Raw genomic sequence first — 57671 nt, forward strand, 5'->3', positions numbered from 1 at the left:
TGCCGGCGAAGCACTCGGCCTCGGGCTGGGTCGTCTCGACGACGGTGTTCGAGGCGTCGGTGGGGTCCTCGGCGAGCATCGACATCGCCCCGCCGAAGGGGGTGATCTCGTAGTCGATGTCCTCCTCGAACGTGATCGGCAAGGCGATGCCCATCATCTCGCCGCCGAACGCGCCGCGCGTGATGAAGCGGGCGCTGCCCTCGGCGATCGTGCGGACGAGCGTGTTGTCGCGTGTGATCTCCTGGATACCGCCGCCGTTCGTGGTGAGGATGTTTCCGTTGGGCAGTTCGTAGACGCCGCGGTTTCCGGTGATGACGTCGTACGAGGCCTCGAACGTCCCGTCGCTCGCGAACTCGAAGACGCCGGAGGGAACGGAGAACACGCCGACGAGCACGTCGCCTTCGCCCTCTGCGTCCGCCTCCGCGATCTGCTGTGGGAAGTTGACCGAGGCCCCTGAGTTCCAGTCCTCGATGAACGTGCCGTCGAGGTTGAAGCGGAGGATGCGGTCGGTGTTGTTGATCTCGCTGATCAGGATGTCGCTGTCGCGGACGTAGATGTCGAAGGGGGATTCGATCCCTCCCGTACCGGGCTCGATGAAGTTGCCGAGGTAGGTGCCGTCGGTGTCGAAGGCGGCGATCGCGCCGGCGTTCGCCCCGCCCGCTGTCGTGACCCATAGCTCGGTGCCGTCGGGGCTCATCGCGAAGCCGCGGACGTTGTCGAGGATGTCGTTGTTGACACCGCCGGCGGGTGCGAAGATGCCGACGAAGTTGCCTTCGAGGTCGTACTCAAAGATGGCGTCGCCGATCTGGTCGGAGACGAAGACGCCGTCGCCGTCGAAGTTCAGCATCGCCTGGATGGGCGTGGAGAGGTTGTCGTCGGTCTCGGTGTCGGCGATGAACGCGGGGTCGAGCACGTCGCCGGTCGCGGCGTCGAGGAGGAGGACGCGGTCGTCGGAGGATTCCGGGACGAAGAGGACGTTGTCAGCGCCGCCGCCCCGGAGGACGTAGGTGCCGGGGGCCACGGCGCGCGTCGCGGGTGCCGCGGCGAGCACGGAGGGCGCTTCGAGCGCTTCGAGCCCTCGCGCCTCTCGGTCTTGCGGGCTGAGTTGCTGGGCCTGGAGTGCGGCAGGCCAGAGGATGAGGAGCCCTAGAGCTACGAGAAAGGTGGAGCGAAGGAGTAGCAGGAATGGTCGCATGGGTCTCTAGTCGTGGTGTAAGAGAGGGGGGCGCGAAGTGTGAATGTTAGGGTAAGATCTGGAGATCGGAAGTACAAGACCCATCTCCACAAAACAACCGTTACGCCCGAGCATTTCCACGCCTGCCCCCTCCGGCAGACCAGCCCGTATTATTGGCGCGGCGTCCGCCGTCGCCCGCATCCGCCCACGCTCCGTCTCCCTCGATGCCCCGATCTCTGCACTCTCTGCTCTTCGCCTGCCTCGTGTTCGCGGGTGCAATGCCTGCCATCGCCCAGTCCACGGACGCGGCGGAACTGACGCTCGAAAGCCTCTTCGCCTCGCCGACGTTCTACGGCAAGGGATTCCAGGGCGGTCGCTGGGCCGAGTCCGGCCCCGTCGTCCGCTACATCGAGCGCAGCGACGAATCCGGCGCGACCGACCTCATGGAGTACGACCTCGAGGCCGACACCCGCATCCGGCTCATCGACGGGAGCCAGCTCAAGAAGCCCGATGCCGACGGCCTCCTCCAGATCGAGGACTACGCGTACAGCGCCGACCGCAGCCGCGTCCTCCTCTACACGGACTCCGAGCGCGTGTGGCGGCTCAACACGAAGGGTTACTACTACGTGTACGATGTCGAAGCCGGCACGCTCGCGCCCGTCGCCGACCGCGCGGCCGGGCTGCAGATGTTCGCCAAGTTCAGCCCGGACGGCGAGCGCGTGGCCTTCGTCCGCGACCGCGACCTCTTCGTCGTGGACCTCGCGACGGGGGAGGAGACGCGACTGACGGACAGCGGCAGCCCCGGCGGTGTCATCAACGGCACGTTCGACTGGGTGTACGAGGAGGAGTTCGGCCTCCGCGACGGCTTCCGCTGGAGCCCCGACGGCCAGCACATCGCGTTCTTCCAACTCGACGAGTCGGCCACGCGCGATTTCCAGATGACGGACTTCCGCACGCTCTACCCCGAGTACACGAAGTTCCGCTACCCGAAGGCAGGCGAAGTCAACGCGGAGATCCGCGTCGGCGTGATCGACCTCCCGAGCGGCGAGACGCGCTTCTTCGACACCGATACGTGGAACGAGGGCGGCGACGAGACGGAGTACCTCGCGCTGATGGACTGGGCGCCGGCCATCGATGGGCAGCACTACGTCTGGATGGCGCGGATGAACCGCGACCAGAACGACCTCGACCTCCTCTACGGCGATCCCGCGACGATGGACCTCGACGTCGTGCTCGAAGAGAAATCCGACTCGTGGATCGACGTCGAGACCGGGTTCTCGGACCTCGATATGGGCACGCTCACGTTTCTCGACGACGACACGCACTTCGTGTGGCGGAGCGACCGGAGTGGCTACAGCCACCTCTACCTCTATGAGAACGATGGCACGCTCGTCCGCCCGCTCACGAGCGGCGAGTGGGACGTGACGAGCTTCCACGGCATTGATGAGGCGGCAGGCGCGCTTTACGTCACCGGCACGCGCGAGAGCCCGATCGAGCGGCACCTCTACCGCGTGTCCTTCGGCGCGGACGCCGGCACGAACGGCTACGGTGCCGAGCCGGTGAAGATCACCGACCGCGCGGGCTGGCACGCCGCCAACACCTCGGCCGATCTGCGCTACTACATCGACACGTATTCCAACGTCAGCACGCCGCCTGTCGTCTCGCTCCACCGGATCGACGGGGAACTCGTGAAGGTGCTGGAGGCGAACGAGGCGCTGATCGCCACGGTCGAGGCGCTCGGCCTCGCACCGGTCGAGTTCATGGAGGTCCCCGCCGCCGACGGGACGCCGCTCAACGCCTACCTCATCAAGCCCCGCGCCTTCGACGCGTCGAAGGCATACCCGCTCCTCGTGCACACCTACGGCGGGCCGGGCTCGCAGGAGGTCCGCAACGCGTGGGGCGGGACCGAGCGGCTGTGGCACTACATGCTCGCCGAGGAGCACGGCGTCCTCGTCGCCGGCGTCGACAACCGAGGCACGGGCGGGCGCGGCAAGGGCTTTAAAGCGCAGACGTACAAAAACCTCGGCATCCTCGAAGCCGAGGACCAGATCGCGGCCGGGCAGTGGTTCGGCGCGCAGCCGTGGGTCGACGCCGACCGGCTCGGGATCTGGGGCTGGAGCTACGGCGGGTACCTCTCGCTCCTCGCGATGCTGTATGAAGACGGCCCCGAGACGTACGACCTCGGGGTGGCCGTCGCGCCCGTCACGAACTGGCGGTTCTACGACACGATCTACACCGAGCGTTACCTCTCGACGCCGCAGAAGAACCCCGATGGGTACGACCTCGGCTCGCCGGTGACGTACGCCGCGAACCTCCGCGCCGACCAGGACCTCCTCCTCGTCCACGGCGACTTCGACGACAACGTCCACGTGCAGAACACGGTCGCGATGACGGACGCGCTGCAGGCTCAGGGCAAGCAGTTCGACATGATGATCTACCCCGGCCGCAACCACGGCATCTACGGCGGCTCGACGCGGCTCCACCTCTACACCCTCCTGACGGACTTCATCACGGAGAATCTGTAGAGCCCGAACGCCAGCCTCGTTACCTTGGGGCGGTTCCGCGCGTGCGGGGCCGCCCCTTTTCTTGGCTCGCTTTCCCCCGCCCGATGATGCCCGACCTGCTCATTCAACACGGCACCCTCCTCGACCCCGAAACCGGCGAGACGCGCACGGCCGACGTCCTCATCCGCGACGGACGGATCGAGCGGATCGGCGACGACTTGGAGGTCGAAGGGCGGATCGAGGCCTACGATGCGAGCGGGAAGCTGATCTCGCCGGGATGGATCGACATGCACGTCCACCTCCGCGAGCCGGGGCAGGAGCACAAGGAGACGGTCGCCACCGGCACGCGCGCCGCCGCGTTCGGGGGCTTCACCGCCGTCGCCTGCATGCCCAACACCGACCCGCCGATCGCCACGCGCGACGTGGTCGAGTTCGTGAGGAAGCGGGCCGAAGGGCTGCCCGTCGACGTCTATCCCATCGGGGCCGTCTCGAAGGCCCGCGCCGGCGAGCACCTCGCCGAACTCGGCGACATGGCCGAGGGCGGGGCCGTCGCCTTCTCCGACGACGGCTCGCCGGTGCAGGACGCCGGGCTGATGCGCCGCGCGCTCGAATACGCCCGCACGCTCGACAAGCCGATCCTCGGACACGAAGAAGACCTCACGCTGAACCCGCACGGCCACATGCACGAGGGCGCCGTCGCTACGCGCCTCGGCGTGCCCGGCATCCCCGGCCTCGCCGAAGAGGTGATGATCGCCCGCGACGCCATGCTCGCCGACTTCACCGGCGGCCACGTCCACATCTGCCACATCTCCACGGCGAAGGCCGTCGCGATTGTCCGCGAGGCGAAGGCGAAGGGGGTTCCGATTACGGCCGAAGTCTGCACCCACCACCTCGCCCTCACCGACGAGGCCGTGGAGACGAGCGACTACGACACGCACACGAAGATGCACCCGCCGCTCCGCACCGCCGAGGACGTGGCCGCGCTGAAAGAGGGGCTGAAGGACGGTACGATCGACGTGCTCTGCACCGACCACGCACCGCACGCGACGTTCGAGAAGGAGGTCGAGTTCGCGGCGGCCCCGTTCGGGATCCTCGGGCTGGAGACGTGCTGGGGCCTCGTCGGCCGTGAGTTGATCCGGCCGGGCGTGCTCACCGTCGCCGAGGCCGTGCGCAAGCTGACCGTCGAGCCGAGGAAGATTCTCCGGCTCGACCACCCGAAGCTGGAGGAGGGCGAGCCGGCCAACCTCACGATCTTCGACGCCGAGACGGAGTGGACGTTCGAGGCGCGGCACATCCGCTCGAAGAGCAAGAACACGCCGTTCGTCGGCGACTCGCTTGTGGGGCGGGCGTGGGCGATCTACAACCACGGGCAGTTCGTCGAGGCCGAACCCGCCGAGGCCGACGCGTGAGTCCGAACACTGCGTGGGTCGTGCTCGTCGTCGCGGGCCTCTTCGAGATCGCGTGGGCGACGGGGCTGAAGTACACCGACGGCTGGACCCGGCTCGGCCCGACGCTCGGGACGCTGGCGGCGATGGCCGTGAGCGTGTTCCTCCTCGGCCGCGCGGTGCAGGTGCTGCCTGTCGGGACGGCGTACGCGGTGTGGACGGGGATCGGGGCGGTGGGGACGGCGGTGCTCGGGCTCGTCCTCTTCGGCGAGGCGCGGACGGCGGCGCGGTTCGCCTGCATCGCGCTCATCGTCGCCGGCATCGTCGGGCTCAAGCTGACGGCGCGGTAATTACGGAAGCGCCCCCGACCTCGGCGTGAGATCGGGGGCGCTCCAGCCCGGAGGCTACGGGGTTGCGCTACGGACGGGTGAGCGTGAAGGGGACCGAGATGGGCGAGCCATCGTTGCCCGTGCCCGCGAGCGTCCCGTTGAACGTCCGCCCGTCGTTGGAGAGCGTCCCGTTGAACGTGAGCGGGACGAGTTGCGGGGAGGAGATCTGGAGCGCCATGTTGGTGCCCGTGCGCGTCCCCGCCACCGTGAAGGCGGTGCCGTCGATGTTACCCGAGCCCGCGATGGCGCCGTTCGTGTCCGTCAGCGTCATCGTCAGCGTGGAGCCCTGCGCGGAGCCGGTGTACGTCCCCGTCGCGGAGACGCCGAAGCCGGGGGGCAGGATGAGGATGGTGACGTTGAAGCCGGTGTTCATCCCAGCGACGACCTGCTGCCGCGTGGGCACGAAGCCTTCGACCTGGTTCGTCCCGATGACGCCGAAGAAGTCGCCGCCGTCGATCCGTGCGGTGTTGTTGTTGTCCTTCCAGGCCGCGATGAAGTAGGAGTCGGGGTTGATGTTCTGGAAGGTGAAGTTGCCGCTGGCGTCGGTCGAGGCCGTGAACGTCGGGCTGTTGGCTTCGAACTCGTCGAGCGTCTCGAAGAGAGAGACGCGGGTGTTGACGATGTCGCCGCCGGCACCGGCGGGGAGCGTGATGGTGCCGGAGATGGTGCCGGTCGTCGGCGTCGGCTCCGGGTCGGAGGAGTCACAGCCGGCGACGGCGAACATCAGCAGGGTGAGCGCGAGCGTGGTGGTGCGGTGGAGGAAGGAGCGGGGGATGAGCATGGTAGCGGGGTGGTTGGGTGTAGGGAGCGTTGAACGTGAGGAGTGGCTTGCCGATGGCAGGCGGAAGCGTTGATAAGAACGCGAATCCGTAGGCAATCGGGTCAAACAGGTAGTGTCGCTGCAGAGAAGACAGGAGAGAGGAGCACGCGAATGTAGCGAAGCCTCCACGCTGGTTTGGCATGTATGGCGAAGCTGGAGAAAAATTTGGCCGAGTGATGGCGAGAGGCGTATGCGACCTCCGCTCGGCGTACCGAGCCGTGATTTCCGGGTGAGAAGCGGGAGCCGGCGGGCGATCGGATGGGGGAGGTAGGACCGACGTCGTACCTTCGAGCTTCCCGATCCACCGGTTGCCCCCATGACTCCGCCCACCCTCGATTTCGCCACGCTCCGCGCACAGACGCTCGGCATCGATACGCCGCTCGCGACGCCCTTCGGCGAGCGGCTGATGGTCTACGCCGACTTCACCGCCTCGGGCCGCTGCCTCCGCTTCGTCGAGGACTACCTCGCTGACCTCGCCCGGCTCTACGCCAACAGCCACACCGAGGACGACACGACGGGCCGCGTGACGACGCACCTCCTCCACGAGGCCGAAGCCGTCCTCAAAGCCGCCGTCAACGCGGGGCCCTCGGGCCGGATCATCGCCTGCGGCACGGGATCGACGGGTGCCATCGATAAACTCCAGCAGATCCTCGGCATCACGCTCCCGCCCGCGACGCGCCGCCGTGTGGGCGGCCTCCTCCGTGAGCACTTCGGCCCGGAGGCGGTCACGGCGTTCTCGGAGACGCTGCGCGAGCATCAGCCTGTCGTGTTCGTCGGACCGTACGAGCACCACTCCAACGAGGTGACGTGGCGCGAGGGGCTCGCGACCGTCGTCGAGACCCGGCTCGCGGCCGACGGCGGCGTGGACCTCGGCCATCTCGAAGAACTCCTGCGCGACGAGCGGTGGACCGACCGCCCGCGGATCGGCTCGTTTTCGGCCGCGTCGAACGTGACGGGAATGCGGACGCCGGTCCACGAGGTCGCCCGCCTGCTCCACCGCTACGACGCCCTCGCCTGCTTCGACTTCGCCGCGAGCGCGCCCTACGTCGAGATCGACATGAACCCGGAGGGCGACGCCGAGGGCGCGCTCGACGCCGTGTTCCTCTCGCCCCACAAGTACCTCGGCGGGCCGGGCGCGAGCGGCGTGCTCGTCTTCAACGAGCGGATCTACCCGCACGACCTCGCCCCGAGCGTCGGCGGCGGCGGGACGGTCGATTACGTCGGCCCGACGAGCCACGACTTCACGGCGGACGTGGAGGCGCGCGAGAAAGCGGGGACGCCGGGCGTGCTCCAGATCCTCCGCGCCGCGCTCGCCGTGCAGGTCAAGCACGCTGTGGGCGTCGAACGGATCGAGGCGCGCGAGCAGGAACTGTTGCGACGCGCCTTCGCGCGGTGGGGCGCGCTCGACGCCGTCGAACTCCTCGGCAACCCCGACCCGGCGCGGCGCGTCGGCATCGTCTCGTTCAACCTCCGCTGCTCGAATGGGCAGTACCTCCACCCGAAGCTCGTCACGACGCTTCTCAACGACGTCTTCGGGATCCAGAGCCGCGCCGGCTGCTCGTGCGCCGGGCCCTACGGCCACCGCCTGCTCGGGATCGACGACGCGACCTCGGAGAAGTACCGCGCGTGGGTGCGCAAGGGGTACCACGGCATCAAACCCGGCTGGTGCCGCGTCGGCTTCCACTACGCGATGGACGACGCCGAGGCCGACTTCATCATCGACGCCGTGGCGTTCCTCGCCCGCGAAGGCGAGCGCTTCCTCCCGCTCTACGACTTCGACCTCGACTCCGGCGTGTGGGTCCACCGCGACGCCGACGAGACGATGCCGTCGCTCTCCATCACCGACGCGCTCGACGCGCCGAAGCGTCCCGATTCGCCTCTTTCCAAAGAGCAGCGCGCCGTCCGCTACGCTGAGACGCTCGCCGAGGCCGAGGCGTGGGCCGCGCGGCTCGACGCCCGGGCTTCGTCGTTTGCGCTCGACGGCGAGCTCGGCGAGTTGCAGTTCTTCACGCTCCCGGCGGAGGCATAGCGGTCGTGGCGAAGCCGAAACGCAGGGCCACATCGAAGCGGAAGCCGATCCGGCCGGCCGCGCCGCGTCCGTTGTGGAAACGACCCGTGGTGCTCGTCGCCGTCGCGGTGCTCGTCATCGCATTCGTCCTTCTATTTCCGACGTTCAGCGCCGTGAAGCCGTCCTTCGATGCCGAGCGGGCCTACGCCGACGTGGTCCGGCAGGTCGAGTTCGGACCGCGCGTGCCGGGCACGGGGGGGCACGACGCGGCCCGCGCCTACTTCGTCGAGACGCTCGAAGCCCTCGCCGACCGCGTGATCGAGCAGCCCGTCACAGCGACGATCGGCGACTCGGTCACGGTGACGGGCACGAACATCGTCGCCTCGTTCAACCTCAACCCGGGTGTGGGGACGCGGATCATGCTCGCCGCCCACTGGGACACCCGCCCCCGCGCCGACCGCGACCCCGACTCGACGAAGCATAGCGAACCAGTCCCCGGTGCCAACGACGGCGCTTCCGGCGTCGCCGTCCTGCTCGAGATGGCGCGGCTCTTCCACGACGATCCGCCCGACGTCGGCGTCGACCTCGTCCTCTTCGACCTCGAAGACCTCGGCGACTACGCCACCGCCGACACGTCGGCGCCGCGCACCCCGTTCGCTCTCGGCTCCGCCGCCTTCGTCCGCGACAACCCGACGTACCGACCGACCTTCGGCATCCTCCTCGACATGGTCGGCGACAAAAACCTGCGGATCGCCAAAGAGGGCTACTCGCAGCAGTACGCGCCCCGCATCGTCGAGAAGGTGTGGGCGGCGGCGGCGGCGGTCGGGGCCGACGCGTTCGTGGACGCGCCCGGCGGCGCCGTCGAGGACGACCACGTTCCGTTCCTCCGGCAAGGCATCCCCGTCATCGACCTCATTCAGTCGCCGTTTTCCGACACGTGGCACACGACGGCCGACACGCCGGAGCACATCAGCGCCGCCAGCCTGGGGCAAGTCGGCGACGTACTCATTGAGGTGGTGTACAGCGAGTAGCGTTACGCGATCTGCTTCCAGCTTTCGGACTGGCGTGGGAGCACGTCCTCGGGCGCGAGGTCCGGGTGGAGCAGGGCTTCTGAGATGCGCTCCATCCGCGTGCCCTGTGATCCCTTAACGAGTACGACGTCGCCGGGCTCGGGCTCGTAGGCACGGCCGTCTCGGATCGCGTCAGCGAGGGTGCCAGACCTCGGGTGGAGCGTGATGCGCGCTCGCTGCTCCGCCGACAGCGTCTCGGCCGCCCGCGCCATGATTGACCCCACCGCATGTACGGTATCGGCGGATTCGATGGCGGCGGCGAGGACCTCGGCGTGCTGCTCCACTTCGGTCTCGCCGAGTTCTAGCATGTCGCCGAGGAAGGCGATGCGCCGCGTTCCGTCCTGCGCGGCGAGGACGCGGAGCGCGGCGCGCGTCGCGTCGGGCGAAGCGTTGTAGGTGTCATCGATGAGCGTGCTCCCGTTGCGGCCGTCGAGCCGGTTCAGCCGGCCTTTCTCCGTCTCGATCCGCGAGAGCCCGCGGTTGATCGCTTCATCCAACATGCCGAAGGCGAGGCCGGCGGCGAAGGCAGCGAGGGCCGTCGAAACGGCGTGCTCCCCGAGCATCGGCAGCGTCGCCGTGATGCGGTCGGGGCGCACGTCGCAGGCGGCGTCTGTGCCGTACGTGATCGTCCGGCCCCGGTTCACGTCGCGCATCGCGAGCACGCGCGGGTCGTCGCCGTTGAGGCACGCGGTCCCGTCGGGGCCGAGCGCGCGTACGAGCTCCGACTTCTCCCGCTGCACGCCGTCGATGCTCCCGAGCGTCTCGACGTGGACGCCGCGCACGACGGTGATCACGGAGACGGTGGGGGGGAAGTACTCGCACAGCTCGCGGAGGTCGCCGGGTAGCCGGGCGCCCATCTCCAGCACGAGCTTCGTATCGGCGGAGAAGTCGCGGTTGAGGAGGAGGAGGGAGAGGCCGAGCGGCGTGTTCTTGTTCCCCTCCGAGGCGACGACGTCGAACCCTTCGCGGAGCACGGCGAGCACGGCCATTTTCGTTGAGGTCTTCCCCATCGAGCCGGTGATCGCGACGATGTCCGGGCCGATGCGGCGGACTTTCTCGCGCGCCTGTTCGATGAGGTAGTCCAGCGAACGCTCGACGCGGACGACCTCGACATGCGCGGGCACGTCCACGTTGACTTCGGTGACGACGGCCGTAGCCCCTTTCTCGATGGCTTGCGGGATGAAGGCGTGGCCGTCGTGCGTCTCGCCTCGGATGGCGACGTAGGTGTCGCCGGGCTGCAGCGTGCGGGTGTCCGTCGAGTAGGGCATCAGCGGGTCGTCTTGAGCCGCGCGTCGCGCGCGTGGCGGTCGAGGGCGAGGGTGAGGAGGGTGTCGAGGAGGGCACCGATGGGGAGCCCAGTGTGGTCCCACATCACGGGAAACATGCTGCGCTCGGTGAAGCCGGGGATCGTGTTGACCTCGTTGATGTAGAGCTCGTATTCCGGCGTCACGAAGAAGTCGACGCGGGCCATCCCTTCGCAGCCGAGGACGCGGTAGGCGTCGGCGGCGAGGGAGCGAATTTGCTCGGCGATCATGGGGGGGAGGTCGGCCGGGACTTGCATCCGCGAGGCATCGGGATCCTCGTACTTCGCGTCGTAGGTGTAGAATTCGGCCGTCGAGACGACCTCGCCGGGGACGGAGGCGCGGGGCTCCTCGTTGCCGATCACGGCGCACTCGATCTCGCGGCCCCGAATGGCCTGCTCGACGAGGACTTTGTTGTCGTAGTTGAAGGCGTCGGCGAGGGCACGGTCGAACGCGTCAGCGCTCTCGGCCTTCGACGTGCCCACGGACGAGCCGGAGTTGGCGGGCTTAACGAACAGCGTGGTTCCGAGTGCGTCGGTGACGTCGTCGTACGCCAGCCGTTCGCCGTGGCGGGCGATGCGGAACGGCACGACGGGCAGGCCGGAGTCGCGGAGCAGCCGCTTCGTGACCTCCTTGTCCATGCACACCGCCGAGCCGAGCACGCCGGGGCCGACGAACGGGATGCCGAGCGTCTGCAGGAAGCCCTGCACGCGGCCGTCCTCGCCGTTCTGACCGTGGAGCATCGGGAAGGCCACGTCGAGTTCGAGAGGTTCCCAGTACGTCGTTCCATCCTCCCGTCGGACGTACAGCTTCGCGCCGTCCTCGGTGTGGGAGAAGCGTGTCTCCCCGATCTTCGCCGAGGGTTCTGCTCCGCCGGTCAACAGGGACGTTTCGAGGTCTTCGACGTGCCAGCGGCCCTGCCGGTCGATGCGGATGGGGGTGACGCGGTAGCGGTCCGGGTCGAAGGCGGCGAGCACGTTCCGTGCGGACCGGATGGATACTTCGTGTTCGGAGGAGACGCCCCCGTAGATCAGTCCGACGTGTTTCATGGGCAGACGGCGCGTTGCGTGGCCGTTGATGGGGGAGAGGAGGGGGCGCCCGGACGGCGGCAGGCCACACCAGAGGAGGAGCAGAAGCTACGACGGGGCCGGATGGTTCCGAAAGCGAAGTGGGCGTGGAGGAGCTACCGGTTTAAGTCGTAGCCGGAGCGGCCGATATCCAAGTCCCCACCAACAGGAAGTCGTCATGGCAACAGTATTCCTCGTCGAACCAGTACGCCGCGGGCGAAGCTCCGCGGAGAGAGAGCGCGTATTCGCCGAGGCGCTCGTTGCGATCCGCCTCGCGCTCGGCGGGCTCGAAGGGGCCTGCGAAGAGGACCCCGCGCGGTGCCGCCGCGCTGCCGCCGTGCTGGAGCGGTTCACGCACGAGGTCGAGTACCTCTCGGCGCAGCGCGATCCCTACGACGAAGAGGGGTATTAGTCCGCACGGGAGGACCCGGAAGATTGGGCTCCCGATAGGCGCCGTCGTGCCGTCCGCGGTCGGGTACAGAGTCGGGCGATGGAGAGACACGGACGCGCGCCCCGCATCATTTCCCAACGCGGAGGGCGATTCGAGGGTGCCACTCAGGCGGGAGGTAGGCAGGCGCCGCTGTTGACAACGTGTAGTTTTTGCTGTAAATAGCGATTGATATTTTTGATGTTAGCGCCCAGCCGCACGTCGCTATTGATGCATCGCTCGCAGCGAAGTCACCTCATCGGCGCAGGTAGAACGGTTTCGAGGCAACGCGCCGGTTTGATCGCGGATGCACCATCCTGCCGGACCCACGTCGTGTGGCCGCTCTGACGCAGCGTCGAGTCGATCGCGGTCGGCTTCGACGCGCTCACCAGCCTCCACGACGATGCCGGAGCCGGATGCCGCCCACTATTTGACGGTCGCCGATGCCCTCGCGAAGGGCCGCGTCATCCCCTTCTTCGGGGCGGGCGTGAACCTGTGCGACCGGGTGGAGGGCGAGGCCTTCACGCCCCGACAGGGCTTGCCCAGCGGGAGCGAGCTCGCCGCCTACCTCGTCGACTACGTCGCCGAGCTGGGCCACGAGATCCAGGAGCAGGACGCCTACGACCTCGTCCGCGTGTCGCAGTACGTCGCCGTGATGGTGGGCGACGGCCCGCTCTACGCCGAGCTACGCAGCCTGCTCGACGTGGACTACACCCCGCTGTCGCTGCACCGCTTCTTCGCCACGTTTCAGGCCACGCTGCAGGAGAAGGGGTACCCGCCGCGCCCCCCGCTCCTCATCACGACGAACTACGACGACCTGATGGAGCGGGCGTTCGAGGACGCGGGCCAGCCGTTCGACCTCATCACCTACGTCGCCGAAGGCGAGCACCGGGGCAAGTTCATCCACCGGCGGCCCGACGGCTCGACGCACCTCATCGAGCGGCCGAACGAGTACGCCGGCATCGCCCTCGACGACCGGCGGCAGTTCCTCCATCCCGTCGTGCTGAAGATCCACGGGGCCGTGGACCGCGAGGACGCCGAGCGCGACAGCTTCGTCATCACCGAGGACGATTACATCGACTACCTGACGCGGACCGAGCTCGCGAGTCTGATCCCGGCCACGCTCGCCGAGCGGCTCAAGCGGAGCCATTTCCTCTTCCTCGGGTACGGGCTGCGCGACTGGAACCTCCGCGTCATCCTCCAGCGCGTGTGGGGCCAGCAGCGGCTGAGCTGGCAGTCGTGGGCCATCCAGCGCGGCCCGTCGGCGCTCGACCGACGGTTCTGGGACCGGCGCGGGATCGACGTGATGGACGAGGAGCTGAAGCGCTACATCGCGACGCTGCAGGAGCACGTCGACGGGCTCAAGCCCGCCGGGGGGACGCGATGAAGAAAGCTCCGCTCCGCCCCCGGTCTCCGTACAAAGGGCTGATGCCCTACGCCGAAGAGGACGCGCCGTACTTCTTCGGCCGCGAGACGGAGCGCGACCTCATCGTGTCGAACCTGCTCTCGGCCCGGCTGACGCTTCTCTACGGGCCGAGCGGCGTCGGGAAGAGCTCGGTGCTCTACGCCGGCGCCGCGCGGCAACTCCGCGAGCTCACCCGCCGCAACCTCGAAGACTTCGGCGCGCCCGAGTTCGTCGTCGTCGTGTTCGGCTCGTGGAACGGCGATCCCGAGGCGAGCCTGCTGGCCGAGGTCCGGGCGAAGGTGGAGGAGGCCATCGGTGAGTCGCTGCCGGAGCCGTGGGAGCCCGGCCTCGTCGCGGCGCTCGACCTGTGGACGCGGCACTTCGGGGGCGAGCTCCTCCTCGTCCTCGACCAGTTCGAGGAGTACTTCCTCTACCACGGGCACGAGGAGGACGGTGGTGCCGTCGCGGCGGCGCTGCCGCGCATGCTGAGCTACCGAGGCCACGGCCTGGCGGACACGGAGGACGCGATCCCGCAGCCGCTCCGGGTTAACGTCATGCTCTCGTTCCGCGAAGATGCCCTCGCCCAGCTCGACTTCTTCAAAGGGCGCATCCCGAACCTGTTCGACAACTACCTCCGACTCGATTACCTGACCGTGGACAAGGCGCGCGCCGCCATCGTCAAGCCGATCGAGCAGTACAACGAGTTGGAGGCGCCGCCGGAGCCGATTCGGATCGAGCCGGGGCTGGTGGACGCGGTGCTGGAGGAGGTGCTCACAGGGAAGGTCGTTCTCGGCGAAGCGGGGCGCGGCACGCTCGCCGGCCGCTCGAAGAGCCCGGCGGGGGGGGCGAAGATCGAGACGCCGTTCCTCCAACTCGTGATGACGCGGCTGTGGGAGCGCGAGATGCAGCTCGGGTCGACGGTGCTGCGCAGGAGTACGCTCCTCAAAGACCTCGGCGGGGCGACGGCCATCATCCGGTCCCACCTCGACCACGCCCTCGACGCGCTCTCGACGCAGGAGAAGGCCGTGGCGGCGCGCATCTTCCACTACCTCGTGACCCCGTCCGGGGCCAAGATCTCGCACGCGCCGAGCGACCTCGCCGGCTACGCGGGCGTGCCGGTCGGGCAGGTGGCGCACGTGCTCAAGAAGATGAACAGCGGGCACGAGCGCATCCTCCGGCAGGTCCCCGCGCCCGACCCCACGCAGGAGGCGCGGTACGAGATCTACCACGACAAGCTCGCGCCGGCCATCCTGAGCTGGCGCGCCCGCTACCTCCGCCATCGCAAAGCCCGGCGGAACCGGTTCGTCGCGGCGGTCGCCTCCCTCATGCTCTTCGGCGTCCTCGGCTACATCGCCTTCTCGGCCAGCATGAAAGCCACGCAGGCCGAACTGGTAGCGGTGCAGGCCGCCGTCCGAGCCGACTCCGTGCAGACGGTGACGAAGGACCAGCTCGTGCTGGCGCAACAGTCCGCCGCTACCACTGACAGTCCGGACGGCCGCTACGCCGTGACCGTCGCCGCCGACGGAGGGCTTCGGGTGCTCGACCTCACGGCTTCCAACGTCGGGGCGATCCCGTCGGTCGACGACCCGGTTCAGGGAGGGCAACCACCCCCCGTCGTACTCCCGACGCAGCCCGGCGAGCGGATCACGGCGACAGCGTTCGGCCCCGGCGGCGATGTGCTCGCCACGGGCAACGCGATGGGCGGCGTCCGGCTCTGGACGTTCCCCGACCTCGACCCGCTCTTCGCGCTGCCGGGGCAGGGGGCCGCCGTCACCCACATCGCCTTCAACCGAGCAGGCCGGCTCTGCGCCGCCGCCGCCGCCGACACGACGGTGCGCGTGTGGGACGTCACTCCGAGCGGTCCCGTTGGCGGGACGCGGCTGACCACCCGCACGCGCTACGACACGCCGCTCATCGGCATCCGCTTCGCCGAGGACGGCAGCGGCGTCGTCGCGCTCGGCGAGGGGGGGCGGATCGCCCGACCGTGCGAGCGCCGCACGCAGGTCGTCTTCGTGAGCTCGGACCGCACGATTGACGAGGCCGAGACGGAGGCGAGCCGCGCCCGCGCCGCCGGCTTCCGCACGACGATCTACGATCATCCCGTGAGCGGCCTCCACACCGTCGCCGGGCCGTTCTGCGAGGCCGAGGCCGAGCGGGCGCTTCCCACGCTCCGCCGCCTCTTCGTCGACGCCTACGTGCTCAGCGATGTGACGGCGTGGTGCCCCGAAACGGTCCAGCGCGAGGGCTACCTCGAATGTCAGTCGAAGGAGCGTTCGAACCGGCTGCTCCCCAACGTTCTCCGCCAAAAGAAAGGAAGATGACGAGCGACCAAGCGTACCTCGCCCACGTCGAGGCGGCCCAGCCCGACGAACTCCGCCGGCTCCTCAGCACGGCCACGGCAGACGAGCAACGGCTCCTCCGCGTCTACCTCGGCGACGAGCGCTACCGGCGGATGCGCGCGCTCGCCCTGCGCCAGCGCGCCACGCGCAGCCGGTCCCAGCGGCGCGGCAACGTCGTCGTGCTCCACGGCATCATGGGGGCCGAGCTGTCGCGCTCGCAGGGGCACGTCCCGGGCGGCGGCGGGTCGATCCGGCAGATCTGGGTCAAGCTGATGCGCCTCGCCTTCGGCGACCTCCGCTACCTCGCGCTCGACCGCGCCGGGACCGGGCCTGCCGACCCGCGCTACGAGGTCGAGGCGACGGGCATCATGAAGAAGCACTACGGCGAGCAGCTCCTCACGCTCGCCGAGCGCTGGGAGGTCCGCGCCTTCTGGTACGACTGGCGGCGGGATCTCCACGAAGCCGCGCGCCGCCTCCACCTCAAGCTCATCGAGTGGTTCGACGACGCGCCCGTTCACCTCGTCGCCCACTCGATGGGCGGGCTCGTCTCCCGCACCTTCATCGCTGACTACCCCGACCACTGGAAGGCGATGTGGGACGCGGAGCACGACGGGCGGCGCGGTGGCCGGCTCGTCATGCTCGGCACGCCCAACCACGGCTCCTACGCCGTGCCCCAGATCCTCACCGGCACCGAGAGCCTCATCCGCAAGCTCGAACTCGTCGACCTCCGCCACAACCTCGACGAGCTGCTCGCCGTCGTCAACACGTTCGTCGGGAGCTACCAGATGATGCCGGCGCTCCACACGGCTGGGGACGACGAGGCGCGGCGCGTGATGGAGCGGCTCTACAAGGCGGGGATGTACGCGCGCGACAGCGTCTCGCAGGACCACCTCGACGCCGCCCGCGCTTTCCACGATGCACTCCGCCCGGTTGTAGACCCCGAGCGGATGGTCTACGTCGCCGGCTACAACCAGCCCACCTACACCGGCATCAACGATTGGGCGGGGTTCCGCGACCGCAATGCGAAGACGGCCCGCCGCGCCTACGACGTCACGCTCGACGGCGACGGCCGCGTGCCGCACACGCTCGGTCTGCTCGAAACCGAGGAAGGCAAAAAGGTGCCGACGTACTACGTCGAAGAGGAGCACGGCGCCCTCCCGGAGAACGACGACGTGCTGCGCGCGCTCGACGACCTGCTGACGACGGGCGAGACGACGCATCTCCTCCGCGCGATGCCGAAGAAGCGCTCGGTCAGCAAGGCCGCCGTGCGAGACCGGATGGAGCGCGCCGAGCAGGAGCACGACGACGACGAGCAGCGCATCCGCGCCCACCTCTCGCGGCGCCAGCGGAGCGTTCGCAGCAGCGACCCCGACGTGCTCGCCGACCACGTCACGGCCGACGACCGCGTGGCCGAGGAGATGCTCCTGCGCGGCTTCCTCTCCGCCGGCTCCACCACGACGACGGAAGCCCCCGACATGGATGTCCCCTTCGCCCCTCCGGAACTCACCGTCCGCGTCCTCTGCGACGACATCGGCGGCGCCGGCTACCTCGGCGGCGAGCCGCCCGTCGATGCGATCAGCGTCGGCCACTACCGCGGCGTCCGGCCGACGAACGCGGAGCTCGCGCTCGACCGGGCCATCAGCGCAGCTCGAGGGCGCGGGAAAGCGGCGACGGGGGACGAGGAGAGCCGGCTGCTCATCACCTCGCTGACGGAGCGGGGGACGATCCGGGGCGACCACGCCCAGCCGTTCTTCCTGCCCGACTACCGGACGCCGCGCAAGGGCGAGGCGCCGGACCGCACCGTCGCGATCGCGGGGATGGGCGATCCGGGGCGGTTCGGCGTGCCGGAGCTGACGGTGCTCGCGCGCGAGCTCGTGTGGGCGCTCGGGAGCATGGGCAAGCGCCACCTCGCCTCCGTCCTCATCGGGGCCGGCGCGGGCAACCTCCGCATCGACGAAGCCGTGCCCGCGTGGATCCGCGGGTTCAAGCACGCCCTCACCGGAGCGGCGGCGAACGCTCGCGTGGAGCACTTCACGATCGTCGAGTACAGCCCCGCGCTCGCGATTGAGATCGACCGCGCGCTCCGTGCGGTCGGGGAAGAGTTGGACCCGCACCGGATGGTTCTACACTACGAGCCTTTCACCACCGAGCAGGTCCGGGCGTTGCAGAAGCAGGAGGCCGAGCGGAGGAAGGCGCGGCTGCAACGCGAGATCGAGCGTTTGGATACGGCCCCCGGCGCGGGCGCGCCCGAATCGGCCCCGCTCGACCCGACGCGGCTGACGGTAATGCTCGAAGGCGACACCTACCGCTACGGGGCTATCACCGAGAGCGCCTCCGTGCCCGAACGGGTCGTGAGGATCGATCCCCGGCTGGTGGACCAGGCCAACGACCAACTCGCCGTCGAGTGGGACCCGACGCGGCAGCGCGACCACGGCCGCGTGCTGGAGCGCCTGCTGATCCCGCAGGACCTCCGCCCGCACCTCACCAGCACGGCCCCGCTCGTCCTCTTGCTCGACGCGACGACGGCCCGGATCCACTGGGAGATGGTGGCCCAGCCCGACGTGTCCTCGGCCGCCGATCGGAGCACGGAGCGCGCGCCCGCCGCCACGCCCGCAGCGAGCGCCGACGACGCCTTTTTCCTCGGCATCAGCCGAGGCTTCACCCGGCAGCTCCGCACGCAGTTCGCCTCGCCGCCGGAGCCGCCGCCGCCGCCGAGCCGCGTGCTCCGCGTCCTCGTCGTGGCCGATCCCGCCGAGGACGCCCCGCTCCCCGGCGCCGAAGAGGAGGGGATGGAGGTGGCGGACCTCTTCGAGCATTTCAACACGCTGCAGGAGGAGGACCGGGGCGAGAACCGCGTCGAGGTGAAGCGGCTCTTCGGGCCGCAGGAGGCGACGCGGCTCAACGTGCTGAGCGAGCTGACGCTCCGCTCCTACGACGCGCTCCACTTCGCCGGGCACTGCGTTTACGACCCCGAGAATCCCGACGCCTCGGGGTGGATTTTCTCGAACGGCGAGCGCCTGAGCGCGCGCGAGCTCAACCGGATCGACCGGATCCCCGGCTTCGTGTTCTCGAACGCCTGCGAGTCCGGGATCACGCCCGACCGCGAGCGCACGGCCAGCCTCGCACCGAGCTTCGCCGAGGCGTTCTTCGAGCGCGGCGTGACGAACTTCGTCTGCACCGCCTGGCCCATCGACGACCTCTCGGCTCGCACGTTCGCCCGCGTGCTCTACGGCCACCTCCTCGGGATCTCGGTCGCTGAGACGGAGGGCGGGCTGCGCTATACGCGGGCCCTGTCGCAGGAGGCACCGTTGATGTACGCCGCGATGCGGGCGGCGCGGCGAGCGATTGCCGACACGCCCAACGGCTTCCAGACGTGGGGGGCGTACCAGCATTACGGCAACCCCTATTACCGGTTCTTCGACCTGAAAGCGCTGGAGAAGCGACGAGCCGCGCAGTCGGGCGGCGCGGGCGGGAAGGGGAAGAAGGCGGCATCCACCGCGTCGTCCGCCGGCGCAACGCGGGCGAAACGGAAGACCACGCGGAAGACCACGAAGAAGCGTACCACCGACGAGAGCTAGCCGCTGCAGGCCCGCCCTCGTTCCCCCTCAAACCCAAGAGCGATGATTACCGAGCAGACCCTCACGGGCATCATGCCCAACCTCAAATCCGAGCGCCGCGTCGCATTCATGCCCCACTTGCACGCGGCGATGGAGGAGTTCGAGATCAACACGCCGCTGCGGCAAGCGGCCTTCCTCGCCCAACTCGCCCACGAGTCCGGCGAGTTCCGCTACATGGAGGAGATCTGGGGTCCGACGGCGGCGCAGAAGCGGTACGAGCCGCCGAGCAGCCTCGCCCGAAGACTCGGCAACACCGAGCCCGGCGACGGCTTCCGCTACAAAGGGCGCGGCCCCATCCAAGTCACCGGGCGCGACAACTACCGCCGCTATGGGGGCCTCCTCGGGCTCGACCTCGAAGCCGAGCCGGAGCAGGCCGCGACGCCCGAGGTCGGCTTCCGCATCGCCGGGCTCTACTGGCACAAGAATGGGCTCAACGAGCTCGCTGACGTCGAGCATTTCAAAACGATTACGAAGCGCATCAACGGCGGCTACAACGGGCTCGAAGACCGCCGCCGGTACTATGAGCGGGCGCGCACCGCGCTCGGCATCCGCCGGACGCGCGGTGCCGGCACGCGCGGCTCGGCCCCCGTCCCGCTGCCCGACGACGGGGACCTCGGCGCCCCGGCGCTGCCACGCGGTTACGACGCAATCCGCGACGAGACGCCCGACGCCGACGCGTAGGCCGAGGCGTCACGAAGAAGAGCGGTATGACGAAGGGGGGAGCCCCGCGTGCTACGTGGCGGCTCCGTCTCCCTTCCTCAGCGGGACGACCGCGTCCCACAACCGGGCCGCGACGCCAGCCCGGCTCCGGACGTCGAGCTTCTGCAGCGCGTGCTCGGCGTGGTGGCGCGCGGTCGAGTGGCTGATCGCGAGGGCATCGGCGATCTCGCGGTCGGTCCGGCCTCGGGCCAGCAGCAGGACGACTTCGGTCTGGCGCGGCGTGAGGGCGAAGCGCGCGCGGAGCGTCTCGGCCTGGGGGAACGGAGGGCCTACGCATTGGAGCGTGATGAGCGCGCCCTCCTGCCCGAGCAGCGCGGCGTCGAGCGGGACCCCGTAGATGCGGTAGCGCCCCTGGACGGTCGGCACGATGCGGGGCGGGGAGGGCAGGGGCTCCGTGTGATCGGGCTGGCACGTCCGTAGCTGGGCCAGATGGCGCGCCCATGCGTGGACGGCGTCGAGCAGCCGGGTCGATGTCCGCTCGCGCCCGAGGAGGTCGATGAGGGCGCGGTTCCAGTGGAGCTCTCGGCCGTCGGCGTCGGTGAGGAGGATGGGGAACTCGAAGGCGTCGACGGTGGCGGCGAGAGCGGCGACCCGTGCGCCGGGCTCGGATTGGAAGCGAGCGTGGGTCCGCACGAACGATTCGAAAGCGGGGTAGAGGAGGCGGAAGCTGTGGAGGGTGTCGTTGCCGAACGCGGGGCGGTCTGGGCTCTCGTACGCCGCGACCATGGCATATTCCTGCCCGCCCGGCCCGTCAACGGCGAGCCCGATCACGTGGCGGACGCCATAGGGGCGGAGCGCCTCCTGGTAGAACGGGGAGTCCTCGACGACCTCGCGCGTCGAGAGCGATCGTTCGTGGAAGACGCCGCCGCCTGCGCGGTGCCGGGCCTCCCATGCCGCGTGGAGGAGTGGGTCGTCCCAGGCGGGGGCGTCTCCCCACCAGCCGGCGAAGGCCTCCTCGTAGGCGGTCAGCACGGCCGGGTCAGTGTCATCGCTCAAGACGGCCAGGCCGCCACGGTTCGGGACCTTCTCGGGGCCCGAGCCCGGGCGGCGAGGTCGGGCGCTGGAGGTGGGCAGGAAGAAGAGGGTGTGGTCGCATCCGGCTACGGTGCGGACGCTGGCACACGCCGTCTCGATCCAGCGGTCGATCTGGACCAGGTCGAACGGGGCGAGGAGCGCACGCTGGGCTTGGACGAGGTGTTCTAGATGGGATTGCATGACGAGCTAGGATCAGTAATAGCAGGATCAATGTCCATCAAAATAGGGCATTTGTCCCATGCGCCGAGCGGGCGCTATGAGTATTTCTAGGGACAGCCTCGCGGCCTCATCCATCGTTCCGCGAACGTCTCTCTCGTGGCCCCCGGAGAGGGACGAGGTTGGAGGTCGTGCCACGTTCCGCCGTGCGATTTCGTGCTCCCGATTCAACCCTAGACCGCTACGATTATGCCCACTGCACCGACCTATCCCGGCGTCTACATCGAGGAAGTCCCGAGCGGCGTCCGCACCATCAGCGGCGTCGCCACGTCCATCACAGCGTTCGTCGGGGCGTTCTCGCGGGGCCCCGTCAACGAGGCCGTGCGGGTCTTCAGCTTCGGCGATTTCGAGCGGGCCTTCGGCGGGCTCCGCGCCGACAGCGAGGCGGCCTACGCCGTCCAGCAGTTCTTCCTCAACGGCGGCGGGCAGGCCTACGTCATCCGCGTGACGAACACCGACACGGCGGGCAGCGCGACCGTGGCGGCGACGGCCGCGATCACGCTCCAGGACGGGAGCGGGAACGACGTGATGACGGTCTCGGCCGCGAGCCCTGGCGCGTGGGGGAACGCCCTCCGCGTCGCCATCGACTACGACACGCTCACGCCGACGGCGACGTTCAACATGACCGTTTCCGAAGTGGCCACGGTGGACGGGCGCGAGCAGATCGTCACGTCCGAGCGGTTCCTCAACCTCGCTGTGGACGAGACGCTCGAAGACGTGATCGCCGGGGCGTCGGCCCTCGTCACGGCGGACGTCGTACAGGCGGCCATCGACGCGACGCCGCCGCGCCGCCCCGCCCCGACGGGCACGACGAGCGCCGCGCTCGACCTCGGCACGCTCTCGGGCACGGAGGCCGCGGACGTGACCCCGCGCAACACGGACGGCTCGGCCGCGACCGGCACCTATTCCGTCTCGGTCGACCTCGACGCGGCGACGACGCCGGCGGCGCTCGCCTCCGCGTTCCAGACCGCGCTCCGTGCCGTCGTCCCCGACGCGAGCACGTCGGACGACTTCGACCTCAGCCGCGCGACGGTCCGCGTCGTCGGGACGGCGAGCGACGAGCAGTACCTCGCGGTCGAGACGGGGCGCGGGGCCGACATCGACCTGCTCGCTTTCTCCGGCGCGCTCGCCACCAGCCTCACACTCGACGAGAACGTGCAGCGCTACGTGCTCGGCAGCGACTCGACGAACGGGGCGCAGGCGCTCCCCGACGGCAGCCAGCAGGCCGGGGCCGACGGCAGCCTCCCCGGCGCGGCCGACCTCATCGGGAGCGACGGACCGAAGACGGGGATCTACGCGCTCCGCGATGTCGACCTTTTCAACATCCTCTCGATTCCGGCGACGACGCGGCTGAGCGACACGGCCGCCGCGCAGGTCGCCACCGCCGCGACGGGGTTGTGCGAGCAGGAGCGGGCGTTCTACCTCCTCGACGTGCCGCAGCCGGCGGGCAACCCGCGCGAGCAGGTCGCCGAGGTGCAGGCGTGGCTCGACGCGAACGGCTCGCTCCGCCATCGCAACGCGGCGCTCTACTACCCGCGCCCGCTCATCGCCGACGCCCTCAACGGCTTCCGCCTCCGCGCCGTCGCGCCGAGCGGGACCGTGGCCGGGCTCTACGCCCGCATCGACGGCGCGCGCGGCGTGTGGAAGGCACCGGCCGGGACCGAGGCCGTGCTCCGCGGCGTGCAGCGGCTCGAATACCGGCTGACCGACGCCGAGAACGGCGTGCTCAACCCGCTCGGGATCAACTGCCTCCGGACGCTGCCCGTGTTCGGCCGCGTGGCGTGGGGTGCCCGCACGCTCGACGGCGCGGACCGGGCCGCGAGCGAGTGGAAGTACGTCCCCGTCCGCCGCCTCGCGCTCTTCCTCGAAGAGAGCCTCTACCGCGGGCTGCAATGGGTCGTCTTCGAGCCGAACGACGAGCCGCTGTGGGCGAGCATCCGCCTCAACGTCGGCGCCTTCATGCAGACGCTGTTCCGGCAGGGGGCCTTCCAGGGTGCGTCGGCGCGCGACGCCTACTTCGTGAAGTGCGACCGCGAGACGACGACGCAGACCGACATCAACAACGGCATCGTCAACATCGTCGTCGGCTTCGCGCCGCTCAAACCGGCCGAGTTCGTCATCCTCAAGCTCCAGCAGATCGCGGGGCAGATCGAGACCTGAGTGCGTGCCGATGACCGGACGCCCCCGCATCTCCACCCTTTCGTACCAAACCCATCCCCGACATGGCTCAGTTCACCGTCAACGCGCAGCGGTTCGACCCGTACAAGAACTTCAAATTCCGCGTCAAGTGGGACGGCGTCTACGTCGCCGGCGTGAGCAAGGTCGGCGCGCTGAAGCGGACGACGAAGCTCGTCGAGCACCGCGAGGGCGGCGATGTCAGCACGAGCCGGAAGTCGCCCGGCCGCACCGAGTACGGGGCGATCACGCTGGAGCGCGGCGTGACGCACGACGTCGCCTTCGAGCAGTGGGCGAACAAGGTGTGGAACTTCGGCTCCGGCCTCGGCGCCGAGGTCTCGCTCGCCGACTTCCGCAAGGACATCATCATCGAGGTGATGAACGAAGCCGGGCAGGTGGCGATTTCCTACCGCGTGTTCCGCTGCTGGGTCTCCGAATACCAGGCTCTCCCCGACCTCGACGCGAACGGCGAGGGCGTGGCGATCCAGATGATCAAGCTCGAAAACGAAGGCTGGGAGCGCGACTACGACGTGACGGAGCCGGCCGAGCCGAGCTTCACCGAGCCCGCGGTCTGATGACGGCCCTCGCCCCCGCCGACCTCCTCGACCTTTGGGAGCGAGGCCCCGCCTCGGCCCTGCGCGCCGTCCTCCCGCTCGCTGCGGCGGGCGGCGAGCCGGCCGATGTTCTCGCCGCGCTCCCCGTCGGTCGGCGGGACGCGCGCCTGCTCCGGCTCCGCGCGCTCACGTTCGGACCCGTCGTGGAGGGCGAGACGGCCTGCCCGGCCTGCGGCGAATGCCTCGACCTCGCCGTCCACATCGACGACCTCCTCGCCGCCGCCCCCGCCGACCCGGCTCCAGCGTGGCTCACGGCCGAGGCCGACGGCGTGACCGTCGCGTATCGCCTGCCGACCACGCACGATCTCGCCGCCGCCATCCACGCCGCCGACCCGAGCGCCGCGCTCCTCCGTTGCTGTCTTCGAGAGACGCCCGACGCGCTCCCCGACGCCGTCGTCGACGCCGTGGCGCGGGGGATGGCCGAGGCCGACCCGCTCGCCGCGATTCGGTGGGACCTGGAGTGTCCTGCCTGCGGGCACGGCTGGCAGGACGTGTTCGACATCGCCGCTTATTTCTGGGCCGAGATCGAGCGGCACGCGCTCCGGCTGCTCGCCGAAGTCCACCGGCTCGCGCTCGCGTACGGCTGGGCCGAGCGGGACGTGCTCGCCCTCAGCTTCCGGCGGCGCTATCACTACCTCGCTCTCCTGAACGGGTAAGCCGTGGCGACGCACCTCCATACCCTCCTCGCCCGCAGCACGGGCACCGCGAGTGCGATCCGCCCCCGGCGGCTCGCCCGCTTCGAGTCCCCGGCCGACGCATCCCCTGACGCGCTCGGGGAGACCGAGGCTGGGGCAAAGGCTCCCCGATCCGCCGCGCCCGACGCCGCTCCGGCTACGCCGCGCGCCGCGCAACCGTCCGTGCCGGACGCCGCGCCGGGCGCTGTTCCGCCCACGCCGCCGGTCCCGCCGGTCGCCGCCGTTTTGCGAGAGGCCGAGGGGAGAGCAGGGGAGCCCGCTTCCGTTCCCAGAGATCTGTCGCTCGCCGCAGACGCGCGGCCCGCTGATCCACTGCCGGAGCCCGAACGCCCTCGCGTGTCGCCGCGCCCGTCGACGCTCCCCCGAGTCGCTCCGTCCGCCTCGACGAGCGAGGCCACGACGAGCGCCGAGCCTGTGCCAGCCCGCACTGCGCCCGCGCCCTCCAGCGTCCAGCCACCTGCTCGGGCCGCTAGCCCTATCGCGGATCGACCCGAACGCCCCCCGCACGTCGAGCCGCCGCTGCCCGTCGTGTCGATGGTGTCGGTTGAAGAAGCGTCGCTGCCCGGTGCCCACGTGCCGGTCCCGCCGCGGACCGCCGCCGACGCTTCCGCACCGAGCGTATCCGCGCCGATGCTGCGCAAATCCGCCCCGGCGAGCGAAATCCCGTGGTCGCCGCGCGCTGCCGGAAGTCGGGACGCTGCCGCCGAAGCGCCGACGGTCCACGTCCACATCGGGCGGATCGAGGTCCGGGCCGTGCCCCCGCCGACGCCGGTGCGCGCGGCGCGCGAACGGCCGACGCCGGCCCTCACGCTCGACGACTACCTCAGCGGCCGGCAGGCCGACGGACGCGGAGGCCGATCATGAGCAACGCCCTCGCGCTCGCCGCCGTCACGGCCGTGCTGAAAGACCTCCTCGACAACGCGCTCGTCGATCACTCCGTCAACGCCGCCGTCGGGGCGCCCGTTACGGTCACCGCGGTCGCGCCCGACCTCGCGGCGGACGCGAACGGCGGCGCGAAGCTGAACCTCTACCTCCACCGCGTCTCGCCGAACATGGGCTGGCGGAACGTCGGCCTCCCCTCGCGCAGCGGCGACGGGACGCGGCTGACGAACCCGCCACTCGCGCTCGACCTTCACTATCTCCTCACGGCGTACGGCGTCGAGGATTTCCAGGCCGAGATCCTCCTCGGCTACGCGATGCAGCTCTTCCACGAGCGGCCCGTCCTCACGCGCGAGATGATCCGCACGACGCTCGCGCCGACCTCACCCGTCGACGGATCGATCCTGCCCGACGCAGCGGCCGGCCTCGCGGCGGCGGACCTCGCCGAGCAGGTCGAGCTCGTCAAGCTCACGCCGGAGGAGGTGGGCACCGAAGAGCTGTCGCGGTTGTGGACGGCGTTCCAGGCGAGCCACCGCCCGTCGGCGGCGTACCGCGCGTCGGTCGTGCTGATCGAGGCGCGGCGGCCCGCGCGCGCGCCGCTGCCCGTCCTCACGATCGGGCTCTCCGACCGGGGGCCGACCGTCGTGCCCGGCCTCGTGCCGCCGATCCCGACGCTCACCGGCGTCGTCCCGCCGGACCTGAAGCCGAGCGCGTACCTCGGCGAGACCGTCCGCCTCGTCGGGCACGATTTCGCCGGGCCGGACCGGAGCGGGCACGTCGCCGTGTTCGAGCACCAGCGGCTCGACGCGCCGCTCGAAGTGACACCGGGCAGCGTGGCCGATGCCGAACTCGCCGTCCCGCTCGAAATAGCCCCGGCGGCGGACGCGGCGACGTGGCCGGCCGGGATCTACGCCGTCTCCGTCCGGCTCGACGAGGGCGGTACGGAGCGACGGACGAACGTGCTCCCCCTCGCCCTCGCGCCCCGCATCGACTCCGCCGCCGCGAGCACATCTACCGCGACGACGACGTTCACGGTCACCGTCACGCCCGACGTGCTCCCCGCGCAGCGGGCCGAACTCGTCGTCGGAACGCGCACGGCCCCGGCCGCGCCGCACGCCACCGCGACGGACACGCTCACCTTTGAGCTCGACGACGTCGAGGCAGGGACGTACCGGCTCCGGCTCCGCGTCGACGGCGTCGAGAGCGTGCTCGTGGACCGGACGACGACCCCGCCCTCGTTCGTCGGCTCGCAGGAGGTGACGGTATGAATGCGGCGATCGACACGACGTGGGCCGAGGCGAACCAGCGCGCCCTCACGGCGGCGCTCGGCCGGGTCCGCGCCCAGCTATCGCCCGACGAAGGAGGGGAGGAGGCCGGCGATGCGCCCGCTGAGTTCTCGATGGCGGAGCCGCCCGCGTTCGAACGACTCGCCGCGACGTTCGGCCTCTCGCCGTTCGAGCGCGACGTCGTGCTCCTGTGCGCAGGCGTAGAGCTGGAAGCCGCGTTCGCCGCGCGCGTCGCCGAGGCTGGCGGGGCGACGTTCGGCCTCGCGCTCGCGGCCCTGCCCGATGCGCATTGGAGCGCCCTCACGCCGAGCGCGCCGCTCCGCTACTGGCGGCTCGTCCACTTAGGCTCCGGTGACACGCTCGCCGCGACCCCACTCCGCCTCGACGAGCGCGTGCTCCACTTCCTCACCGGCACCGACCCGCTCGACGAACAACTCGAAGGGTTCGTGCAGCCTGTCGCGCCGCCGGCCGGCCTCGTCCCGTCGCACCGAGTCGTGGCCGAGCAGATTCGAGCGGCGTGGGCGAGCGCCGACGCGGCACTGCCCGCCGTCCGCCTCACCGGGTCCGACCCCGTCGCCGTGCTCGGCGTAGCGGCCTCAGCGTGCGCCGCGCTCGGCCTCCCGCTCTACCGCCTCGACGCCGCGAGCATCCCGAACGCCCCGGCCGACGCTGACCTCCTCGCCCGGCTGTGGACGCGCGAGGCCGCACTCCGCCGCGCCGCCCTCTTCCTCGACGCCGACGGGCTCGACGCCGACGACGCGCGACAGCGCACGGTCCGATTCCTCGACGCTGTCGGCGGCCCCGTCCTGCTCTCCGGCGACGTGATTCTCCGCCACCCGGCGCTCGTGTTCGACGTGCCGCGCCCGCGCCGGGCGGAGCAGCAGGCGTGGTGGATTGCCACGCTCGGACCCGCTGGCGAGCGGCTCAACGGGCAGCTCGGCGAGATCACGGCGCAGTACGACCTGCCGACCGCTGCCATCGAAGCGGCGAGCCTGCGCGGGCTGGCGCTCGCCGACGGCGGCGTGCCGCTCCCCGACGCGCTCCGCACGGCGTGCCGCAGCCAAGCCCGGCAGCGGACCGACGGGCTCGCCCACCGCATCGAGCCCGTCGCGACGTGGGACGACCTCGTCCTGCCCGAGCCGCAGCAGCAGCTCCTGCACGACCTCGCGGTGCACGCCCGGCAGCGCGTCCGCGTCCACGAGACGTGGGGTTTCGCCGCCCGGTCGTCGCGCGGGCTCGGCATCACCGCGCTCTTCTCCGGGCCGAGCGGGACGGGCAAGACGCTCGCTGCCGAAGTCGTCGCCCACACGCTCGGGCTCGACCTGCTCCACGTCGATCTCAGCCGGGTCGTGAGCAAGTACATCGGCGAGACGGAGAAGAACCTGGGGCGCGTGTTCGACGCCGCCGAGGTGGGCGGGGCCGTGCTCCTCTTCGACGAGGCCGACGCGCTCTTCGGCAAGCGGAGCGAGGTGAAGGACAGCCACGACCGCTACGCGAACCTCGAAGTCAGCTACCTCCTGCAGCGGATGGAGGCGTACCGCGGCCTCGCCATCCTCACGACGAACCTCAAGAAATCGCTCGACGACGCCTTCCAGCGCCGCCTCCGCTTCGTCGTCCCGTTCCCGCTCCCCGACGCCGCGCACCGCGCCGCGATCTGGCAGCGCGCCTTCCCGCCCGAGACGCCGACGGAGGGCCTCGACGTGGCGGCCCTCGCCCGGCTCAACGCGACGGGCGGGACGATCCGCAACATCGCCCTCCACGCCGCCTTCCTCGCCGCCGACGCCGACGAGCCCGTGCGCATGACGCACCTCCTCGCCGCCGCGCGCCGCGTCTACGCCAAGAACGAAACGACCCTCACCGACCACGAACTCCGAGGCTGGGCATGACCACGCCGACCGACACGCCGAACGTCGTCCTCCACATCGACCGCCTCGTGCTTCACGGGTTCGAGCACGTCGACCGCGCCCGCCTCGGCCGCGCCGTCGAGGCCGAGTTAACGCGGCTCGTCGCCGAACGCGGCATCGCCCCGGCGCTCGCCGCCGACGCGCGGCACCCCAGGATCGACGGCGGCCGGATCGACGCGGCGTCGGACACGCCCACGCCTCGCCTCGCCACTCTCATCGCCCGCTCCGTACACGGAGGATTGTCCTCATGAAAACGCCTGCCCAGCACGCATCCAACACGCCGACCTCGTACATCCCTGTCCGCCAACCGACCCTGCAGCGAAAGTGCGCCTGCGGCGGTACGCCCGGACCGACCGGCGAATGCGCCGAATGCCGCAGGAAGCGCCTCGCCCGTGAGCGACGCTCCGGGTCGCCAGAGAGACAGGCCCCGGGGATCGTCGAGGAAGTCGTGCGCACCCCCGGCCAGCCTCTGGACGCAACGCTTCGGCATGCCATGGAGCGCCGGCTGGGCCACGACTTCAGCCACGTCCGCGTCCACGCTGACGCGAAGGCAGACGCCTCAGCCCAAGCGATCGGCGCGCTGGCGTACACCGTCGGGGGGCATGTGGTCTTCGCGCAGGGCGCTTTCGCGCCGCATACGCAGGCCGGACGGACGTTGCTCGCCCACGAGCTAGTGCACGTGGCGCAGCAGGGCTCGGCACCGCAAGCGAGCGGACGGCTCGAAGTGGCACCTGCCCATGACGCGGCCGAGGCCGAGGCGGAGCGCGTCTCCCAGGCATCCGCGCGGATGCCCAGCGCGCTACCGGACTACCTCCAACCCGTCGCCTCGGGCGAACGCCCCTCCGGCGCGACGTTCCGCGATGCCTTCAACGACTTCCGCCAGCACCACGCCCCAGGGAGCCTTCGTGCGCACGGGGCGCGTCTCGGCGAAGCCAGCGCTTCTTCCGTCGCCGAGCGGACACCGCTGAATCAGGTCCGGCGGATGTCTCGGGGGGGCAGTCCCTTCTGCGTCGTGACGCGGCAGGCCTCCTACATGACGATTACTGCCGATGACCGGGCCGACGCGGAAGCGAAGCTCCGCCGCAACGTGATCTACGGCGGAGGCGGTGCTTTCGTGTGCCACGCAGGAGCCTGTGAGAATGAGAATGGCACCTTCCCGTCGGACAACGAAAACTGCGACAGCTAGCCGCCCGACCCACCGACCGGTCCTTCAGCTACGGGAGGATGCCTATGTCTAATTACCTGCTCGAACTATCCGACGACGCCCTGGAACGGCTCGAATCGCTGCGAACGTTGCTTCCTGATGTCCGCGCCTTCGTTCGTGACCACACCCCGAAGCACTGGCCGATGCTCACCGACGTGATCGAGTCGGCCATGGACGAGCCCCTCGAGCCGCCCGCCGTGCTGCCCCTGGCCAGTTGTAGCGCGGTGGGCGGCGATCCGGCTGCCGCCGTACCCGTGAGCGCCGCCTGGACCGTGCTCGGCATGGCCATCAGAGTCCTCGACGACGTCCAAGACCAGGACCGCAGCGATGCCCTCTGGGCGCAGGTCGGACCCGCCCGCGCGTTCAACCTGAGCGCCGGCCTCTTCTCACTCAGCCTCCGGCTACTCGCGGAGGGCTATGAGCCAGAGGTGCACCAACGCCTCGCTCGCGTGTTCACCGGGGAAGGACTCCGGCTGGCAGCCGGGCAAGACCGCGACCTCCAGGGAGCCGCACCGTCGCTGGAGGAGCACTGGCAGACGTTCGAGGAAAAGAACGCCCGCGCGTTCGTCCTCGCTTGCGAGGCGGGTGCGCACTGCGGCACCCAGGAGCCCTCCTCCGTTCGTGCATGCGCGCAGTACGGTCTCCACCTCGGCAACGTCCTCCAAGTGTTCGACGACGTGCAGGGGCTATGGGCCCCGGACGGGGTAGGCGATCTCGCCATCGAGAAGGCGACGCTGCCCCTTTACTACGGCCTCAGCTTCGAGCACGACGACCGCGACCGACTCGCGGCTTGGAAGGACGCGGGGGTACTGCACGAGAACGCGCCAGCAGTGGTCGCCATTTTGGACCGTCTCGACGCCCGTGCATTCATGATGTGGACGGCGCTGCAAGAGCGGACCCGTGCGTACGACGCGCTGGTGCCTTGCCCCGGAGTAGCAGGAACGCAGGCGCTTCGCGCCTACGTGACGGTTCCGTTCGCCGAACTCGAATCCCTCGTCCAGCCGATCGCCCTCGGGTAACTACTCATTCCTCGCGTTATGACCGGATTTACTCGCTCCCCCCGCGTGCAGAAAGGCGCGATCATCGGGCTCGACCCGATCAACCCGCTGGCGAGCGTGATCGTCTTCCAGTACAACCCGGAGACGCTCACGCGCACGCTCACCGCGCAGACGGCGCAAGAGGGCGGGAGCCCGTCCGCCGCGCTCCGCCTCAAGGCGCCGCCGAAGGAGGAGATCCGCGCCGAGATCGAGCTCGACGCGACGGACCAACTCGAAGCGGGCGACGGGCTGGCGGCGAGCGCCGGCATCTATCCCCAGCTGGCGGCGCTGGAGATGCTGCTCTACCCGAAGTCGGCGCTCGTGATCGCGAACGAGGTGCTCAAGGCGGTGGGGGTGATCGAGGTCGTGCCGCCGGAGAGCCCGCTGACGCTGTTCGCGTGGGGGATTAAGCGCGTGCTCCCCGTCCGCATCACCGGCTTCACGATCACCGAGGAGACCTTTGACCCCGACCTCAACCCGATCCACGCGAGCGTGAGTCTCTCGATGAGCGTGCTCTCGTACTACGACCTCGGCCTGCTCAGCCCCGGCGGCGCGCTCTACCTCGGCCACCAAATCGCCAAAGAAGTGCTGGCGACGGCCCACGGCGCATCGAACGTCGCCGGAGCCCTCACGGGCGGCATCGCCCTTTAAATAAGTATGGGAGCGTGGGGGTATGGGCGTGTGAGAGTGGCCCGAAGCTGACCGACTGCCTTGTCTCTGTACTCCCCGACTCAGACCCTCTTTTAAACCATGTTCGACCCTGACAGCCGCTACACTCCGCTCGACACGGCGACGCACGTCACGACCGACCGCGACGGTCGCGTGCGCGAGGTCCGCTACGTCCGCCGCCGCTTCATCCCCCGCCACGACGCCGTCACCCCACTCGTCGAACACGCCGTCGTCGAGGGCGACCGGCTCGATAACGTGACGGCGCGCTACCTCGGCGACCCGCTCCAGTTCTGGCGGGTCTGCGACGCAAACCACGTCCTCCACCCGACCGAGCTGACCGACGAAATCGGCCGCCCGATCGTCATCACTCTGCCCTCGCTCTAGCTCCCGCTGCCCGATGCTCGCCTCCCTTCTCGGCACCCGACTCGTCCTCCTCGTTGGGGACACCGTCCCGCTCCCGGCGGGGCCGGACGTGGTGGACGCGCTCGAGACGGCGGAGGTGACGCAGGACGCGGATGGGCGTGATGGCTTCCAGCTCACGTTCCGCGTGGCGAAGGGGCCGACGCTCGACTACCCGCTGCTCCAGCGCGGCACGCTCGCCCCGATGAAGCGCGTCGTCGTCGCCGTCGCACTCGGCGTCGTGCCTGAGGTGCTGATCGACGGCGTGATCACGCACCACCAGCTCGCCCCGAGCAACGAGCCGGGCGGCACCCTCCTCACCGTGACCGGGCGCGACCTCGGCACCGTGCTCGACCTCGAAGAGAAGAACGCGAAGTATCCGAACCAGCCGGACTTCCTCATCTTCTCGCGTATCATCGCGGGCTACGCCCAGTACGGCCTCGTCCCCGTCCCGACGCCCACGGCGGACCTTCCCATCGAGCTCGAACGCGTCCCGCGCCAGCAGGAAACCGACTTCACGTTCATCCAACGGCTCGCCGCGCGGAACGGCTACGTGTTCTACATCGAGCCGGTCACGCTCGGCGTGAACACGGCGTACTTCGGGCCGGAGAACCGGCTGAGCCTGCCGCAGCGCGCCCTCACGATGGGGATGGGCGCGGCGACGAACGTCGAGCAACTCGGCTTCCAGCACGACGCGCTCGCGCCGGTCGGGACGACGGGGACGTTCGTCGAGCCGTTCCTCAAGCTCGCGCTCCCGATCCCGCCGCTGCCGTCGCTGAAGGTGCCGCCGCTCGCGGCGTTCCCGTCGCCCGCGCGGCGGACGCGGCTCACCCGTGAGACGGCGAACCAGACGCCGCTGAAGGCCGCGACGACGGCGCTCGCAGCGGCGTCGAACACGCCGGACGCCGTCACCGGCTCCGGCACGCTCGACGGGACGCGCTACGGCGGCGTGCTGCGGGCGCGGCGGCTCGTCGGCGTACGCGGGGCGGGGCTGTCGTACGACGGGTTCTACTATGTCCGCCGCGTTACGCACCGCCTCGAACGCGGACGTTACACGCAGTCGTTCACGATCAGCCGCGAGGGCACGGGGGCGACGCTCCCGGTCGTCGTGCCCTGAACTCCATTTCCCATGCCTCAGCAATCCTTTTTCGGCAAGTACCGCGGCGTCGTCACCGACGTCAACGACCCGCTCATGACGGGCCGCGTGAAGGCGAAGGTGCCGGACGTGATGGGCGACGAGGAGAGCGGATGGGCGCTGCCGTGCGCGCCGTTTGGCGGGCAGCAGACGGGGTTCTTCGCGCTCCCCGCCGTCGGCGCGGGCGTGTGGATCGAGTTCGAGCACGGCGACCCGGACTACCCGATCTGGGCGGGCTGCTGGTGGGGCTCGGCCGCCGAGGTGCCGCCGCTGCTCCTCGCCCCGCCGTATAAAAAGGTCATGGTCGTCACCGAAGGTGGCCACGCCGTCACGCTCGACGATACGCCCGGCGTCGGCGGGATCACGCTCGAAACGTCGACGGGGCAGAAGGTCGTCCTCAGCGCGCTCGGCGTCGAGATCGACAACGGGATGGGCGCGACGATCAAAATGACGGGGCCGCAGGTGTCCGTCAACGGCGGCGCGCTCGACGTGATTTAGACCAACCACACGCTACTTCCATGCCTGGCTTTCTCCTCCATCAGGGTGCGACGGTGCTCTGCCTCCACGGCGGGCAGGCGCAAGCGACGGCGCCGAGCCCGCGCGTGCTCGTCGGGAATCAGCCCGTCGTCACGCAGTCGGCCCCGCACACTGTGGCGGGCTGCCCGTTCGTGTCGGGCTCGAACCCGATGCCGTGCGTGACGGCGCAGTGGGTGACGGCGGCGACGCGCGTGCTCGTCGGCGGCGTGCCGGTGCTCTTGCAGGACAGCCAGGCCGTGTGCGTGCCCAATGGCACCGGCGTCACGATCGCCGTCACGCAAGTCCGGGTGAAAGCGATTTAGAAGAGAGAACCATGATCCACGTCGACTTCCCGTTCCGCATCGATGGCCGAGGCCGCACTGCCCTCGCAGGGGAGGACGCCCACCTCCGCAACCTCATCGAGCAGGTCCTCTTCACCACGCCCGGCGAGCGCGTCAACCGGCCGACGTTCGGGAGCGGCCTGCTCCAACTCGTCTTCGCGCCCAACAGCGACGTGCTCGCGGGCGTCGTCGAGACGACGGTGCGGGCGGCGCTCCAGCAGCACCTCGCCGACCTCGTCGAAGTGCAGGCCGTCTCGGTGAAGAGCGAGGACGGCCGGCTCGACGTGACAGTACAGTACGTCGTGCGGCGGACGCAGAACGTCGCCGTCGCACAATTCAGCCGGAGGGTGGGATGACGGTCTATTCCTGCGAGAACGAGCGCCGCCTCCAGCGTGTGGACGCCCACGCCACGCTGAACGGGATCGCGTACCTCGAAGTCGTCGACGGCGCGCTCTACTTCGACTTCGTTGGGACGCCGCCGCCGAGCGAGGACCTCCGGCAGCGAACGCTCCTCGTGCACGTCGTCAAGCCGCTCGCGGGGTCGCTCGGTGCCGTGAACGTCCGCATCGAAGCGCCGCCGCGCGCCGCGCCGGTGCAGGTGGCGTGGGCGCGTCGCGCCGCCGATGCCGCCGATCTCCGAGCCGAGGGGCGGATCTCCTCGCGCGAGCGCGACTTCCTCCTCGCCCTGCCCGAGCCGGAGCAGGTGCTCGTCGTGCGGACGACGGCGACGGGCGATTTCTCGACCTACACCCTCCGCCTCGTCACGTCCGTGACGGACGACGGGCCGCCGGACCCGTTCGACGTCCGTCTCGCGGCGCTCCGGTTCTCGTTCAAGGTCGCCTGTCCGAGCGAGTTCGACTGCGCGGTGGAGCCCGCGTGCCCGCCGCCGGACCTCACGACTCCGCACATCGACTACCTCGCGAAGGACTACGCGAGCTTCCGCCGGCTCCTCCTCGACCGGCTCAGCGTGGTGATGCCGGGGTGGACCGACCGGAGCGCGGCCGACCTCCAGATCGCCCTCGTCGAACTCCTCGCTTACGTCGGCGACCACCTCAGCTACGCGCAGGACGCGGTTGGGACGGAGGCGTACCTCGGCACGGCCCGTCGCCGCGTCTCGCTCCGGCGCCACGCCCGCCTCCTCGACTACGCCGTCCACGAGGGCTGCAATGCGAGGGCGTGGGTCCACGTCACCGCCGGCAGCGCGGCGCCGCCCGTGCTGCCCGCCCGCACCGTGCTCCGCACGCGCGGCGAAGACGGCCTCGTCTTCGAGACGATGCACGACCTCGACCTCCGTGCCGTCCACAACCGGATCGATTTTTACACGTGGGAGGACGAGGCGTGCTGCCTCGCCGCCGGTGCGACGCGCGCGACGCTCCTCAGCCGCGAGGACCCGACGACCGGCGTCCCGCTCGCCCTCGGCCCCGGCGACGTGCTCGTGTTCGAGGAAACGATCAGCCCGACGACCGGCCTCGCCGCCGATGCCGACCCGGCCCACCGCCACGCCGTCCGCCTCACCGACGCCGTACTCACGACGGACGCGCTCACGGGGGCCGAGGTCGTCGAGGTCGCGTGGCACGAGGGCGATGCGCTCCCGTCCGCGCTCTGCCTCTCGGCGCGCGTCGTCGCCGGCGGCGCGTTCGACGTGGTCCCGACGAGCGTCGCGCGCGGGAATGTCGTCCTCGCCGATCAGGGCGCGACGGTCGAGACGGACGACGTCGTGCCGCTCGAACCGGCGGTCGTGCCGGCGGGGCGGTACCGGCCGAGGTTGCCGTATCCCGTCGTCACGTTCGCCGAGCCGTACCGCCACGACGCGGCGGTGCGGGAGCCAGCATCGGCGGCGCTCGCGCAGGACCCCCGCGCGGCGCTCCCTTCGCAGCTCCGGCTCGACGGCGGCGAGACGTGGGTGCCGCAGCGCGACCTCCTCGGTAGCGGCCGGTTCGCGTCCGAGTTTGTCGTCGAGGTCGAGCGCGACGGGCGGGCGACGCTGCGCTTCGGCGACGACGTGCGGGGGAAGGCGCCGTCGGCGGGGAGCGCGTTCACGGCGCGCTACCGCGTGGGCAACGGGCCGGCGGGGAATGTCGGGGCCGGGGCGATCCGCGAGGCCGTCGGCGTCGCCGGGATCGACGCGGTGCGGAACCCGCTCGCGGCGACGGGCGGGACGGCGGCCGAGAGTATGGAGGAGGTGCGGCAGTTCGCGCCGCAGGCGTTCCGCACGCAGCAGCGCGCCGTCACCGAGGCCGACTACGCCGCCGTCGCCGAGCAGTTTGCGGGCGTGCAGAAAGCGGCGGCCCGCTTCCGCTGGACCGGGAGCTGGACGACGGTCTTCGTCACCGTCGACCGTACGGGCGGCCTCCCCGTCGACCCCGCGTTCGAAACAGCGATCCGCGCCCACCTCGACCGCTTTCGCCTCGCGGGTTACGACCTCGAGATCGACGACCCCGTGTTCGTCCCGCTCGACATCGTGCTCGACGTGTGCGCCGCGCCGGGCTACTTCCGCAGCGATGTCAAGCGGGCGCTGCTCCGCTCGCTCAGCAGCCGCGACTTCCCCGACGGGCAACGCGGCTTCTTCCACCCGGACCGCTTCACGTTCGGGCAGCCCGTCTACCTCAGCCAACTCTACGAAGCCGCCCTCGCCGTCGAAGGCGTGGCCTCGGTCGAGGTCCGCAGGTTCCAGCGCTACAACGCGCGGCCCGACGGCGAACTGGAGGCGGGTGTGCTGCAACCCGCTGCGCTCGAAGTGATCCGGCTCGACAACGATCCGAGCGCGCCCGAGGATGGCAAGCTCGCCGTGGAGGTGGCGGGAGGCTTATGAGCACGAACGTCGATACACGCCCTTGCGGCTGCTGCGAAGGCATCGCCCCGCTCACGCCCGCCTCCGTCGAGAACCGGCCGGGGCTGTCGGCGCTCGCCTACCGCGTCGGCATCCACCCGCAGTTCGAGCAGGCGATGCACGTCGCGCTCGGGCGGCAGTCCGTCGACGACACCCGTCCCCTCGCCGACCTCGCCACGCGCGACAACAACGACCCCGCGCTCGCCCTCATCGACGGATGGGCGACGGTGCTCGACGTGCTGACGTTCTATCAGGAGCGGATCGCCAACGAGCACTACCTCCGCACGGCGACGGAGCGGCGGTCTGTCCTCGAACTCGCCCGGCAGATCGGCTACGAGCTCGACCCCGGCGTGGCGGCGGGGACGGTCCTCGCGTTCGCGCTCGAAACCGCGCTCGGCGCACCCGGCGTGGCGCGGATCCCCGTCGGGACGCGGGCGCAGAGTGTGCCGGGGCAAGACGAGCGCCCGCAGACGTTCGAGACGACGGAGGAGATCGAGGGGCGGGCGGCGTGGAACGCGATGCGTGCTCGGACGGCCGAGCCGTACACGCCCGGCATGCGCGCCCGCACGCTCTACCTCGCCGGCGTCACGACGAACCTCCGCAAAGGTGATGCGCTTCTCCTCGTCGGCGACGAGCGCGTGGGCGATCCCGGCAACGAGAATTGGGACGTGCGCCGTGTTAACACGCTCGTCCTCGACCGGGACCGGAACCTCACCATCGTCGGGCTCGACCGGCCGCTCGGTTCCGTCGTGCCCTATGTCCGGCCGGCAGCACAGCCCCGCGTCTACGCCCTCCGCACGCGCGCCGCCGTCTTCGGCTACAACGCACCAGATTGGCGTGCGATGCCGGCGGAGATCAAGCGCGTCTACCCCGGCACCGCCGATGGCGAGTGGCAGGGCCTCACGCTCTCCGGCATCGCCAACGACACTGAGGATGCCGACCGCACGCTCTACCTCGACACGGCGTATCCGCAGATCGTGCCCGACAGCTGGGTCGTCGTCGCGACGAAGGAATACGCCGAGGTGTACCGCGTCGAGTCGGCGGCGGAGGACGCCCGCGTCGGCTTCGCGCTCTCGGGCAAATCGACGCGGCTCGTAGTCGACGGCGAAGGGCTCGTCGAGTGGTTCGACGACGACGTGCGCAAGATCGTCGTGTTCGGGCAGAGCGAGGAACTGGCGCAGACGGAGCGGCCCGTGACGACAGACGTGCGCGGAGACCGCGTCGTGCTCGCCGAGCGGATCGAAAGGTTGGAAGAGGGTCGGCTCATCGCGGTCACCGGATTCGACGCGACGACGGGCGAGCCGCGCGCCGAGATCGCGACGCTCCTCCGCACCGAAGACACCGGCGACGGCGTGACGCGACTCGTCTTTGAGGAGGCACTCGCGTTTGTGTACGACCGCGAGAGCGTCCGGCTCAACGCGAACGTGGCCCGCGCCACGCACGGCGAGTTCCGCGCCGAAGTCCTCGGCAGCGGCGACGGCTCCGCCACGTTTCAGCGGTTCGAGCTCCGCGACAAGCCGCTCACGCACGTCTCGGCCGCGACGCCGAGCGGGTCTGCGAGTACGCTCACCGTCCGCATCGGGGGCGTGCGGTGGGATGAGGTGCCGACGCTCTACGAGCAGCCGCCCGACGCCGAGGTCTACGTCGCCCGTCGCGCCGACGACGGCAGGACGACGGTGCAGTTCGGCGACGGCGTGGACGGCGCGCGGCTCCCGACCGGCGTCGAAAATGTCACGGCCGAGTACCGCGTCGGGATCGGGCTCGACGGGCTCGTGGACGCCGGGCAGATCAGCCTGCTGATGACGCGCCCGCTCGGCGTGCGCGACGTCGTCAACCCGCTCGCCTCGGATGGGGCCGACGACCCCGAGGTGCTCGGCGACGCCCGCGCGAACGCGCCGCTCACGGTCCTCACGCTCGACCGTGTCGTCTCGCTGCAAGACTTCGAGGACTTCGCGCGGGCGTTCGCAGGTGTCGGGAAGGCGCAGGCGGCGCGGCTGTGGAGCGGCGAGGCGCCGCTCGTCTACCTCACCGTCGCGGGCGTCGAGGGCGCGGCCGTGCTCGCCACGTCGGAGCTGTACGCGAACCTCCGCGACGCCATCGACGGCGCGCGCGGGTCCACGGAACGGGTCGAAGTAGTGACGTACGAATCGCTCCGCTTCGGCGTCGAAGCCGCCCTGATCCTCGACGAGCGGTTTGTCGCCGATGACGTGCTCGCGGCGGCGGCCGAGGCGGTGCGCGCGGCGTTCGCGTTCGAGCGCCGCGCCTTCGGGCAGGGCGTGACGGCGGGCGACGTGCTCGCCGTGCTGCAGCGCGTCGACGGGGTCGTCGCGGCCGACCTCGACCGGCTCGGTGGGGCGAACCCCGTCGACGAGCCGCGCCTGCTCGCGTTGCCGGCGCGCGTCGAGGGCGGCGTGCTCCGCCCGGCCCAACTCCTCACCGTCGACCCCGACGACATCCACTTAACCGAGCGCGCGACGTGAGCATCTTCACCCCCGATACGCTCTACGACCTCCTCCCGGCCGTCTACCGCCTCCGCGATGCCGACGAGGGCGAGCCGCTGCGCGCGCTCGTCGTCGTGCTCGCCGAGCAAGCGGGGATCGTCAAGGCCGACATCGACCGGCTCTACGACAACCTCTTCATCGAGACGTGCGAGGAGTGGGTCGTCCCGTACATCGGCGACCTCCTCGGCGTGCGGAACCTCCACGTCTTCGACGCCGACGCCTTCAGCCAGCGCGCGCACGTCGCCAACACGCTCCGCTTCCGGCGGCGGAAGGGGACCGCGACGATGCTCGAGCAGCTCGCCTTCGACACGACGGGCTGGCGCGCCCGCGCCGTCGAGTTCTTCGATGTGCTGGCGACGACGCAATACCTCAACCACCTCCGTCCGCACAACCTCCGCACGCCCGACCTCCGCGCCACCGCCGCGCTCGACCTCGTCGGAACCGCGTTCGACACGGCCGCGCACACGGCCGACGTGCGGCGCATCGCCTCCGGCGGCATCCGGCACAACATCCCGAACGTCGGGCTCTTCCTGTGGCGGCTCCAGAGCTACGCCGTCCCACGCCGACAGGCCCGCGACCTCGGCGACGGGCGCTTCACCGTCCACCCGCTCGGGGTCGATGCGCCGCTCTTCAACCGGCCGCAGACCGAGGTCGAGATCACGCACCTCGCCGAAGAGATCAACGTGCCCGCGCCGCTGCGCCGCCGCCCGCTCTACGACGAACTCGAAGCCCGCCGCCAGGCCCTCGCCGAAGGCCGCACGCCGATGTTCGCCTACTTCGACGACCGCGCCGACGCCGCGCATCCGCCCGTCTTCCAGCTGTTCGTGGACGAGGCGCGCGACGGCGACGCGTGGCTGCCCGTCTCCGCCGATGAGGTGATGGTCTGCGACCTCTCGGGCTGGAACGACGCCGGCTGGACGCGGCCCGCCGCGTCGAAGACGTACCACGTCCCGCAGCCCGATGGCACGACCGCGCCCGTGTCGATGCCGGTCCGCGCGGTCGTCGATCCCGTGCTCGGGCGCGTCGCGTTTCCGGCGAGTGAGACGCCGGGCGTCGTCCACGTCAGCTATGCATATGGCTTCAGCGCCGACCTCGGCGGCGGTCCCTACAACCGTCGCGCGAGCCTCGACGCCGACCTGCTCGGGGCCGCCGGGTGGCAGGTGGGCGTCGGTCGCGCCGCCACACTCGCCGCGCTCGGTGTGGCGGCCGACGGCACGCGATTCTTCGAGACGCTCACCGATGCCGTGGTCGCGTGGAACGGGCAGACGGAGAGCGACACCGGCGTGATCGCCGTCCTCGACAACGCCTCGTACGAAGAGACGCTCGCCGGCCCGTCGCGCATCGAGCTCGGCGAGGGGCGTCGGCTGCTCGTCGTCGCGGCGGACTGGCCGGGACTGGCGGAGGCGGGCACCGTCGAGCCCGACGAGCGGGTGGCGCACGTGCGCGGCGATATCTCGGTCGTCGGAACGGCTGATGCGGCGAGCGATGCGCCCGGCGAGCTAACGATCAACGGGCTGCTCGTCGAAGGAAACGTAACCGTCGAGCCCGGGTACCTCGGCCTGCTCGCGTTCGACCACGTCAACGTGGGCGGGGTGACGGTCGAGGCCGCCGCCGCCGGTCCGAACGCGGAGCTTCGGCTCCGGCTCGGCCGAACGATCTCCGGTCCCGTCGTCGCGCCCGAAGCGATCCGCGAGGTGTGCGTGACCGACGGCATCCTCCTCGCCGAACTCGACGGCGGCGTACGTGGATTCGTACTCGCGGGAGCACTCGACGGGAGCACGGTCGGCCCACCCGCAACGGTGGAACGGAGCACATTCTTTGGTGGAGTGCGTGTCGTCGAGTTGACGCTCGCATCTGAGTCCATTTTCACTGAAAACGTAGACGTAGAGCGGCTGCAGCGCGGATGCGTCCGCTTTTCCTTCGTCCCGCCCTCGTCGCGCACGCCGCGCCGTTTCCGTTGTCAGCCCGACCTCGCCTTCGCCACGCGCGCCGACGAACTCGGCGTCGAGTCCGGGCTGCTCCCGGCTGCCGAGCGGCGGCGCATCCGGCTCCGCGTCGTGCCCGGCTTCACGTCCACGCGGCGGGCCGATCCCGGCTTCGCACAGCTCGGCCCGGCGTGCCCGGACGAGATCCGAACCGGCGCCGAAGACGGCTCCGAGGTGGGCGCGTTCGCCCTCCTCAAACAGCCGCAGCGCGAGGCCAACCTCCGCGCGACCCTCGACGAATACCTCCGCTTCGGCCTCGACGCCGGGCTCCTCTTCGCTACCTGATCTGCACTCAACCGTACCCTCCGATGAAAGGCGACTTCACCCGATCCACGTTCGACCGGCGGCGGCACTTCAGCGGGGTGCGGATGCAGCAGGGCCGTGTCCAACTCGACGCCGACTGGAACGAGCACGTCGACCTCACGACGTACCGCATCGAGACCGAGGCGGCCGACACGGTGGGCGGCTGCGGCGCGCCGCTCCACGCCGACGGTTTCCGCCTCGTCGCCGACGCGGCCGATCTGACGGCCGACGAGGCCGCCCGCCCCGGCAACGCCACGCCGCCGGCGCTCGGCGCGGGCGATGTCTACCTCACGGCGGGCCGGATGTACGTCGACGGCGTGCTGTGCGAGAACGAGCGGATCGTCCCGTACACCGCGCAGCCCGACCGGCCGGATCCCGAGCTTCCCGGCGACGGCACGCACCTCGCCGTGCTCGACGTGTGGACGCGCCACCTCACCGCGCTCGACCTCCCGCCCGACCCGGTCTTCCCAGACATCCGCGAGGTCGCCCTCGGCGGCCCGGACACGGCGACGCGGACGCGGACGGTGTGGCAGGTTCGCATGCTGCCGCTCGGCGACGGCGAGGACGCGCAGTGCCTCGGCGAGATCGAGGCGTGGGACGACCTCGTCGCGCCGCCGACGGGCCAGATCGCGGCGCGGGCCGAGGAGGGCGCGACGGCGGGCGACCCCTGCATCGTCACGCCCGGCGGCGGCTACCGCCGGCTCGAAAACCAGCTCTACCGCGTCGAGGTCCACACCGGCGGCGAGCGGAACGGCGCCGTGTTCGTGTGGTCGCGCGACAACGGCACCGTCGCGGCGCGGTGGACCGGCGAGACCCCTGTGAGCCCCGGCGAACTGCAGATCACCGTCAGCACGCTCGGGCGCGACGAGGTGCTCCGCTTCGCCCCCGGGCAGTGGGCCGAGTTAACCGACGACGACCACCAACTCGAAGGGCGGCCCGGCCTGCTCGTTCCCATCCTCCGCGCCGAAGACGACGTGCTCACGCTCGACCTCACGGCCGCCATCGGCACGGAAACCAGCCTCGCCGACTACCCCGCAAACCCGCGTGTGCGCCGGTGGGACGGCATGATCGCGAACCCGACGAACGCGAACTGGCGCGCGCTCGAAGGCGGCGTGCAGGTCCAGTTCTTCGCCGGGACCTACCGCGCCGGCGACTACTGGCAGATCCCGGCGCGGACGGCGACGGCCGATGTCGTGTGGCCCGAGGAAGGCGGCGCCCCGCTTCGCCAGAGCCCTCACGGCATTCGCCACCGCTACTGCCGCCTCGGCTTCGTCGCCGTCGGTGCCGACGGCGCGGTGAGCGTCACGGACTGCCGCCCGCTCTTCCCGCCCGTCTCCGAACTCTCGAGCCTGTTCTACGTCAGCGGCGACGGGCAGGAGTCCGCCCCGGCCGACGACGTGCTCCCGCACCCGTTGCAGGTTGGGGTGGCGAATGGGCGCTGGCCGGTGGCGGGCGCGACGGTCCGCTTCCGCGTGGACAGCGGCGGCGGGACGATCGACGGCGCGAGTGAGATCGAGGTGACGACGGGGAGCGACGGGATCGCGTCGGCCTCGTGGGAACTCGGCTCCGCCGACGCGCTGCAACGGGTCGAGGCAACCCTGCTCGACGCGGCGGGCGCCCCGATCCACCTCCCGATCCGGTTCACGGCGCGCTACGGCGCCGAGGGCCGCGAGCCCGGCTTCCACGTCACCCGCATCCGCGCCGGGAACGGCGCCCTCCTCAACGACAGCCTCGTCACGGTCAGCCGGCTCGCGGCCGGGATCGAGATCGAGTGCGACGCCGATCCCGCGCCGCTCGCCGTCCGCGACAAGCCGGTGTGCTTCGTGACGCTCCACCTCCCGTTCCCGTTCACCGGCAGCGAGGTCGACCGGTGGGGCGACGACCTCGTGGCGACGCAGCCGATCCGGCTCGACGGGGACGCGCTCGTCGACGACAACGAGATCTTCTGGCGGGCCTCGGACCGCGCCCGCGACTGGCTCCGCTCGCAGCTCTTCGGCATCCTCGCGGAGAACGGCTACACCGGCCCGATCCTCGCCTACCTCACCGTCAAAGGCGATTTCATCTGGGAGGCGCAGCGGCCCGACCGCTACCTCGACGGCGACGTGCGGGGCCGCCTCCGCGATGACAACCGCACCGACGCCGTGCTCCCCAGCGGCGACGGGCGGCGGGGCGGCGACCTCAGCCTCTGGTTCTGGCTCGCTCGCGACGAGGGCGACCCCGATATCGCTGCCGAGCCGGACAACATTTTCTTTGGCGTCGTCACTGTCGGCGGGGCCGTCATCGAGTCGTTCGCCCTTCTCAATGAGGGTGATGCGCCGCTCGTCGTGAGCGCATTCGGCGTGCCGGGCCCGGCGTTCACCGTGCTCGACGCCGCGCCGCTCACGGTGCCGCCGGGCGGCTCGTCTACGGTCCGTGTCCGATTCGCACCGCCGACGGCCGGCCCGTTCAACGGCCCGCTCGTCGTCGAGAGCAACGACCCCGACGAGCCGACGTTACAGGTCCTTTTGAGCGGTCGCGGTCTCGCGGTTCAGACCGACCCGGCGCGCGTGCAGATCATCCATAACGCCGTCGGTATCGGTCCGATCGACGTGTACGTGGGCGAGCGGCGCATCCTCAACGACTTCCCCATGCGCCGGGCCACGCCGTTCTTCTCGCAGGACGCCGGGCGGCGGCGCTTCGCCTTCGCCGGGCCGAACTCGACCTCGCCCGACGACGCCGCGTTCGCGCTCGACCTGGACCTCAGAGCGGGGCGAGCCTACGTCATCGTCACGTGCGGCAGCGGCGATGCGTTCACCGCCATCGTGCTGGAAGACGCCCGCGAGACCTCGGAGTCGCCCGGTGCCGTCGCGCTCCGTCCGTTCCACGGGCTCCTGCCGTTCGACGCCGTCACGTTCGGCATCTTCAACGATCAAGTCGCCGTGGCGCTTTGCGAGGGGGCGGACGGGTACACCGTGGTCCCAACTGCCGCGACGCCGATCTCGCTCACGTTCGGCGGCGAGCCACCCGTCGATTTCCGCTTCGACCTCCGCCCGCACGGTGGCAGCGCCGTCATCCTTCTCACCTCGGGCCGGGCGGGTGACGAAGCGAATCCGCCCGCCCTGTTCGGGTTCGACGGGAACGGGCAGCGTATCGATCCGATCAGACGGGTGACCGGCGGCGGCGGCCTCGTCATCCTGCCTCGCGAACCGGTCACGGGCGGCAACGACCCGCTCCTCGACGTGCCGAGCGAGGCGCGGCGCGAGGTGACGGCCGTGCGCGGGATCGGCCCGGCCCTCGCGGAGCGGCTCGACGAGCGCGGCGTCCGGCGCGTCGGGCAGATCGTCGCGATGGAGCCGGACCAACTCGCCGGGATGCTAGGGGTGAACCCGGACCGCGCCTCGGAGATGATCCGCGCGGCCGAGCGCCTGCTCGGCGGGTTGGAATGACGACGGACGCTTCGGTAGCCGGGGCTCGGGCCGGTGCGATCAGCGCCGGTTCGGGTCGGCCTCGGTCGCCATGAGGATGCGGAGGCCGACGGCGCGGGCGGCGCTGGCCACGGCGGCGAACTGCCCGACGGTGGCGGCCTCGTCGGCGCGGAGGATGAGGGCCTCCTTGCCCTCGCCCGCCGTGACGAGCGCGGGGAAGAGGTCGGCCTCCGGTGTCACGTCGGCGCCGACGTAGTACAGCCCGTCCTCGGTGATCGTGACCGTCACGGACGCATCTTCGGTGGGTGCCCCGGCCTCGACCTGCGGGAGCGTGACCTGGATGCCGTACTGCGTGACGAACGAACTCGTCAGCAGGAAGAAGATGAGCAGGAGGAGCACGATGTCCGTCAGCCCGGCGAGGCTGAAGACGGAGAGCGGGCGGCGGCCGGAGGAGAAGTCGAGGGGCATGGGTTATACCGTCGCGCGGCGGCGCTCGCGGGCGTCGGCCGGCGTCTGGAGCAGGTCGATGAACTCGGTGGCAACGCGCTCCATCTCGTTGACGGACCGGCTGATCCGGTTGAGCAGGAAGTTGTACGCGAAGAGCGCGATGATGCCGACGGCGAGGCCGGCGGCCGTCGTCACGAGCGCTTCCCAGATGCCGCTCGCGAGCACGCTCGGGTTCACGTTCCCCTGCATCGCCTGGATCTGCTGGAACGCCGAGATCATCCCGAGCACCGTCCCGAGGAAGCCGAGGAGCGGCGCAATCGCGGCCGACGAGGCGAGCAAGTCCGTCCGCTTTTCGAGCTCGTACGTCTCGTGCTTGCCGGCCGCCTGCACGGCCTCGCGGATCTCGACGATGGGCCGGCCGAGCCGTTCGAGCCCGCGTTGGAGGATGCGCGCGATCGGCGTCGAATGGGCTTTGCAGTAGCCGACGGCCCCGTTCACGTCGCCGGAGCGGACGTAGTCGGCGACGGTCTCCATGAACCGGTGCGGGTCGGTTCGCGTCCGCCGCAGCACGAGCCAGCGCTCGACGAAGAGGTACACGGTGAGGAGCGAGAGGAGGGCGATGGGGACCATCACCCACCCGCCTTTTGCGAGGATGTCGAGGAGCGAGAGCGTGGTCTCGGGAGGAGGCGGGACGGCGGCGAGGGTATCGACCGGCAGCGTCGTGACCTCTTGGAGGAGAGCGAGCGTCATGGGCGGGTTAGAGGCGGAGGAGCCAAGTGTCGGCAGGCACGCCGGCGGGGAGGTCGGAGCGGAAGCGGTCGGCTTCGTCGATGGAGGTGAACTGGCCGAGGGCGACGCGGTAGCGGGTGCGGCCGGCGGCTTCTTCGGCGATCACGTCGGCGCGGAAGCCCTGCTCGCGGAACGCGGCCACGCGGCGCTCGGCCGGCTCGCGTGAGAACTCGGAGGCGACGATCCATGAGAACCCGCCGTCGGCTCGGTCGATGCCTTCGGAGCTGCGGAGCGGATCGGCAGATGGGGCGGGCGCAGCAGGCTCGGGTGTCGCAACGGCGGCAGTGTCGACGGCGACGGCGGCGGTATCCACGGGCGGGGGCAGAGCGGCGACGGTGTCGGCGGGCACGGGCGGGCGCTCGGCGACGACGGGTGCGGCCGGCTCGCGGTTGAGGGCCCAGAGGAGCCCGACGAGCGCGAGCAGGAGCACGACGGCGATCCCGCCGAGCACGCGCATGTTGCTCTTGTGCTCGGGCGCGACGGGGGGGCGTGAGGCGGCACCGGTCGCTGCGACGGCGGGCGCTACGGTCGGCTCGGGCGCCGGCTCATCATGCGGCTCGGACTCGATTTCCGTGACGGGCGGCGCCTCGGCGGCGTTGAGCGCCGCGGTGTCGTCGACGAGAGGGTCGTCGTCCCTGGCTTCGTCCGCGGCAAGCAGGTCGTCGTCGTCGGCTTCGACGGCCTCCGGCTCGGCGACCTTGTCGTAGCCGAGGGGCCAATCGGCCGTCGCTTCGGCGTCGCGCTCCGCGTCGTCGAACTCGGGCGATGCTTCCGCGTCGGCCGCTTCCCGGTCGAGGTCATCGGGCACCACCTCAAGGTCATCGGACGCCACACCTTCGTATTCGAACGCTTCGTCGCCCTCCGCTTCGGCGGTGTCCTCCGGCTCGGCAGCATGTTCCGGCTCGAAGACGGAGTGGTCGGCTTCCTCTGCGAGCTCGTCTGGGGCCACGCTGTGGGGGGCATCTTCCTCCGGCAGCGCCGAGGTCGTCCCCCACGTACCGGCGAGTACCTCGTCCACCTCGCTGTCTTCGTCCTCTTCCTCCGCAGTAAACGAAGCCTCCGCGACGGGTTCTTCTTCTCCGATGGGCTCTTCTTCGAGGACGGGTTCGTCCGCGAAGGGCTCCTCTGCGAGGGGTTGGTCCTCAAACGCCGTGGGCTCAGCGACGTCGGGCTCCGTCTCCTCGACGTCCGTCGCTTCGGTCTCGGCCTCGTCGAGCGGGGCCGTCTCCATCTCGGCGTCGTCCGTCTCGGCGCCCTCGGCCTCAGCGGTGTCGGGCTCGATGAACGCTTCGATCGGTTGGAACTCGGCGGCGGGCGCGTCCTCGAACTCGTCCGGTTCGGACTCTGCTGGTGCCGAGGGGACTGCCGTCTCGAATGGATCGGCGGGCTCGGGTTCGGCGGGTCTCGAGACGCTGCGGCTCGCCGCGATCGGACGGAGCCCGGCGTAGCGGTGGTTCACGGCGCGGGCGAGCGCGTCCTCGGGGTCGAAGGCGAGCCGGTCATCGTCGTCGAGCCGGAACGTGCCGAGGCCGGGGACGGCGGCGCTCCCCGTCGCGTCGATCTGCTCGCGGAGGGCGGCGACGAGGTGGTTGAGGGTGTGGCGCGCGGCGTCCGGCGAGAGGTTCAGCGCGCGGGCGAGTTGCGTAACGAGGGCATCGGCCATGGCTCAGGCGTGGGAGGCGTCCGGCACGGGTTCGAAAACGATGTGGTCGGCGGGGGGCATGAGCATCCGCCGGTCGTTCTCGTCCTGTGCGGCGCGGCTGGGCGTGTGGTGGACCTCGAACGTACCGAGGCCGGGCACGGTCACGGGGTCGCGGCGCATGAGGCGCTCGCGGACGGCTTCGCTGAAGGCGCGGAGCACGTCGTCGGTGACGGTGTCGGGCAGCATGGGCAAGGGGGTGTGCATGGGCGAGAGGATACGAAACGCGCGCGAGGTAACCACGGGTTACCGCCGGGTTACCACTGCACGCGGAGGCCGGCGAGGACGGCGGACGGGGGCCGGGGGTAGCCGGGCCACTGCTCGGCGCGGCCCGCGAGGCGCTCGGCGCGGACGAGGGCGCCGACGCCCGGCGAGAACAGGTAGTGCGCCTCGGCGTCGAGTGTCGCCCACGCGGGGGCTTCGTCGAGGGGCGCTTCCCTGGGCCGCGCGCTCTCGGCGGAGCCGGTGACCTGCACGAGGCCGCGGCCTTCGGCGAAGGGCATCGCGAGGGACAACTCGCCGACGAAGGGAGCAAAATAGGGAATATCCTGCTCGGTGTCGGGGAGCGTGCCGGAGCGGAATTCGGCGCCGAGCGTGGCGCGCAGGCCGTTCGGGGCGTAGAACGTGACGCTGCCCCCGCCGCGGAGGACGACCTCCTCGGCGTAACGCGTGTCGTAGAGCCCGACCGTAGCCCCCGAGATATTCCGAACGAAGTGGAGCGCGACCGGGCTGTAGCGCCCCCCGGCGTACGCGGTGAAGCGGACGTTCCGGCTCTGGATTTCCAGCCCGGCGTCGCCGTCGACGACGTGGAGGTCGGGCGCGACGAACGGTTCGGGCACGGCGTACGGGTTCGCGCGGAAGAGGCCGGCGAGGCCACGCCGCACCACCGAGGGCTCGTTGCGGATGTAGAATCGAGTCGTGGACGAGAGTGGGAGGTCGAAGGAAACGACGGGGCCGACGTTCTGGCTGGAACCACCGCCGTTGAGCGCCGAGGCGCTGTAGCCGAGGAAGCGCGCGCCCACGTCGAGCACGCCACGCCCCACCGTAAGCTGCACCGTCCCGCCCGCGCTGTACGTTTTCAGGCTCTCGCCGATGCCTTCATCACCGAGCCCGGAGAACGCCCCGGCAGCGTCGACGCGGACGCGGTCGAACCGGACGCCGCCGTCAGCCTCGAAGCGTGCTTCGGTCTGGTCGAACGAGCCTTCCGGCACGCCGAAGTCGAACACGCCGTCTTCCACGTTCACGGAGTAGTCGGTCGAGGCGAAGCGGGCGGCGGCGTGGAAGGGTACGCGGTCCGGCGCGTCGGAGGCGACGGAGACGCTGCCGCCGATCGTGCGGCCGGTCCGGTCGGGCTGCGCGTCGACCACGTTCGGCACGTCGGCGCCGAGGAGGCGGTACTGCTGGTAGTCGCCGTCGAGGGCGAAGCCGAAGCGCGTCGGGCCGGGCGTGGTGTAGGCGATGCGGCCGTCGAACACGTCGGAGCGCGCGTCGAAATCGGGCTCGTCGTCGAACGGCTGGAAATTGGAGAAGCCCGAGTAGCTCGCGTTCACGCCGAGGCCGCCGGCGCTGACCGTGAGCCGTCCGAGCCGGCTGAGGTAGCGGCCGAAGCCGGCGTCGATCCGCCCCGTGAGCGGCGAGAGCGCGGCGGCGTCGGGCGGCACCGGCTCCGCGAGCGGGTCGACCGGCAGGCCGTCGATGTCCTGACCGTAGGGGGCGACGTAGGTCTGCCGGCTGCCGGGGACGACGTACGTGCGCGGCGGCGGGGCGAAGCCGCGCAGCGGTTGCCGTTCGAGGTTAGGGAGCGAGATCTGGAGGTCGCCGCGGATCTCGAACGCGCGCGGCGTGAGGTCCGGCAGCCGCTCCGTATCCGGCTGCGCGAAGGCAACGGCGGGGAGGAGGACGAGGGCGAGGAGGTATGAGGGTAGAGGAGTAATGCTCCTAACCCACGTCCACACGTCCACACGTCCACACGTCCACACGTCCATCTGTTCGTTGGTCATCATCGTTCGCGCTCGGCTACGGCGGCGGCCGGGGTGTCGGGGTAGGCGGCGATCACGCGCTGGTAGGCTTCGTCGGCGCGGCCGGGCTCGCCGAGGCGGCGGAAGGCGCGGGCGCGGACGAGGAGAGCGGCGGCCACGTCGTCGGGGTAGCCCGCGAACCGGGTCTCGATGTTAAGCCGGTCGAGGGCCGAGAGGACGCCCTGCGCGTCGCCCCCTGCGAAGAGGGCGTCGGCGAGGCGGACGGCGGCCTCGGCACCCGCCGCGTCGTCGTTCGTGGCGGCGAGGTCGCGGTAGAAGTCGATCGCGTCGTCGGCGCGGCCCTGGGCTTCGAGCGTGCGGGCGAGGCCGAGCCCGGCACGGTCGGCGAGCGGCGTGTTCGGGACAGTTTGGATCACCGTGCCGAAGAGGGCCTCGGCGTCGGCGGCGCGGCCAAGCCCGAGGAGCGCTTCGGCCTCGCCGACTCGGGCTTCGGCGCCGGCTTCGGGCGTCACGGCCTCGTCGCCGAGCGAGCGGAAGAGGGTGAGCGCGTCGGCGTAGCGCTCGGCGTCGAGGTAGAGCGCGCCGAGGCGGGCGGCGGCTTCGGGCCGGACGTCCTCGTTCGGGTAGCGCTCGACCACGCGCCGGAGGTAGGGCTCGGCTTCCCGTGGCTGGCCGAGATCGGCGTAGGCACGGCCGATGTAGAGGTTCGCCGCGGCGAGGAGCGCGTCATCCTGCGCCGTGCGGATGAAGCTCTGAAAGGCGGAGATCGACTCGACGAGGTTGCCGCTCTGGAACGCGCCCTCGGCCTGCCGGAAGCGGAGTTCGTCGAGCACCGACGCGTCGGGGTTCTGCTCGGCGTACTGCTGCACGATCTCGTCGAGCTGGTACTCGTCGCCCTGCGCCGTGAGCGCGTACTGCACGCCCGAGAGCGCGTCCACGACGAACGGGCTGTTCGGGTAGCGGTCGAGCACGGCGCGGTAGGCGGCCGTCGCCTCGCGGAGCTTGCCCTGGTTGTAGAGCGCGTCGCCGATGCCGTACTGCGCCTTCGGGGCGAGCGGCGAGCCGGGGTACTGGTCGAGCACGACGCGGTAATCGGCAATCGCGCGGTCGTAGTTGCCCTCTTGGAAGGCGAGCGCGCCCTTCGCGTACTGCGCCTGCGCCCGCAGCGACGACTCGGGATACTGGGCGAGCAGCCGGTCGTAGGCGGCGACGGCCTCGGCGGTGCGGCCCGCGTTGCCGTGCGCCTGTCCGATCTGGAAGAGGGCGTAGTCCGCACCGCCGACCGTCGTGTCCTCGATGCGCTGGTACGTCGCAATCGCCTGGTCGAACCGCTTCAGCGCGAAGTAGGCGTCGGCGAGGCGGAGGCGGGCGTCGGTCGTGTACGGGACGATCTCGCTGCCGGGGCGGTACGAGGCGAGGAAGCGCTCGAAGGCCGTGGCGGCGCGGGCATAGTCGCCGCGCTTGAAGAGGGTCCACGCGAGGGCGTAGCGGGCGGCGTCCTGCTGGCGGTGCTCGGGGAATTTCTGCAGGTACTCGGTGAAGAGGGTTTCGGCTCGCTGGAGCGCGGCGGCATTGCCGGCCTGGCCCTCCTGAAACGAGGCCTCAGCGGCCCAGAACAGCGTCTCGCCCGAGCGCGGCCCGCTCGGGTCGCGCTGGTAGAGCTGCTGGAGCGCGCGCGCCGCCTCCGCAAAATCGCCCGACTGGTAGCTCGCGTACGCCTGCTGAAACGCGACCTCGCCCCGCAACTCGGCCGATGCCGTGCCGAGCGCTTCGGCCCGCTCGTTCGCGCGCTGCGCCTTGCGGTAGTCGCCGAGCGCGGCGTACGTCTCGCCGAGCATCCGCGCTGCCTCGCCCGCGAACGCCGAGGTCGGGTAGCGGTCGAGGAGGGTCTCGAACGACTGCGCGGCGTCGTCCCACCGGCGCACGCCGTAGAGGAGGAAGCCGCGCTCGAAGAGGGCGGCGTCGGCGAACGAGCTTTCGGGGCGGCGGATGTGGACAGCTTCGAGCCGCCGCGCCGCCTCGTCGATTTGCCCGAGCCGTTTGAGCGCGAGTCCTTCGTAGTACGTCGCCTCGGCGGCGAGGTCGTCGAATTCGGCCCCAGACCACTGGCGGACGGCGCCGAAGCGGTCGGCGGCATTCGTCCAGTCGTCCTGCTCCCACGCGATCCGGCCGGTGCCGAAGCGGGCGCGGCGGGCGTACGCGCCGGTCGCGTCGATCTCGGCGAAGTAGGCCTCGGCGTCGCTCAGCCGGTCGAGCCGGAGGGCGGCTTCGCCGAGGAAGAACAGGGCGCGGTCGCGCGTCGGGCCGCTGAGGTCGGGCAGGCGGCGCTCGCCCTCGGTGATCGCGCGGTCGTACTGCCCGGTGCGGACGTAGGCGTCGGTGAGGGCGAGGCCTACGCGGCGGTCCTCGGGCGTCCGGCTGTAGCGCGTGGCGAGCTGGCCGAAGGCGTCGGCGGCCTCGACGTAGCGCCCGCGCTCGAACTCGGCGAAGCCGGCGGCGTAGAGCGCCTGCGGCGCGGCGACGGAGCGGGGGTGCTCGGCGGCGACGCGGCGGAGGTAGGGGAGGGCGGCGTCGGGGCGGTCCTGCCGGAGCATCGTCTGGCCCGTGAGGAGGAGGGCGCGCGCGGCGTCCTCGGACGGCTGCTCCTCTTCCAAGGCCTCGGCGAGCGCGTCGAGCGCGCGGTCGTACTGCTCGGTGGCGAAGTAGTATTCGCCGAGGGCGAGGCGGGCGCGCGGCGCGAGCGGGTGGGACGGATAGCGGGTGCGGAAGTCCGAGAGCAACCGCGCCGCCGTCGCGTCGTCGCCGACGGCGAGAGCGGACTCGCCGCCGTAAAACAGGGCGTCGGGCGTGCGCGGGTCGTTGGGGTAGGCCGCGCGGAAGTCGGCGAACGCGCGCTCGGCCTCGCCGAAGAGGCGGGCGTCGAAGAGGGCGTAGGCGTCGGCGAAGGCGGTCTCGGGTCCCGCCGGGTTGGGCTGGGCGAGGGCGGGGGCAGCGAGGAGAGCGGCGGCGAGCGCAGCAGCGAGAAAACGCATAGAGGAGGCGGGTGGGAATCGGCGCGGCCTAAGATAACCGAGGAACGCACCGTGCCGTGTGGTTCGCATCTCGCCGTCGGCGAAACAAAAGCGGGGCCGCGTCGCGTTTAACAACGCCAGGCACTCCGAGCCCTTCTGCGTAATCGATTTCGGAGTCCTGCCCCTCTCCGCCGCCCGCCGTTGCCCGATCCGTCCCGCCCGGCGCAGCCCCAGCGAGACACGCGGCCGGCGCCACTCACCCCTACCTCTCGTACTCCACTCCCGACATGGAAAACAAATCCGATAAGAACGCCACCAAGTCCGACGCCCCGGATCTCGCGAAGCCCGACGCCGGGAAGCCGTCGCCCGCGGCCCCGCCGGCCCCGACGCCCAGCGGCGCTCCCACTTCCGGCGCGAGCAGCACCGGCACCGGCACACCGCCTTCCGGCACGGGCCCCAGCGTCCGTCCCCCGTCTTCCACGAACGCCGCCTCGGCCCGCCCCATCACGAGCGCGCCTGCTTTCGGCGATCCGACCGTGGACCGCCTCTCGCTCGACCCCGCCGACAGCGACGATTGGGTGACGCGGACGAAGCTGTGGGTCGAGGAAAACCCCGCCCTTGCGATCGTCGGTGCGATCGGGATCGGCCTGCTCGTCGGCCGCATCGTGACGGCGGCGATCCCCGATCCCCAGCCGAAGACGCTCACCGGCAAGATCGAGCAGCGTGCCAAGCAGCTCTCGAAGCAGGGCCGCTATTACGCCGATGACGCTGGAGACGTGATCTCCAAGCAGCTCGCCGTCGCCGCCGAGGCGCTCAGTGAGGCCTCGCACGCCGTCTCAAAGAACGCGAAGCACGGCTTCGAAGAAGCGAAGGACTTCAGCGAGAGCATCGCCGAGGCCATCGGGCAGGCGTTCTCGAAGAAAGCCGGCGACTGGCTCGACAGGATCTCCTGATCCGGGTCGCCGCCTGCGCTCCCACAGCGTGACGCGTGGAGCGTGATCGGCATTCGACCTATTCTTCACCGGGGGCGGTGGCTGCGAAGCCGCCGCCCCCGTGTGCGTGCTCTATCTTCGGGGCTGCCCGTTTTCTACCTCCGTTCCCCGACCCTGAAGCTATGAGCGTCCTCGCCGTCGGCACCGTCGCCTTCGATACCATCGAGACCCCGTTCGGCAAGGCCGACCGCATCCTCGGTGGCTCCGGCACGTACATCGCCCTCGCGGCGCGCTACCTCACCTCGCCCGTCCGCGTCGTCGGTGTCGTCGGGCGGGACTTCCCCGAGGAGCACGTGGACCTCTTCCGCTCGCGGGGGATCGACACCGAGGGGCTCGTCCGCGACGAGGACGGCGAGACGTTCTTCTGGGCCGGCCGCTACCACTACGACCTCAACCGCCGGGACACGCTCGCGACCCACCTCAACGTGCTCGCCGGGTTCGACCCCGAGGTGCCCGCGTCGTACCGCGACAGCCGGATCGTCTGCCTCGGCAACCTCGACCCGACCGTGCAGCAGAAGGTGCTCGATCAGGTCGACGCCCCGGACCTCGTGATCCTCGATACGATGAACTACTGGATCGAGCACACGCCGAAGGAACTGCGGAAAACGCTCGAACGGGTGGACGTCCTCGTGATCAACGACTCCGAGGCGCGCGAGCTATCCGGCGAGCCGAACCTCGTCCGCGCTGCCCGCATCATCCGGGGCATGGGGCCGCAGACGCTCGTCATCAAAAAGGGCGAGCATGGCGCGCTCCTCTTCCGCAACGGCACCGTGTTCAGTGCCCCGGCCTTCCCGCTCGAAGACATCTACGACCCGACGGGCGCGGGCGATGCGTTCATGGGCGGCTTCGCCGGCCACCTCGCTCGCACTGACCCGCACGACCCCGAAGAGATGCGCCGCGCCGTCGTACTCGGCAGCGCGCTCGCATCGTTCGTCGTCGAGGCGTTCGGCACGGAGCGGTTGCTGAGCCTCGACAACGGCGACCTCGAAATGCGCATCGCCTCGTTCCACGATCTCTCTGTGATCCCCGAAATGAACGGGGCGCTCGGCACGCCGAGCCTCTAGCGGTTCTCCGGCGCCTCGGCGAGCGCTACATCTCGTCGAGGTTGTGGAAGCGGTTGCTGCGGAGACGCTGCTGGAAGAGGTCGAAGAGGGCGGACTGCGCCTCGGGCACCCACACGTCGAAGATCTCACGGTCCGAAGCCGTGCCGAGCTGGGCAGCGATGCGCTGCGCGTCGGCGGGGTGCCAGCTCGCGATCTCGTCGAGGGAGATGATGCCGATCTGGCGGAGCGCCTCCTGCATCTCGGCATCGATCCCGGAGATGACGGTGAGGTCATCGCCGATCTTCTGTTCCAAGCTTTCAGCGCTGATGAGTTCGGGGACGCGGCGGGAGACGGTCACAGGCCGGTCGTTCCGGTCCTGGCGCACGGTGGGGCGCGGGGGGGCATGGGTGGCCGTTATGCCGTCACCGGACGAAGTGGGCAATGGGGACTCGTCATGCTGCTCGTCGGCTCCTTCAACCTCGAAGTCTGACCAGTCGAGGAGGCGGTCGAACTCAGAGAGGGGTTTCGGCTGCTCGGGGGCCTGTTCGCTGGTCCGCTCGGCGTGCGGGCGCTCGACCTTCGGCTCGGGGACCGCGGGCTCCGAGGACATATCGTCCTGTTCCGAGACGAACGCATCGGCCGGGATGATGAAGTTCGACATCACGCTGGGGTCGACGGGGCCCGACCACGCCGGGCTGTTGGCAGGCGCCTCGGCCTCCACGATGGCTTCGGCCTCGTCGTCATTCGCACCGGCTTCCTCGCTCGCGGTGGACGCTTCGAGCTCTGCTTCGAGCTCGTACTCGGCTTCCTCTACGAAGCCGATCTGGGCGACGGGTGGCTCTTCCACGCTGAACTCGCTCACGCTGAGCTCCTCAGCGATGGGCGTCTCCAGGGCATCGACGGGAGCCTCCATGGCATCGTCCTGCACGTCCTCTGCTTCGTACGCGACCTCGGGCAGCACCGACGCAAACGGATCGAGGAAGTCGGGGTCGTCATCGAAGACGAGGGCGGACGGCGTGTCGAAATCCCCCGATCCCGGCAGGAGATCGGCGAATGCTTCCGGTCCAGCTTCGGACGCTGTGGCGGTCTCGGGCTGCGCGCCGTCATCGGCCGGCATGATGAGCGTCTCCGACACCGCGGCGAGTGCTCTCCGGAGCTGGCCGCGCAATTTCTGCATCTCCTCCCTCTGCTGGTCGATCTCGGTGCGAACATGGACCTCCAGGCTGTGGACCCGGTCGACGCAGGCGTCAAGCTGGCGTTCGAGGTCTTCGATCGCGTGGTACATACTGGCGCTCATAGCGGAGGCTCGCTGATTAAGTACTCGGAGGAACGAGGGAAACGGGGGCTAGCTTGGGTTCCGCCGCGGCGCCGGGAGCACCGGAGAGGAAGATTAGGAAGCCGTTGGTTACGGAATGGCTCTGGGCCGGGTGTGGAAGGGTCGCATAGGGGATACCCCGTAGCCGTTTCGGCTGAGTGCAACAGCCATTCCATTCTGGCTGAGGTCCGTACGACGAGAGAGTAAGAGCCGCGAGGAGGGACGCCGCATGGCCTCGTGGCGGGCGCGGAGCCGTGGTATCTTCCGCCCGCTTTCGACCTGACCGCCCCGCGTTTTTGATGCGCTCCATCGTCCTCCTCATCCTGAGCCTCATGATGCTCGTCGGGTGCCGCTCCGACGAGTCCGCCGAGCCGAGCGGGGAGGCGGCCGCCGTCGCGGCGTCGTACGCCGGGGATGAAGCCTGCGCCTCCTGCCACGCCGAGCTGTACGCGAGCTACCACCGCACCGGCATGGGCCGCTCCGTCTCCCGCTTCGACCCAGCCGCTGCGCCGGAGCGGTTCGATGCGGAGGGCCGCAGCCCCGTCGTGTACAACGAGAACTTCGACTTCTACTACCAGGCATTCGTCCGGGGCGATACGCTGTTCCAGCGCGAGTTCCGGCTCGACGAGAGCGGCGACGTGATCCACGAACGGGTCCACCGCGCGGACTACGTCGTCGGCAGCGGGAACGCGACGCGGTCCTACCTCATGCGCGTGGGCGGCTACGTCACCGAGATGCCGCTCACGTGGTACGTCGAGCGCGCGATCTGGGATATGAGCCCCGGCTACTACACCTCGAACAGCCGGTTCAGCCGCCCGGCGAACCTCGAGTGCATGACGTGCCACAACGGGCTGCCCGAGCCGACGCCGTTCACGCAGAACCACTACGCCGAACTCCCGCTCGGCATCACGTGCGAGCGCTGCCACGGCCCCGCCGCGGACCACGTCGAGGCCCGGCTTGCGGGGAACGAGCCTGCTCCCGGTGCGCCCGACCCGCACCTCGTCGACCTCGCCTCGCTCGACCGTGAGGCCCAGCTCAGCGT

General features: G+C 70.5%; 44 protein-coding genes (1 of these 44 running past the window's edge). 32 read left to right on the forward strand and 12 right to left on the reverse strand.

From position 1 onward, the window contains the following. Positions 1-1195 (reverse strand): hypothetical protein (locus tag ABJF88_07375; GenBank protein MEP0546734.1); only part of this gene is annotated, 1195 nt, incomplete at its 3' end. 257 nt (positions 1196-1452) lie between these two features. Between ABJF88_07375 and ABJF88_07380 the strand changes: the two genes are divergently transcribed. The 3 genes from ABJF88_07380 (at position 1453) to sugE (ending at position 5413) form a co-directional block, all read left to right on the forward strand. Continuing rightward, the gene (locus ABJF88_07380) at positions 1453-3699 is read left to right on the forward strand and encodes a S9 family peptidase (protein MEP0546735.1); all 2247 of its coding nucleotides are present in this window, start codon (positions 1453-1455) and stop codon (positions 3697-3699) included. A gap of 86 nt (positions 3700-3785) precedes the next feature. Then, positions 3786-5087: a dihydroorotase gene (locus ABJF88_07385; protein MEP0546736.1), complete on the forward strand. Its 1302-nt coding sequence runs from the start codon at positions 3786-3788 to the stop codon at positions 5085-5087. Further along, the gene (sugE, locus tag ABJF88_07390) at positions 5084-5413 is read left to right on the forward strand and encodes a quaternary ammonium compound efflux SMR transporter SugE (protein MEP0546737.1); all 330 of its coding nucleotides are present in this window, start codon (positions 5084-5086) and stop codon (positions 5411-5413) included. Before ABJF88_07385 ends, sugE begins: the two co-directional genes overlap by 4 nt. Before the next feature lie 67 nt (positions 5414-5480). On the opposite strand, the gene ABJF88_07395 is transcribed toward sugE, so the two are convergent. After that, entirely contained in the window at positions 5481-6233 is a 753-nt protein-coding gene (locus ABJF88_07395; protein MEP0546738.1) for a hypothetical protein, read from the reverse strand. Between the two features lie 355 nt (positions 6234-6588). Between ABJF88_07395 and ABJF88_07400 the strand changes: the two genes are divergently transcribed. Then, positions 6589-8301 carry an aminotransferase class V-fold PLP-dependent enzyme gene (locus ABJF88_07400; GenBank protein ID MEP0546739.1) on the forward strand — a complete coding sequence of 571 codons (1713 nt, stop codon included), beginning with the start codon at positions 6589-6591 and terminating at the stop codon, positions 8299-8301. A 71-nt stretch (positions 8302-8372) separates the two neighbouring features. Next, entirely contained in the window at positions 8373-9311 is a 939-nt protein-coding gene (locus tag ABJF88_07405; protein MEP0546740.1) for a M28 family peptidase, read from the forward strand. A gap of 2 nt (positions 9312-9313) precedes the next feature. Here ABJF88_07405 and murF read toward each other — a convergent pair whose 3' ends face one another. Together murF and ABJF88_07415 are read right to left on the reverse strand one after the other, a co-directional pair. Then, entirely contained in the window at positions 9314-10618 is a 1305-nt protein-coding gene (gene murF / locus ABJF88_07410) for a UDP-N-acetylmuramoyl-tripeptide--D-alanyl-D-alanine ligase (protein MEP0546741.1), read from the reverse strand. Continuing rightward, positions 10618-11700, reverse strand: coding sequence for a D-alanine--D-alanine ligase family protein (locus tag ABJF88_07415; protein MEP0546742.1), 1083 nt, complete (start codon positions 11698-11700; stop codon positions 10618-10620). The genes murF and ABJF88_07415 overlap by 1 nt, the downstream gene beginning before the upstream one ends. Positions 11701-11896: 196 nt before the next feature. Between ABJF88_07415 and ABJF88_07420 the strand changes: the two genes are divergently transcribed. The 5 genes from ABJF88_07420 to ABJF88_07440 all read left to right on the forward strand — a co-directional run bounded on the left by ABJF88_07420 (position 11897) and on the right by ABJF88_07440 (position 20187). Continuing rightward, positions 11897-12130 carry a hypothetical protein gene (locus ABJF88_07420; protein ID MEP0546743.1) on the forward strand — a complete coding sequence of 78 codons (234 nt, stop codon included), beginning with the start codon at positions 11897-11899 and terminating at the stop codon, positions 12128-12130. A gap of 418 nt (positions 12131-12548) precedes the next feature. Next, positions 12549-13532, forward strand: coding sequence for an SIR2 family protein (locus ABJF88_07425; protein MEP0546744.1), 984 nt, complete (start codon positions 12549-12551; stop codon positions 13530-13532). Then, positions 13529-15871 (forward strand): AAA family ATPase, encoded by a 2343-nt coding sequence (locus ABJF88_07430; protein ID MEP0546745.1) that lies wholly within the window; start codon positions 13529-13531, stop codon positions 15869-15871. Before ABJF88_07425 ends, ABJF88_07430 begins: the two co-directional genes overlap by 4 nt. Further along, a complete protein-coding gene (locus ABJF88_07435; protein MEP0546746.1) occupies positions 15868-19467 on the forward strand; it encodes an alpha/beta fold hydrolase in 3600 nt (1199 codons plus the stop codon). The genes ABJF88_07430 and ABJF88_07435 overlap by 4 nt, the downstream gene beginning before the upstream one ends. A 42-nt stretch (positions 19468-19509) precedes the next feature. Further along, positions 19510-20187 (forward strand): glycoside hydrolase family 19 protein, encoded by a 678-nt coding sequence (locus ABJF88_07440; protein ID MEP0546747.1) that lies wholly within the window; start codon positions 19510-19512, stop codon positions 20185-20187. 51 nt (positions 20188-20238) lie between these two features. Here ABJF88_07440 and ABJF88_07445 read toward each other — a convergent pair whose 3' ends face one another. After that, positions 20239-21441 carry a helix-turn-helix transcriptional regulator gene (locus ABJF88_07445; GenBank protein ID MEP0546748.1) on the reverse strand — a complete coding sequence of 401 codons (1203 nt, stop codon included), beginning with the start codon at positions 21439-21441 and terminating at the stop codon, positions 20239-20241. A gap of 225 nt (positions 21442-21666) precedes the next feature. Here ABJF88_07445 and ABJF88_07450 point away from each other — a divergent pair, with 225 nt between their 5' ends. The 19 genes from ABJF88_07450 to ABJF88_07540 all read left to right on the forward strand — a co-directional run bounded on the left by ABJF88_07450 (position 21667) and on the right by ABJF88_07540 (position 45375). Continuing rightward, positions 21667-23637 (forward strand): phage tail sheath C-terminal domain-containing protein, encoded by a 1971-nt coding sequence (locus ABJF88_07450; GenBank protein MEP0546749.1) that lies wholly within the window; start codon positions 21667-21669, stop codon positions 23635-23637. Positions 23638-23699: 62 nt separating this feature from the next. Beyond that, a complete protein-coding gene (locus ABJF88_07455) occupies positions 23700-24227 on the forward strand; it encodes a phage tail protein (protein ID MEP0546750.1) in 528 nt (175 codons plus the stop codon). Next, positions 24227-24922 carry a hypothetical protein gene (locus tag ABJF88_07460; protein MEP0546751.1) on the forward strand — a complete coding sequence of 232 codons (696 nt, stop codon included), beginning with the start codon at positions 24227-24229 and terminating at the stop codon, positions 24920-24922. Before ABJF88_07455 ends, ABJF88_07460 begins: the two co-directional genes overlap by 1 nt. A 3-nt stretch (positions 24923-24925) precedes the next feature. Then, the gene (locus ABJF88_07465) at positions 24926-25825 is read left to right on the forward strand and encodes a hypothetical protein (GenBank protein MEP0546752.1); all 900 of its coding nucleotides are present in this window, start codon (positions 24926-24928) and stop codon (positions 25823-25825) included. Next, positions 25822-27108 carry a DUF4255 domain-containing protein gene (locus ABJF88_07470; protein ID MEP0546753.1) on the forward strand — a complete coding sequence of 429 codons (1287 nt, stop codon included), beginning with the start codon at positions 25822-25824 and terminating at the stop codon, positions 27106-27108. The genes ABJF88_07465 and ABJF88_07470 overlap by 4 nt, the downstream gene beginning before the upstream one ends. Next, positions 27105-29012, forward strand: coding sequence for an ATP-binding protein (locus ABJF88_07475; protein ID MEP0546754.1), 1908 nt, complete (start codon positions 27105-27107; stop codon positions 29010-29012). Before ABJF88_07470 ends, ABJF88_07475 begins: the two co-directional genes overlap by 4 nt. Further along, positions 29009-29281, forward strand: a complete 273-nt coding sequence (locus ABJF88_07480) for a hypothetical protein (protein MEP0546755.1) — start codon at positions 29009-29011, stop codon at positions 29279-29281. Before ABJF88_07475 ends, ABJF88_07480 begins: the two co-directional genes overlap by 4 nt. Then, positions 29278-30216 carry a DUF4157 domain-containing protein gene (locus ABJF88_07485; GenBank protein MEP0546756.1) on the forward strand — a complete coding sequence of 313 codons (939 nt, stop codon included), beginning with the start codon at positions 29278-29280 and terminating at the stop codon, positions 30214-30216. The genes ABJF88_07480 and ABJF88_07485 overlap by 4 nt, the downstream gene beginning before the upstream one ends. 44 nt (positions 30217-30260) lie before the next feature. After that, entirely contained in the window at positions 30261-31253 is a 993-nt protein-coding gene (locus ABJF88_07490) for a polyprenyl synthetase family protein (protein MEP0546757.1), read from the forward strand. 18 nt (positions 31254-31271) lie between these two features. Next, complete coding sequence (locus tag ABJF88_07495) at positions 31272-31922, forward strand: hypothetical protein (protein ID MEP0546758.1); 651 nt, start codon at positions 31272-31274, stop codon at positions 31920-31922. A gap of 99 nt (positions 31923-32021) precedes the next feature. Next, complete coding sequence (locus tag ABJF88_07500; protein MEP0546759.1) at positions 32022-32324, forward strand: LysM domain-containing protein; 303 nt, start codon at positions 32022-32024, stop codon at positions 32322-32324. Positions 32325-32337: 13 nt separating this feature from the next. After that, the gene (locus ABJF88_07505; GenBank protein ID MEP0546760.1) at positions 32338-33456 is read left to right on the forward strand and encodes a hypothetical protein; all 1119 of its coding nucleotides are present in this window, start codon (positions 32338-32340) and stop codon (positions 33454-33456) included. Between the two features lie 12 nt (positions 33457-33468). Further along, positions 33469-33972, forward strand: coding sequence for a phage baseplate assembly protein V (locus tag ABJF88_07510; protein ID MEP0546761.1), 504 nt, complete (start codon positions 33469-33471; stop codon positions 33970-33972). A gap of 20 nt (positions 33973-33992) precedes the next feature. After that, positions 33993-34313, forward strand: coding sequence for a PAAR-like protein (locus ABJF88_07515; GenBank protein MEP0546762.1), 321 nt, complete (start codon positions 33993-33995; stop codon positions 34311-34313). Positions 34314-34327: 14 nt separating this feature from the next. After that, positions 34328-34687 (forward strand): GPW/gp25 family protein, encoded by a 360-nt coding sequence (locus ABJF88_07520; protein MEP0546763.1) that lies wholly within the window; start codon positions 34328-34330, stop codon positions 34685-34687. Further along, positions 34684-37143 carry a putative baseplate assembly protein gene (locus tag ABJF88_07525; protein MEP0546764.1) on the forward strand — a complete coding sequence of 820 codons (2460 nt, stop codon included), beginning with the start codon at positions 34684-34686 and terminating at the stop codon, positions 37141-37143. The genes ABJF88_07520 and ABJF88_07525 overlap by 4 nt, the downstream gene beginning before the upstream one ends. Continuing rightward, positions 37140-39641, forward strand: coding sequence for a putative baseplate assembly protein (locus ABJF88_07530; protein ID MEP0546765.1), 2502 nt, complete (start codon positions 37140-37142; stop codon positions 39639-39641). The genes ABJF88_07525 and ABJF88_07530 overlap by 4 nt, the downstream gene beginning before the upstream one ends. Further along, on the forward strand, positions 39638-41932 hold the full coding sequence (locus ABJF88_07535; protein MEP0546766.1) for a hypothetical protein: 2295 nt from the start codon (positions 39638-39640) through the stop codon (positions 41930-41932). The genes ABJF88_07530 and ABJF88_07535 overlap by 4 nt, the downstream gene beginning before the upstream one ends. A gap of 23 nt (positions 41933-41955) precedes the next feature. After that, positions 41956-45375: a DUF6519 domain-containing protein gene (locus ABJF88_07540; GenBank protein MEP0546767.1), complete on the forward strand. Its 3420-nt coding sequence runs from the start codon at positions 41956-41958 to the stop codon at positions 45373-45375. Positions 45376-45414: 39 nt separating this feature from the next. On the opposite strand, the gene ABJF88_07545 is transcribed toward ABJF88_07540, so the two are convergent. From ABJF88_07545 to ABJF88_07570, 6 genes are all read right to left on the reverse strand, one after another. Continuing rightward, positions 45415-45822, reverse strand: a complete 408-nt coding sequence (locus ABJF88_07545; protein ID MEP0546768.1) for a biopolymer transporter ExbD — start codon at positions 45820-45822, stop codon at positions 45415-45417. A 3-nt stretch (positions 45823-45825) separates the two neighbouring features. After that, positions 45826-46551 carry a MotA/TolQ/ExbB proton channel family protein gene (locus ABJF88_07550; protein MEP0546769.1) on the reverse strand — a complete coding sequence of 242 codons (726 nt, stop codon included), beginning with the start codon at positions 46549-46551 and terminating at the stop codon, positions 45826-45828. Positions 46552-46558: 7 nt separating this feature from the next. After that, positions 46559-48253, reverse strand: coding sequence for an SPOR domain-containing protein (locus ABJF88_07555; GenBank protein ID MEP0546770.1), 1695 nt, complete (start codon positions 48251-48253; stop codon positions 46559-46561). A 3-nt stretch (positions 48254-48256) separates the two neighbouring features. Beyond that, complete coding sequence (locus tag ABJF88_07560; protein ID MEP0546771.1) at positions 48257-48478, reverse strand: HU family DNA-binding protein; 222 nt, start codon at positions 48476-48478, stop codon at positions 48257-48259. 68 nt (positions 48479-48546) lie between these two features. Next, a complete protein-coding gene (locus ABJF88_07565; GenBank protein ID MEP0546772.1) occupies positions 48547-50292 on the reverse strand; it encodes a hypothetical protein in 1746 nt (581 codons plus the stop codon). Beyond that, entirely contained in the window at positions 50289-53300 is a 3012-nt protein-coding gene (locus tag ABJF88_07570; GenBank protein MEP0546773.1) for a tetratricopeptide repeat protein, read from the reverse strand. The genes ABJF88_07565 and ABJF88_07570 overlap by 4 nt, the downstream gene beginning before the upstream one ends. Positions 53301-53566: 266 nt before the next feature. Here ABJF88_07570 and ABJF88_07575 point away from each other — a divergent pair, with 266 nt between their 5' ends. Both ABJF88_07575 and ABJF88_07580 read left to right on the forward strand, forming a co-directional pair. Beyond that, positions 53567-54232 (forward strand): hypothetical protein, encoded by a 666-nt coding sequence (locus ABJF88_07575; protein MEP0546774.1) that lies wholly within the window; start codon positions 53567-53569, stop codon positions 54230-54232. A 161-nt stretch (positions 54233-54393) separates the two neighbouring features. After that, a complete protein-coding gene (locus ABJF88_07580; GenBank protein MEP0546775.1) occupies positions 54394-55335 on the forward strand; it encodes a PfkB family carbohydrate kinase in 942 nt (313 codons plus the stop codon). A gap of 25 nt (positions 55336-55360) precedes the next feature. On the opposite strand, the gene ABJF88_07585 is transcribed toward ABJF88_07580, so the two are convergent. Further along, positions 55361-56611 (reverse strand): hypothetical protein, encoded by a 1251-nt coding sequence (locus ABJF88_07585; protein MEP0546776.1) that lies wholly within the window; start codon positions 56609-56611, stop codon positions 55361-55363. Positions 56612-56928: 317 nt separating this feature from the next. On the opposite strand from ABJF88_07585, the gene ABJF88_07590 reads away from it, so the two are divergent. Beyond that, positions 56929-57671, forward strand: partial view of a tetratricopeptide repeat protein gene (locus ABJF88_07590; GenBank protein MEP0546777.1) — the 5' portion only. It continues 1348 nt past the right edge of the window; the window shows 743 of its 2091 coding nt (coding positions 1-743); it begins with the start codon at positions 56929-56931; the stop codon falls past the right edge of the window.

Source organism: Rhodothermales bacterium (genome assembly GCA_039944855.1).
Lineage (GTDB): Bacteria > Bacteroidota > Rhodothermia > Rhodothermales > JANQRZ01 > JBBSMX01.

Bases quoted from the DNA above. Each gene is read 5' to 3' on its own strand.
- ABJF88_07380 (MEP0546735.1), top strand. From the start codon at position 1,453: ATGCCTGCCATCGCCCAGTCCACGGACGCGGCGGAACTGACGCTCGAA.
- ABJF88_07385 (MEP0546736.1), top strand. From the start codon at position 3,786: ATGCCCGACCTGCTCATTCAACACGGCACCCTCCTCGACCCCGAAACC.
- ABJF88_07395 (MEP0546738.1), bottom strand. From the start codon at position 6,233: ATGCTCATCCCCCGCTCCTTCCTCCACCGCACCACCACGCTCGCGCTC.
- ABJF88_07400 (MEP0546739.1), top strand. From the start codon at position 6,589: ATGACTCCGCCCACCCTCGATTTCGCCACGCTCCGCGCACAGACGCTC.
- murF (MEP0546741.1), bottom strand. From the start codon at position 10,618: ATGCCCTACTCGACGGACACCCGCACGCTGCAGCCCGGCGACACCTAC.
- ABJF88_07415 (MEP0546742.1), bottom strand. From the start codon at position 11,700: ATGAAACACGTCGGACTGATCTACGGGGGCGTCTCCTCCGAACACGAA.
- ABJF88_07420 (MEP0546743.1), top strand. From the start codon at position 11,897: ATGGCAACAGTATTCCTCGTCGAACCAGTACGCCGCGGGCGAAGCTCC.
- ABJF88_07425 (MEP0546744.1), top strand. From the start codon at position 12,549: ATGCCGGAGCCGGATGCCGCCCACTATTTGACGGTCGCCGATGCCCTC.
- ABJF88_07430 (MEP0546745.1), top strand. From the start codon at position 13,529: ATGAAGAAAGCTCCGCTCCGCCCCCGGTCTCCGTACAAAGGGCTGATG.
- ABJF88_07435 (MEP0546746.1), top strand. From the start codon at position 15,868: ATGACGAGCGACCAAGCGTACCTCGCCCACGTCGAGGCGGCCCAGCCC.
- ABJF88_07440 (MEP0546747.1), top strand. From the start codon at position 19,510: ATGATTACCGAGCAGACCCTCACGGGCATCATGCCCAACCTCAAATCC.
- ABJF88_07445 (MEP0546748.1), bottom strand. From the start codon at position 21,441: ATGCAATCCCATCTAGAACACCTCGTCCAAGCCCAGCGTGCGCTCCTC.
- ABJF88_07450 (MEP0546749.1), top strand. From the start codon at position 21,667: ATGCCCACTGCACCGACCTATCCCGGCGTCTACATCGAGGAAGTCCCG.
- ABJF88_07455 (MEP0546750.1), top strand. From the start codon at position 23,700: ATGGCTCAGTTCACCGTCAACGCGCAGCGGTTCGACCCGTACAAGAAC.
- ABJF88_07460 (MEP0546751.1), top strand. From the start codon at position 24,227: ATGACGGCCCTCGCCCCCGCCGACCTCCTCGACCTTTGGGAGCGAGGC.
- ABJF88_07470 (MEP0546753.1), top strand. From the start codon at position 25,822: ATGAGCAACGCCCTCGCGCTCGCCGCCGTCACGGCCGTGCTGAAAGAC.
- ABJF88_07475 (MEP0546754.1), top strand. From the start codon at position 27,105: ATGAATGCGGCGATCGACACGACGTGGGCCGAGGCGAACCAGCGCGCC.
- ABJF88_07480 (MEP0546755.1), top strand. From the start codon at position 29,009: ATGACCACGCCGACCGACACGCCGAACGTCGTCCTCCACATCGACCGC.
- ABJF88_07485 (MEP0546756.1), top strand. From the start codon at position 29,278: ATGAAAACGCCTGCCCAGCACGCATCCAACACGCCGACCTCGTACATC.
- ABJF88_07490 (MEP0546757.1), top strand. From the start codon at position 30,261: ATGTCTAATTACCTGCTCGAACTATCCGACGACGCCCTGGAACGGCTC.
- ABJF88_07495 (MEP0546758.1), top strand. From the start codon at position 31,272: ATGACCGGATTTACTCGCTCCCCCCGCGTGCAGAAAGGCGCGATCATC.
- ABJF88_07500 (MEP0546759.1), top strand. From the start codon at position 32,022: ATGTTCGACCCTGACAGCCGCTACACTCCGCTCGACACGGCGACGCAC.
- ABJF88_07505 (MEP0546760.1), top strand. From the start codon at position 32,338: ATGCTCGCCTCCCTTCTCGGCACCCGACTCGTCCTCCTCGTTGGGGAC.
- ABJF88_07510 (MEP0546761.1), top strand. From the start codon at position 33,469: ATGCCTCAGCAATCCTTTTTCGGCAAGTACCGCGGCGTCGTCACCGAC.
- ABJF88_07515 (MEP0546762.1), top strand. From the start codon at position 33,993: ATGCCTGGCTTTCTCCTCCATCAGGGTGCGACGGTGCTCTGCCTCCAC.
- ABJF88_07525 (MEP0546764.1), top strand. From the start codon at position 34,684: ATGACGGTCTATTCCTGCGAGAACGAGCGCCGCCTCCAGCGTGTGGAC.
- ABJF88_07530 (MEP0546765.1), top strand. From the start codon at position 37,140: ATGAGCACGAACGTCGATACACGCCCTTGCGGCTGCTGCGAAGGCATC.
- ABJF88_07540 (MEP0546767.1), top strand. From the start codon at position 41,956: ATGAAAGGCGACTTCACCCGATCCACGTTCGACCGGCGGCGGCACTTC.
- ABJF88_07545 (MEP0546768.1), bottom strand. From the start codon at position 45,822: ATGCCCCTCGACTTCTCCTCCGGCCGCCGCCCGCTCTCCGTCTTCAGC.
- ABJF88_07550 (MEP0546769.1), bottom strand. From the start codon at position 46,551: ATGACGCTCGCTCTCCTCCAAGAGGTCACGACGCTGCCGGTCGATACC.
- ABJF88_07555 (MEP0546770.1), bottom strand. From the start codon at position 48,253: ATGGCCGATGCCCTCGTTACGCAACTCGCCCGCGCGCTGAACCTCTCG.
- ABJF88_07560 (MEP0546771.1), bottom strand. From the start codon at position 48,478: ATGCTGCCCGACACCGTCACCGACGACGTGCTCCGCGCCTTCAGCGAA.
- ABJF88_07565 (MEP0546772.1), bottom strand. From the start codon at position 50,292: ATGATGACCAACGAACAGATGGACGTGTGGACGTGTGGACGTGTGGAC.
- ABJF88_07570 (MEP0546773.1), bottom strand. From the start codon at position 53,300: ATGCGTTTTCTCGCTGCTGCGCTCGCCGCCGCTCTCCTCGCTGCCCCC.
- ABJF88_07575 (MEP0546774.1), top strand. From the start codon at position 53,567: ATGGAAAACAAATCCGATAAGAACGCCACCAAGTCCGACGCCCCGGAT.
- ABJF88_07580 (MEP0546775.1), top strand. From the start codon at position 54,394: ATGAGCGTCCTCGCCGTCGGCACCGTCGCCTTCGATACCATCGAGACC.
- ABJF88_07585 (MEP0546776.1), bottom strand. From the start codon at position 56,611: ATGAGCGCCAGTATGTACCACGCGATCGAAGACCTCGAACGCCAGCTT.